Here is a 55,888-nt window from a genome sequence, read left to right on the forward strand (position 1 = left end):
ACGGCGCCTCCGCCGACCTGCTGCCCGCCTCGACCACCTCCGCCACCCGGTCCGGGCTCGTCGAGACCGGTGACGCCTGGGTCAACGCTCGACGCGACTTCGGCCAGGTCACCTGGGCGTCCGCGCCGTCGGGCACCGCGAGCTACGCCGTCTACCTCCTGGCGCTCGGCCTGTGCCAGGCTCCCGGCGACTACGTGCCCGGGCCGTGGCCCTACCCCGGGTCGCCGTAGGCGGTCAGACGACGGCACCCCCGCCGCCACGAGGGCGACGGGGGTACCGTCGGTGCAGTTCAGAGCCGCACGGCGCCAGCCGTGGGCTCCGACGCTCACACGTCGTAGTAGAGCTCGAACTCGTGCGGGGTCGGGCGCAGGCGCACGGGGTCGATCTCGTTGGCGCGCTTGTAGTCGATCCAGGTCGAGATCAGGTCCTCGGAGAACACGTCGCCCTGCGTGAGGAACTCGTGGTCGGCCTCGAGGTTGTTCAGCGTCTCGTCGAGCGAGCCGGGCACCTGGGCGATCTGCGCGTGCTCCTCCGGGGGCAGCTCGTACAGGTCCTTGTCCACCGGCGCCGGGGGCTCGATGCGGTTCTTCACGCCGTCGATGCCGGCGAGCAGCATCGCGGAGAAGGCCAGGTACGGGTTGCTCGACGGGTCCGGCACGCGGAACTCGACGCGCTTGGCCTTCGGCGAGGAACCGGTGACCGGGATGCGGATGCAGGCCGAGCGGTTGCGGGCCGAGTAGACCAGGTTCACCGGGGCCTCGTAGCCGGGCACGAGGCGGCGGAACGAGTTCACCGACGGGTTGGTGAAGGCCAGCAGCGACGGGGCGTGCTTGAGCAGACCACCGATGTACCAGCGGGCGATGTCCGAGAGGCCGCCGTAGCCCTTCTCGTCGTAGAACAGCGGGTCGCCGTTCAGCCACAGCGACTGGTGCGAGTGCATGCCCGAGCCGTTGTCGCCGAAGATCGGCTTCGGCATGAAGGTGACCGACTTGCCCGCGTTGAAGCCGACGTTGCGGATGACGTACTTGAACTTCATCAGGTCGTCGGCCGCGTGCAGCAGCGTGTTGAAGCGGTAGTTGATCTCCTGCTGGCCGGCGGTGCCCACCTCGTGGTGCGCGCGCTCGACGTCCAGGCCCACCTGGCCGAGGGTGGCGACCATGTCGTCACGCAGGTCGGCGAAGCGGTCGGACGGCGAGGTGGGGAAGTAGCCACCCTTGTAGCGCGTCTTGTAGCCGAGGTTGCCACCCTCCTCGTCGCGGCCCGTGTTCCAGGCGGCCTCGACCGAGTCGATGGAGTAGTAGCTCTCGTGCTGGTTGGTGATGAACTTGACGTCGTCGAAGACGTAGAACTCGGCCTCGGGGGCGAAGTAGGCGGTGTCCGCGATGCCGGTCGACGCGAGGTAGGCCTCGGCCTTGGCGGCGATGTTGCGCGGGTCGCGCGAGTAGGGCTCGTCCGTGAACGGGTCCACGATCGAGAAGTTCATGACCAGCGTCTTGCGCTTGCGGAACGGGTCGATGAAGGCGGTCTTCACGTCCGGCACGAGCTTCATGTCGGACTCGTGGATGGCCTGGAAGCCACGGATCGACGACCCGTCGAACATCAGGCCGTCGGTGAACGAGTCCTCGCTGAACTGTGACACCGGGATGTTGAAGTGCTGCATCACGCCCGGCAGGTCGATGAACCGGACATCGATGAACTCCACCCCTTCGTTGCGGGTGAAGGCGATGGCCTCCTCGGCGTTGTTGAACATCCATGCTCCCTTGTGGTTCGGTGCGGGGCGCCCAGTGCCGACGAGGTGCCGGCGTTCAGCGGCAGCCCGAACCTAGGCCGCCGCCGTTACTCGCGCGTGCCGCTGGTGTTTCGTCCGTGTAACCCAGGTGCTCCCAGTGTGAGGGGCGGTGTCGTGGGGCCGCAGGGCGGAGGGTCTTCACCCCTTGGAGATGGACGTGCGGTCTCGCGGTGTGAGACCCGCCGGGGCGGGTGGCCGCGCCGCTTAGCCTGGTGCGGTGGCATCACGCGAAGATCTCGGTTCATGGCTCGACGGCGGGGCCTCGGCCTCCGGCGACGGCGGCAGCCGGCTCGGGCTGCCCGCCGAGGGCAGCGGCTCGATGGCGCCCCTCGGGCGGCGCGTGATCGCCCTGTGCGTCGACTGGGCCGCCGCCCTGGGCGTGGCCGCGCTGTTCGTGCGCGGCAACGAGTTCTTGCCGCTGGCCGTGCTCGCGGTGATGAACGTGGTGCTCGTCGGCTCCATCGGCTGCACGATCGGCCACCGCCTGCTGGGCCTGCGGGTGCGGGTGCTCGGTGCACCGGGCCGCGGCGCCGCCGAGGTGCCGTTCGTCGGTTTCGGGCGTGCTCTGGTGCGCACCGTGCTGCTGTGCCTGGTGATCCCCGCGGTGGTGTGGGACGGCGACGGCCGGGGCCTGCACGACCGTGCGGCCGGCACGGTGATCACGCGGCGCTGAGCGCCGTCGGAACGGGACCGGATCCCGCTCGCCCTGGCGCCAGTCCTTGGCCGCTGCGCAGCGGTACCGCGACGGCTGCCGAGGGCGGACGACGAAGGACGGGACGACGAAGGGCCGGACACCGCGGGGTCCGGCCCTTCGTCCAACAGCCCGTCAGCGGCCGCGCATGCCCTTGCGGTCGGGGCGCGCCTTGAACGGGTCGATGCCCTTGGGCACCGGCAGGCGGTTGGCGCCCAGCGCCTTGAGCCGCTTGCTCACCTCGGCCGCCTCGGGCCGCGTCAGGGTGCGCTTGAGCCGCGAGACCTGGCGGGCCACCTTGGTCAGCGGGACCTGGCCCTCCTCGCGCCCCACCTGGATGAGGGTGATCGGCACGTTCGGCAGCACGCGCGCCACGCGCTTGCGCTCGTCCTCCAGCAGGCGGCCGACACGATGCGCCGGCCCCTCCGAGACGAGCACGACCCCCGCGCGACCCACGCCGCGGAACACGAAGTCCTGCGTGCGGGCGTTGACCGCCACGGGCTCGTCGTCGAACACCCAGCCGCCGCGCACCGTGCCCAGCGCGGCGCGCGCAGCACCCGGCTGGCCCTCGATCTGCGTGTAGGCGGCACGCTCGGCGCGCCGCGTCAGGGTGAACATGCCACCGAGGAACGCGAACGGCAGCGCGACGATCATCACGTACCAGAACGCGTCGGTCAGCAGGCCCACGACGGTGCCCAGCAGCAGGATGCCGACGAAGACGCCGACGATCAGCCAGGTCACCGACGGGTCCTGGCGCCGCGTCATCTGGTACGCGGCCCAGACCTGGTGGTACCAGCGCTGCTTCTTCGGCTTCTTCTGCTTCGGCGTGGCGTCCGAGGACGCGTTCGAGGTGCGGGCCATGGGTCCAGATCCTAGTGGTGGGCGGTGCGGCCTCGGGCCGCGGGGTACGTGCTCAGCGGGCGAGGAGGCTCGTGGCCTCCTGGCGCGACGTCGTCGGTTCGGCGAGGTGGGCGAGCGCCTCCGGCACCTGCATGCCGCGCTTGGTCATGGCCTGGCCCCACAGCCGCCCGGCGCGGTACGAGGAACGCACGAGCGGGCCGGCCATCACACCGAGGAAGCCGGTCTCCTCTGCGAACGCCGAGAGCTCGACGAACTCCTCGGGGCGCACCCAGCGGTCCACGGGGTGGTGCCGCAGGGAAGGGCGCAGGTACTGCGTGATGGTCACGAGGTCGCAGCCCGCCTCGTGCAGGTCGACGAGCGCCTCCTTGGCCTCGTCGATCGTCTCTCCCATGCCGAGGATGAGGTTCGACTTGGTCACCAGACCGGCCTCGCGGGCCCGCGTGAGCACCGACAGGGAACGCTCGTAGCGGAAGCCGGGCCGGATCTGGCGGAAGATGCGCGGCACCGTCTCCAGGTTGTGCGCCAGCACCTCGGGACGCGACTCGTTGACGACGTCCAGCAGCTCCGGGATGGCGTTGAAGTCCGGGATGAGCAGCTCCACGCCGGTGGACGGGTTCAGCGCGTGGATCTGGCGCACCGTCTCGGCGTACAGCCAGGCGCCGCCGTCGGCCAGGTCGTCGCGGGCCACGCCCGTGACGGTCGAGTACTTCAGGCCCATCGACCGCACCGACTCGGCGACACGGCGCGGCTCGTCGGCGTCGAAGTCCGCCGGCTTGCCCGTGTCGATCTGGCAGAAGTCGCAGCGGCGGGTGCACTGGTCACCACCGATGAGGAACGTGGCCTCCCGGTCCTCCCAGCACTCGAAGATGTTGGGACACCCGGCCTCCTCGCACACCGTGTGCAGGCCCTCGCCCTTGACCAGGCCCTTGAGCTCCTTGTACTCCGGGCCCATCACGGCCCGGGTCTTGATCCACTCGGGCTTCTTCTCGATGGGCGTGGCGGAGTTGCGAGCCTCGATGCGCAGCATGCGGCGGCCCTCGGGTGCGATGGTCACGGTGGGTCCCCTCGTGATGTCTCCGCGAGGTCGGCTCCTTCGCGGACCTGGTCAGCCTACGACGGTGGCGGCGGGCGTCCGGCCCGTCCCGGGGTGCTGCTCGGGTGCTGGACGCGTGACGTGACTCACGAGGGGGCCGAGCCTGCTGACGAGGGCGTCGGCGAGCAGCGGCCGGACCTCCGCCACGGTGACGTCGCGGCCCAGCTCGGCGGACAAGGAGGTGACGTCGGCGTCGTCGATCCCGCACGGGACGATGAGGTCGAACGCAGCGAGGTCCGGGTCGCAGTTGAGAGCGAGGCCGTGCATCGTGACGCCGCGCGCCACGCGTGCCCCGATGGCGCAGATCTTGCGCTCGCGCCGCGGCGGCGCGCCCCCGGGGCCCGTGCTCTCGTCGGCAGGGAGCCACACGCCGCTGCGTCCCTCGACGCGCACGGTGCGCACGCCCAGGCGCGCGCACACGTCCATGACGGCGGCCTCCAGCGTGCGCACGTACTCCACGACGTCGACGGGGGAGACCAGTCGGGTGATCGGGTAGGCCACGAGCTGCCCCGGGCCGTGCCACGTGATCTTGCCGCCACGGTCGACGTCGACCACCCGCGTGCCGTCCGTGGGGTACTCGTCCCGGCGGGTGCGCCGCCCCGCCGTGTACACGCTCGCGTGCTCGAGCAGGTAGGCGACCGCACCACGCTCGCCCGCCGAGACGGCGGCGTGCGTGCGCCGCTGCAGGTCCCAGCCGTCGTGGTAGTCCACGTGGCCGGGCAGGTGCTCGATCTCGAGGTGTCCCAGCGTCGCCACGAGACCCAACCTACCCCCGGCTCAGGCGGAGCAGGAGCCGGGGGAAGGTCGCGGGCCGTCGCCCTGCCCGATGCCTGCCCGATGCCTGCCCGATGCTCTGCCCGGTGGCACGGCACGGCGGGCGCCCGGTCAGCGGTGCGGGAGAGGCTCGGCCGGGCAGCTGTTCAGCACGGCGGCGAGCGCCTCGTGCTCCGCGGGGGTCACGGACAGGCCGTACGCGCGCTTGACCGCGACCTGCCGTGCCGCGTACTGGCACCGGTAGCCGGTCGACGCGGGCAGCCAGCCGGAGGCGTCGCGGGCGTCCTTCACGGCGACCGCGGCGCTGCTGGCGGCCAGGAGGTTCAGCGGGTCCGCGGCGAGCCGCTCCCGGCGCGCCTGGTCCCACCGGGCGGCGCCCGAGCGCCACGCGTCCTCCAGGGACACCACGTGGTCCACCTGCACGGCGGCGTGCAGCGTGCCCGGGTCGAGCTCGACCTCGTGGTTCGTGTACGGGTCCTGCAGCAGGCCACCCACGACGGTGCAGGCACCGTCGGCGCGCACGACGTCGCGCAGGTCGCGCGCGAGCACCTCGTCGCGCGTGTCGCACCCGTCCCCGTCGACGTCGGCCCAGCCGGTGCCGAACGCTGCGGGGGAGTAGCCCCCCGGCGTGGTGCCGGCGCCGCGCACGGCCAGCCCCTCGAGCACGGTGAGCGCGCTGCCCTCGAGGGGCGGAGGCGCGAGCCGGTGCTGGTCGAGGCCCGCGGTGCCGAAGACGAGGCCCGCGGCGGCCAGGATCATGGCCCAGCGCAGCACGGCACGGCCGGGGATCCGTAGCGCGCGCAGGCGCGACGGGAGATGAGGAAGAGGGCGCGCGACGACGTCGTGCTCCAGGACCGCCAAGGGGGAGGCTCCGATCCGGGCTGTGCGCGCGAGGGGCGCACCGGGACGAGAAGAGTCGGTGCACATTCTGGCAGGACTGGACGAAACGTCAAGACCGCCCCAAACCGGACATCCGCGCGCGTTCGGTGCCCGTGCTCCGTCGCCGAGGGGGCACCATGGGCGCATGGCTGGAGCACTGCGTGTCGCGATCGTCGGTTACGGAGGGTCGGGGCGTGGCATCCATGCCCGGCTCGCCAAGGAGGCCGGGCTGGTGGTCACCGCGGTGGTCACCCGCGACGCGGGCCGGCGCCAGCAGGCGGCGTCCGACTGGCCCGGCACCAGGCTGCACGACGACGTGGACGCGCTGCTGCGCTCCGGCGGCGGCTACGACGTCGTCGTGGTGACCAGCCCCACCGGCCTGCACGCCGAGCACGCCGCACGCCTGGCCCGCGCCGGGGTCCCGTTCGTGCTCGACAAGCCCATCGGCGTCGACGCCCGCGAGGCGCGCGCCGTGGTCGCGGCGGCGGCCGCCGCCGACACCCCCTTCACCGTGTTCCACAACCGCCGCTGGGACCCGGAGCAGCGCACGCTCGCCGCGCTGCTGGCCACCGGCGAGCTCGGCGCCGTGCACACGTTCGAGCGCCGCTGGGAACGCTGGCGGCCCACCCCGCAGCAGCGCTGGAAGGAGAACGACCTCGCGGCGGGCGGCCTGCTGCTCGACCTCGGACCGCACCTGGTCGACTCCGCCACGCAGCTGTTCGGCCCCGTCACGAGCGTCTGGGCGCAGACCCGGAACCTCACCACGCCCACCGAGGACGACGTGCTCCTGGTGCTCGAGCACCAGGCCGGCGGAGGCGTCGCCGCGTCACCCGACCCGGTGGTCTCGCGGCTGTGGGCGGGATCCGTGGTCGGCGCACCCGGCCCGCGCACCCGTGTGCTCGGCCGTTCCGGCTCCTACCTGGTCACCAGCTACGAGCAGGACGCCTCGCCGTTCGAGGTGCTCGACGCCGACGCACCGGGCGGCACGCTCGGCTGGCTCGCCCGAGGGCGGGAGCGCACGCCCGTGCCGCAGGCTCCGGGCGGCCACGCCGACTTCTACCGGGCGCTCGTGGACTGGCTCCGGGGCGACGGACCGGTCCCCGTGGACCCGGCCGACGCGGTGCGCACCGCCGAGGTGCTCGACGCCGCACGTGTCGCCGCACGCGAGCGGCGCACGGTCGCCGTCTGAGGCGAGCCTGTGGACGACGTGCCCGGGGCCTGCCCCGGGCACGGTGAGATAGGGGCGTGCCTGACGCCCTCCACGACCCCGCCCCACCGACCGGGTCAGCCCCCGCTGCTGAGCCTGCCACCGGTCCGGGACCAGGCCCCGCGTCCCGTGCGGTGGTGGTGCCGGTGCCGGCCGACGCCGCCGAGCGCGGCCGGCTGACCGACAGGGTCTCGACGTTGCACGGTCTCCGGCACGCCCACCTCGTCCCGGTGGTCGAGGTCGGCTCGGTGCGGCCGGGCGCCCTCGACGTCGTGCACGGACCGGGAGAGGCCGCCGACCTGCCGGCGGTCCTGGCGGTCCGAGGACGCCTCGCACCGGCTGAGGCCGCTGCCGTGAGCGTCTGCGTCGCTCAGGCCCTGGCTGCCCTCCACTCCGCCGGCCTGGTGCACGGCCCGCTCGAGCCGGGCGACGTCGTGCTGCGGGCCGACGGCACGCCCGCGCTGCGCGCGTGCCCGGCGCTGCCCCCGGCCGAGTGGACCGCCGCAGAGGACGTGCGCTCGCTCGCGCGCCTCGTCGACGCGCTCGTGGGGTCCCGGGACCCGTCCGCCGCGCCGGCCGGGACGACCCCCGGTGCACCGGACCCGCTGGCCGACCCGGGCGGTGCCCTGCGTGCGGCCATCGCGCCCGCGCTCGTGGCGGACCCTCGACGGCGCCCCGAGGCCGGCACCCTCGCGGCGCTCGCGCACGCCGCGTGCGAGCCGGCGCCCGTGCGGCTCCCCGATCCCGGCGCGCTGGCCGCGGCGGCCCTCGTCGCCGGCCGTCGTGCCGTGCTGCCCGGCGCGGAGCGTCGCCGACGCCCAGCATCCCTCCCCGCCGCGCGCGCCGGCAGGCGGTCACGGCCAGGTGCCCGACGGCGGCAGGCTGACAGCGCCGCGCAGGCACCGGCTGCCGTGGGGCGGGCGGCCCGCCGCAGCACCTCTCGCACGGGGCGCGGCCGGACCCGGGTGCTGTTCGGCGGGGACCCAGCACGGGTCGTGCTGACCGTCGCCGGGGTCGCGCTGGTGGTGGGGGCGGTGACCGGAGCGGTGCTCGGGCTGCGCGGCCCCTCGCCCGTGACCACCGCAGCCGTGCACGCGACGGACGCCCAGACCGGCCCGGCCGACGGGACGGCGGTGGGCGACGTGCCCGGTCCGCGCGGCACGGACCCGGTGGCCGACAGGCGGGACCCGGAGGGTGCGGCGGCCGCGCTCACGCAGCGCCGGCTCGACCTCCTCGCGGGCACCGTGACGGACGTGGCGGCGGTGGCCTTGGCAGGCTCCGCGGCGCACGCCGCCGACACGGCGCTGCTCGCCTCCCTCGACGCGAGCAGCCCGCGGCCGCTGGGGCCGCGCGCCACCGTGGTCGAGGCCCTCCGTGTGCCGGGCGCCGAGGAGGCGGACGAGGCCGACGGTGATGGCGATGGCGATGGCGATGGCGATGGTGAGGGTGAGTCAGGCGAGGGCGGTGGGGGAGCCGTGGGCGTCCGCGTCGTCTACGTCATCGAGGAGCACGTCCAGGTGGGGCCGGACGACCGGCGGACGACCGTGCCGCGCTCGGCCCCGCACACGACCACGCTCGTGCTGCGCTGGACCGACGCCGGTTGGCGGGTCTCCGACGTGCGGTGAGGGCAGCTCCCGCGCACCGAGGGCCGGAACGTGCCTCGTGCCCGCCGTGCCCGCCGTGCCCGCCGTGCCCGCCGTGCCCACCGTGCCCACCGTCCGGGTGCGCCGGGCACGGTGGGCACGGCGGAACTGGCGGAGGCGCCGACGACGGAGCCCCGTCCGCACCAGGTGCGGACGGGGCTCCGTCGTGCTGTGCCAGGTGGCGTCAGAGGCCGACCTCGGCCTCGAACGCGCCCTCCTCGATGCGGGCCTTGACCGCGGTGAGGAAGCGCGCGGCGTCCGCACCGTCGACCAGGCGGTGGTCGTAGGAGAGGAACAGGTACGCGAACTGGCGGATGGCGATGGTCTCCTCGCCGTCCGGGCCCGTGACCACGGCCGGCTTCTTGGTGATGGTGCCGGTGCCGAGGATCGCGACCTGGCCGACCGGCACGATCGGCGTGTCGATCAGCGCGCCACCGGAGCCGGTGTTGGTGATGGTGAAGGTGGCACCCGACAGCTCGTCCGGGCCGACCTTGTTGGCGCGGGTACGAGCACCCAGGTCGCCGATCTGGCGGGCCAGACCGGCCAGGTTGAGGTCGCCGGCGTTCTTGATGACCGGCACCACCAGGCCGCGCTCGGTGTCGACGGCGATGCCGACGTTCTCCGAGTCGTGGTAGGTGATCTCACCCTTCTCGGGGTCGATCGAGGCGTTGATCTTCGGGAACGCCTTGAGCGCCTCGACGGCGGCCAGGGTGTAGAAGGGCAGGAAGGTGAGGTTCGCACCCTCGCGGGCCTTGAACGACTCCTTGGCCTTCGCCCGCAGCTTGGCCACGCGGGTGACGTCCACCTCCACGACCGTGGTGAGCTGCGCCTGCGTGTGCAGGGCCTCGACCATGCGCTCCGCGACGATCTTGCGCAGGCGCGACATCTTCTCCGTCGTGCCGCGCAGCGGCGACGGCTGCGGGATGGTCGGCGTCTTCGGCGCCTGACCGGACGGTGCGGCAGCCGGGGCCTGCGCGGCGGCCGGAGCCGGAGCAGCAGACTTCTCGGCCGCGGCGAGCACGTCCTCCTTGCGGATGCGTCCGCCGACGCCGGTGCCGGTGACCGTGGACAGGTCCACGCCCTTCTCGGCGGCGAGCTTGCGCACGAGCGGCGTCAGGTACGACTTGCCACCCTCCGCAGCCGGGGCCGGGGCCGCCGGTGCGGGCTGGGCCGGGGCGGGCTCGGGCGCCTTCTGCGGCTCCGGAGCCTTCTCGGCCGCGGGCGCCGGAGCGGGCTCAGGTGCCTTCTCCGGCTCGGGGGCCGGGGTGCCTACGGGCTCGGGGGTGGGGGCCTCGGCAGCAGCCGGGGCGGCGGCGCCGGAGCCGACGATCGCCAGCACCGCACCGACCTCGACCGTGTCGTCCTCGTTGACGAGGATCTGCTGCACGGTGCCGGCGACGGGCGAGGGGATCTCGGTGTCGACCTTGTCGGTGGAGACCTCGAGGAGCGCCTCGTCGACCTCGACGGTGTCGCCGACCTGCTTGAGCCAGCGGGTGACGGTGCCCTCGGTGACGGACTCGCCCAGCGCGGGCAGGGTCACCTCGGTGCCGTCGCCGCCGGAGGCGTCAGGCTGCGCGGGCTGGGGGCTCTCCTGCGAGGCCTCCGGGCCGGGGGCTGCCTCGGCGGCCGGCTCCTCAGCGGGCTTGGGCGTGGCCTCCTGCTCGGCGGCGGGCTCGGGGGCGTCGTCCGCGGCGGGGGCGTCGGAGGACGCCCCGGCACCGGAGCCGTCGCCGATGACGGCCAGGGTGGCGCCGACCTCGACGGTCTCGTCCTCCTCGGCCAGGATCTGCTCGAGGACGCCCGCGACGGGCGAGGGGATCTCGGTGTCGACCTTGTCGGTGGAGACCTCGAGCAGCGGCTCGTCGACCTCGACGGTGTCGCCGACCTGCTTGAGCCAGCGGGTGACGGTGCCCTCGGTGACGGACTCGCCCAGGGCGGGCAGCTGCACGTTCTCAGACATGACCTGTGGGGTCTCCTTCGATCGATCGGTCAGGCGCGTCGCAGGCCTGGTGCACGAAGGCACTGCGAGTCATCTTGTCACTACCATCGTCGCCGCCCCAATCCGCCCGGCCGCACACCTCTGTGACGCTGGGTACACGGATCACCCCGGGGACGGTCAGACCATGCGCTGCCAGGCTACCGGGCCGGGCCTGGACGCGCCGGGGTACGGTCGCGGCATGGTGGCCGAGGAGGACCCGTGGTCCGAGGTGTCGGAGGCGTGGGCGGCGTCCTGGGGCGGCATGGCGCGCCCCGTGTGGGACCCGCTGCTGCGGGCCGCGGGCGTGGGGCCGGGCGTGCGTGTGCTCGACGTCGGCTGCGGCAGCGGTGAGCTGCTGGCCCACCTCGCCGACGTCGGCGCGGTGGCGGCCGGCGCGGACCCGGCGGCGGGGATGGTGCGGCTCGCCCGCCGCGCCGCACCGGGTGCCGACGTGCGCCGCGCCGCCTTCGAGGACCTGCCCTTCCCCGACGACGCGGTGGACGTCGTCGTGGCGGTCAACGCGCTGACCCTGACGTCCGACCCTCGTGAGGCCCTCGCGGAGGCCGTGCGGGTCGTGGTGCCGGGCGGCGCTGTCGCCGTCGCCGGCTGGGCCGAGCGCGCCCGCAACGACCTCGACGTCGTCGAGCGTGCGGTGGCGCGGGCGTGGGACGAGGAGCTGCCCGAGGACGGCCCGCTGCGCGTGGCCGGCGGGCTCGAGGCGCTGCTCGCCGACGCGGGGCTCGACGTCGTCGGCTCCGGGGTCGTGCCCGTGCCGTGGCAGGTGCACGACGACGCCGCGCTGGTCGCCGCCGTCCTCCTCGGGGAGGACGAGGCGACCCAGGAGCGCCTGGCCCCGGTCGTGACCGGGGCGGCCGAGCCGTTCCGCACCGCCGCCGGCGGCTACCGGCTCGTCAACGCGTTCCGCTGGGCGGTCGCGCGCACCCGCGCGTGACCGCCCAGCGGGAGCGGGGCGCGGGTCAGCGCGCCTGCGTCTCCAGGTAGGTCAGCAGGGTGCGCACACCGACGCCGGTGCCTCCGGTGGGCGTGTAGCCGAACGCACCCTTCTCGTTGTACGCCGGACCCGCGATGTCGAGGTGCGCCCACGGCGTCGAGCCCACGAACTCCTTCAGGAACACCGCGGCGAACAGCATGCCGCCCGCCCGGTCGGAGGCGGAGTTCACCATGTCGGCGACCTTGGACTTCAGGCCCGCCTTGAGCTCCTCCGGCATCGGCATCGCCCAGAACGACTCGCCCGCCGCGTCCGCCGCGTCCTTCACGGCGTCGCGCACCTCGTCCGTGCCGAGCACGCCCGAAACACGGTTGCCGAGCGCGATGACCTGCGCGCCGGTCAGGGTGGCGATGTCCAGGACCACGTCGTGGCCGTCCTCCACGGCCGAGACCAGGCCGTCGGCCATGACCAGGCGGCCCTCGGCGTCCGTGTTCGTCACCTCGACCGTCTTGCCGCCACGGATCGTGATGACGTCGCCCGGACGCTGCGCGTTGCCGCCCGGCATGTTCTCCGCCAGGCACAGGTAGCCGGTCACGGCCACGGGCAGGCCCAGGCGGGCGGCGGCCAGCACGGTGTGCAGCACCGCCGCGGCACCCGCCATGTCCGACGTCATCGCCGGCATGCCGGTCGGCGGCTTGAGCGAGATGCCGCCCGTGTCGAACGTGATGCCCTTGCCCACCAGCGCGACCTTCCGCGCAGGCTTCGACGGGGTGTAGGAGAGCTTGACCAGCCGCGGCGGGCGCGCCGAGCCCTGCCCGACCGCCGCGATGCCGCCGTAACCCCCCGCGGCCAGCTGCTTCTCGTCGAGCACGGTCACCTTGACGCCCTTGGCGCCCAGCTCCTTGACCGCGGCCTTCGCCGCGTCGGCGAACGCGGCCGGGAACAGGTCGTTCGGCGGGGTGTTCACCAGGTCGCGGGCACCGTTGACCGCTGCGGCCAGCACCTGTGCGCGGTCGACGGCGGCCTTGGCGGTCGCGGACCGTGCGAACGGCGTCACCAGCTCGACCGACCCCACCGGCGCCTGCTTGGCCGGCACCTCGCCCGTGCGGTAGCGGGTGTAGGAGTACGCGCCCAGCAGGGCGCCCTCGGCCACCGCCGCCACGGCCTCCTCGTCCGCCGTCGGCAGCGCCAGCGCGACCGACGTGGTGCCAGCCAGCTCGCGCACCGCGGCGCCCGCCGCGCGACGCAGGGTCTCCGCGCCGAAGGTGCCGTCTGCGTCCCGCTCGCCCAGGCCCGTCAGCACCAGGACGTCGGCCTTGACGCCGTCGCCCGCGGGGAACCTGCGCACCTCGTCCTTGCTGCCGGAGACGCCCAGGCGCGGGGCGAGCGTCTCGATCTGCCGCACCAGCTCGGCCGGCAGCTGGTCAGCGACGACGGCGACGCCGTCCGACGTGGAGCAGGTGCCGACGACGAGGGCGTCGACCTTCAGGGAGGAGGGGTTCTTGCTGGAGAGAGTGAGGTCAGCCACCCGGCGATGCTATCGCCCGACGCCCGGGCCCACCGATGGACCCGCCCGGCCGCGCGGCCGGTAGTCTCGCCCCCGTGGTCCTGCCCCTCCTGATCCTCGAGGTCGCGCTGTGCCTGGCGCTCGCGGCCTGGGCCCTCGTCTTCGTGGTCCGCGACCGTGCGGTGATCCTCAAGCAGCTGTTCGCCGCCGCGGTGGTGGAGGCGGTGCTGGTGCTGCAGGGCGTGGTGGCGGCCGTCCAGCTCGCCACGACCGGCCACACCGTCGACGGGGCGCTCTTCTGGGGCTACCTCGCGACGGCGCTCGTGCTGCTCCCGATCGCGGCCGCGTGGGCGTTCGCCGAGCGGACGAAGTGGTCCTCGGTGGTGCTCATGGTGGCGGCCCTGACGGTCGGGTTCCTCGACTACCGGCTGTGGCAGATCTGGGGCGCAGCATGACCGGCAAGGGGTTCGGGCGCCTGCTCGTCACCGTGTACGGGATCCTCGCGTTCGCCGCGGTGGGCCGCTCGTCCTACGAGCTGGCCACCAAGTTCTCCGAGGCCCCCGTCGCCTACTCGCTGTCCACCTTCTCCGCCGTGGTGTACGTGGTCGCCACGCTCGCGCTGGCGCGCGGCCACGCCCGCTGGCGGGCCGTGGCGTGGGTCGCGGTGCTCATCGAGGCGGTCGGCGTGGTCACGGTGGGCGCCCTGTCCGTGACCGTCACCGACGCGTTCGGCGAGAGCACCGTGTGGTCCGGGTTCGGCCAGGGTTACGGGTACGTGCCGCTCGTGCTGCCGTTCGTGGGCCTGTGGTGGCTGTGGCGCACCCGCCCGGGCGCACCCTCCGGCGGCGGGACGCCCGTCGCGACCCCGACCGAGAGCGAGGCCTGACCCGTGCGCACGCCGTACCACCTGTTCTTCGACACCGTCTTCCGGCGCATGGACCCCGAGCGCGCGCACGGGCTGGCGTTCCGCTGGATCTCCCTGGCCGGTCGCGTCCCGGTGCTGCGTGACGTCGTCCAGGGGGCGCTGGCGCCCTATCTGGGGCGGGGCGCAGGGGGGCCGGGCAGCGTGGAGACGCTGGGCCGCACGTTCCCTGCCCCGTTCGGGCTGGCCGGCGGCTTCGACAAGGACGCGCGCGCGGTGCGCGGGCTGACCATGCTCGGCTTCGGGTTCGTCGAGATCGGTACCGTGACCCCGCGCCCGCAGCCCGGCAACGAGGCGCCCCGGATGTTCCGGGAGCTGGGTCTGCGCGGCCTGCGCAACCGCATGGGCTTCAACAACGAGGGAGCGCAGGGGGCCTCGGAGCGGCTGCGGGAGCTGCGCTCGACGCCCGCCGGCCGCGCGGTGCGTGTCGGGGTCAACATCGGCAAGAACAAGACGACGCCCGCCGAGCGCGCCGCTGACGACTACGCGGACTGCGCGCGGACGCTCGCCCCGTGGGCCGACTACCTGGTGGTCAACGTCTCCTCGCCCAACACGCCGGGCCTGCGCGACCTGCAGACCACCGAGGAGCTGCGGCCCATCCTGGCCGCCGCGCGTGCCGCGGCCGACGAGGCGACCGCTGCGGCCGGCGCCGCGCGGGTGCCCCTGCTGGTCAAGATCGCCCCTGACCTCGCGGACGAGGACGTCGACGCTGTCGCCGCGCTCGCGCTGGAGCTGGGCCTGGACGGCGTGGCGGCGGTGAACACCACCGTGGGCCACGACCTGGGGCCGGGCGGCCTGTCCGGGCCGCCGCTGCTCGGTCGCGGGCTGGAGGTGGTCACCCGCCTGCGCGCCCGGCTCGGTCCCGCTCCCGTGATCATCGGTGCGGGCGGCGTCACGACGCCTGACGACGCGCGCGCCTACCTGCGCGCGGGCGCGAACCTGGTGCAGGGGTACACGGGGTTCGTGTACGAGGGTCCCTTCTGGGCGGCGCGGATCAACCGGGCGCTCGTGGCCGACGCCCGCCGGACCGGGGCGGGGGCCCGCGGATGAGCACGCCGGCCGGGCGTCCGAGCGGCGTGGTCCGCCCTCAGTGGGAGTGGGTGCTCCTCGACGCCGAGGGCCACGAGCTCGACCGCACCCTGAGCCCGGTGTTCACCACGCAGTACGACGCCGAGGAGTGGCTGGGGGAGCGCTGGCGCGCGCTCGCCGAGGCCGGTGCCGCGGAAGCCCGGCTGATGCACGACGGGCGCCAGGCCACGCCCTCGCTGCCGCTCCGGACGGGCTGACCGGGGCCGGCGCTCCCTGAGGAGGAGCGCCTTCGCCCGCGGCCGTGCTCACCCCGTGACGCGCTCCCACGCGCGCACCAGCCGGGGCAGGGCCGCCTCGACCTCGACGACCTCCCGCGCGAAGCTGAGCCGCACGCGGTCGGTGCTGCCGCCGTCCGTGGTGAAGGTGGGGCCCGCACCCACGAGCACGCCCTCGGCGGCGGCCGCCGCCGCGAAGGCCTGGGCGAGGGGCCCGCCGAGCGCGGGCCACAGCACCAGCCCTCCGGCGGGCGCGGGCACGTCCCACGGCAGCGCGGTGCGCAGGCCTGCGACGAGCCGGTCGCGCTGCTCGCGCAGGACGACGCGGCGGCCCTCGAGGACCTCGGCGCGCCGGGCGAGCAGCTCGGTCACCGCGAGCTGCTCCAGCAGCGGCGAGGCGATGTCGACGGAGCCGCGCCGGCGTGCGAGCTGGGCCACCACGTCCGGGTGGGCCCGCACCCAGCCGATGCGCAGGCCGCCCCAGAACGTCTTGGACGCGGAGCCGACGCTGACCACGAACGGGGAGCGGCCGTCACCGGCGAAGGGCGGTGGCACGTCGGCGTCACGGGCCGGCCCGCCATCGGGCCCGTCGAGCACGAGCTCGGTGAGGGTCTCGTCCGCCACCACGGTGACGCCGGCCCGGTGGGCGGCGGTGCGGACGGCGGCCCGCTCGTCGGCGCTGAGGCTGCGGCCCGTGGGGTTGTGGAAGTCGGGCACCAGGTAGACGAGCCGGGGGCGCACCTGCCGCAGCGTGGAGGCGAGCACGTCGGGGTCCAGGGCCGGGCCGTCGTCAGGCCGGGCCGGGGCCGAGACCGGCACCAGCCGTGCTCCGGCGCGTCTCAGCACCTCCAGGGCGTGCACGTATGTGGGGCTCTGCACGACGGCGACGTCCCGCGGTCGCAGGAAGGTGCCGGCCAGCAGGTGGAGCGCGTGCTGAGCACCCGTCGTCACCAGGATCTGGTCGGGGGAGGTGGGCGTGCCGCGCTCGGTGTACCGGTCGGCGACCGCCTGGCGCAGCGCCGGGACACCGAAGGGCTCGTAGCCGCCCCGGGCCAGGTAGGCGGGGAGCGCCTCGAGGGCCCGGGCGTACGCGGCGTGCAGGTGGGGCGGGGCGCCGGGCGTCGCCTGGGCGAGGTCGACGACGTCGTGCCCCGGCACCTGCCAGGTGACTGCCGGGGCGTCGCCCCCTTGAGGGGTGGGCGCGGTGCTCGGCGAGGGCCGGGGGAGCACCGCCACGGTGCCGGACCCGGTGCGGGTGGCTGCGAACCCGGACTCCCGCAGGCGCCGGTAGGCGGCCGTGGTGGTGCTGCGGGAGACCCCGAGGGCGCCGGCGAGGTCGCGCTCGCTCGGCAGTCGGGTGTGGGGCGGCACGGTCCCGGCCAGCACGGCGAGGCGGAGCGCGTCGGCCAGCGCGCGGTAGGCGGGGCCGCCCGAGTGCCAGGCGCCCAGCAGGCGCGCGGTGGTGGTGGCGGAGAGGTGGCGGTGCACCGGCGGAGGCGTCACCGGGCCACTGTCGCGCGATTGGCTATGGATATCCAGTCCACTCGGGCGCATCCTGAGGCGGTGACCGTGATCCTCGGCGCCGCGCGCCGCACCGCCCAGCTCCTCCTCGGGCTCCTCGCGTTCGCCCTGTCGATGGCGATGCTGCTGCACGCCGGGCAGGGCGGCATGCCGTGGGACGTGCTCCATCAGGGCGTGGTGAGGCGGACGGGGCTGCCGTTCGGTGCCGTCGTGGTCGTCACCAGCGTGCTGGTCCTCCTCGCCTGGGTGCCGCTGCGGCAGAGGCCCGGGATCGGCACGGTCGCGAACGTCCTCGTCATCGGTGCGACCGTCGACCCGTTCCTCGCCCTCCTGGCCAGGGCGCTGCCGGAGCCGGGCCTGGCGGCCCAGGTCGCCCTCGCCCTGGGCGGCATCGTGCTCAACGGCGCGGCCACCGCCGCGTACATCGGCTCGCGGATGGGGCCTGGCCCGCGTGACGGCCTGATGACCGGGCTGGTGGCACGCACGGGCTGGCCGGTCCGGTGGGTCAAGACGGCGATCGAGGTCGTCGTCGTCCTGCTGGGCTGGGCGCTGGGTGGCACGTTCGGCTGGGCCACCGTGGTCTACGCCCTCGGGGTAGGGCCGGTGGTGCAGGTCGCGGCCCGCTGGCTCGCACCCTCGCTGAGAGGGCGAGCCGCCGGCGGGCCGCGACCCGCGACCGTCGCCTGAGCGTCAGCTCGGCCGCGTCTTCGGCGCGTTCTCCGCCGTCTTGGCCGGGTCGCGCTCGACGACGTCGCCCAGCACCTCGTCGATCCTCGCCATCAGCTCGGCGGGGATCGTCACGCCCGAGGCCTTGACGTTCTCGGCCACCTGCTCCGGCCGGGACGCGCCCACGAGGGCTGCCGCGACGTTGTCGTTCTGCAGCACCCAGGCGACGGCGAGCTGCGCCATGGTGAGGCCCAGCTCGTCGGCCACCGGCTTCAGGCCCTGCACGCGGGTCAGGACGTCGTCGTTCATGAACCGCTTGATCATGTTCGCGCCGCCCTTCTCGTCGGTGGCGCGCGAACCAGCCGGGTAGGGCTGGCCGGGCACGTACTTGCCCGTCAGCACACCCTGCGCGATCGGCGACCACACGATCTGGGAGACGCCGAGCTCGCGCGAGGCGGGCACCACCTCGTCCTCGATGACCCGCCACAGCATCGAGTACTGCGGCTGGGACGAGATGAGCTGGAACCCGAGGTCCTTGGCCAGCGCGTGGCCCGCCCGGAGCTGGTCGGCGGTCCACTCGGAGACACCGATGTACAGGGCCTTGCCCTGGCGGACGATGTCGGCGAACGCCTGCATCGTCTCCTCGAGCGGCGTCTCGGTGTCGAAGCGGTGCGCCTGGTAGAGGTCCACGTAGTCGGTGCCGAGCCGGCGGAGGGAGCCGTCGATGGACTCCATGACGTGCTTGCGCGACAGGCCCGAGTCGTTGGCGCCGCCCGGCCCGGTGGGCCAGTAGACCTTGGTGAAGATCTCCAGGCTCTCGCGGCGCTGGCCCTTGAGGGCGTCTCCGAGCACCCGCTCGGCCTGGGTGTTGGCGTAGGCGTCCGCCGTGTCGAACGAGGTGATGCCCGCGTCGAGGGCGGCGTGCACGCACTGCGTGGCGACGTCGTTCTCGACCTGCGAGCCGTGCGTCAGCCAGTTGCCGTACGTGATCTCCGTGATCTTCAGACCGCTGTTGCCGAGGTACCGGTAGTTGACCATGGCGTCACACTAGCGCCGCTGTCGCAACGATTCGAGCGATCGGGCCGCCAGCCACACGCAGCCGTCACAGCGGCTTGCGCATGATCCAGTCGTGGCGGCCCGTCTCTCCTGCCGGCACCGGGTCGCCCACGACTGCGAAGCCGCGCCGCAGGTAGGCGGACACAGCTCGTGGCACGTCGGTGAAGACCACCAGGTGCAGCGCGTCCCCGCGCTGCCGTGCCCAGTCCTCGATCGCCGCCAGCAGGGCATCGGTCACGGGCCCGCCACGGTGGGCGGGGTCCACCCAGACCCACGTCAGCTCCGGGCCGTGCGCCCGCAGGCGGCAGCCCATCACCCCGGCCCAGGCGCCGTCCGGCGTCTGCGCGACCCGCAGGGCGCGGTCCTCGCTCGCCCACTCCTCGGCCAGGGCGCGCCAGTGCTCCTCGGGCAGCACCGCCTCGACCTCGGGCCCGTGCCCGAACGCGTCCGAGGGGTCGGCGAGCATCGCCAGGCGCACCGCCCGCACGGCGCGCCACTCGTGGGCACCAGGTGCACGCACGACGAAGCCCGGCCCCGCGGGGCCGGGCCTCGTCGTCCTCGGACCGGTGAGGGTCACTCGGGCCAGACGCCGTGCTTCTTGTGCGTGGGGCGCGGCAGGCGCGAGCGGCGCATCTGGAACGCACGCATCACCGCGTACATGGCGGTGCCGCGCTCGACCGTGCCGAACTTCTCGCGCAGGCGGCGCTTGAGGCGCTGCCACATGAAGATCGCGTCACCGATGGCGATCAGCACCACCGCGTAGAGCGCGAGCAGCACGTACATGGCGAACACCACGTACTGCGCCACGAGCAGGTTCAGCAGGATGAACAGGAACGCGATCGGCAGGAAGAACTCGCCCACGTTCCAGCGCGCGTCGACGTACTCGCGCACGTACCGGCGCTGCGGACCCTTGTCACGGACCGGCAGGTAGCGCTCGTCGCCCTCCTGCATGGCCTTGTACTGGCGGGCGCGGGCCTCTCGCTGCTTCTCGCGCGCGGCACGGGCCGCAGCCCTGCGGTCCGAGGGCACCAGGGGGCGGCGGTTGGCGGCCTGCGCCTGGGAGCGCTTGGGCGTCGGCCGGCCCTTGCCGGACGCGCCGGTCACGCCCGTGACGCCGGACTGCTCGATCTTGGCGGCCTCGGCGACGGGGTCGGCAGCGTCCGCGCTCGTGGTCTTGTTGCGGGAGAACACCCGAGAAGTCTAGTGGCCCCGGAGGGCAGCCCTGACGGGCCGTGCGCCGGTAGCGTGAGCGTGTGACCGACAGCCAGCACCCCACGGACGTCGCCGCGCTGCGCGCGCACGTCGACGACCTGTTCCCCGCCCTCCAGGCCGACCTCGTCTCGCTCGTGCGCATCCCGAGCGTGTCGGCCGCCGCCTTCGACCAGTCGCACGTGGCGGCGTCGGCCGATGCCGTGGCCGCGCTGCTGCGCGACGCCGGCCTGCCGGACGTGCGCGTGCTGCGCTCGCAGCGACCCGACGGGACCCCCGGCGCCCCCGCCGTCGTCGCCCGCCGGCCGGTGCCCGAAGGGGCCCCGACCGTCCTGCTGTACGCCCACCACGACGTGCAGCCGCCCGGCGAGGGGTGGGACACCGACCCCTTCGAGCCCGTCCAGGTCGGCGAGCGGCTGTTCGGCCGCGGCGCGGCGGACGACAAGGCCGGCATCGCCGCCCACCTGGGCGCCCTGCGCACCCTCGCCGCGGCGGGCGGGCTGCCGGACGTGGGCGTGACCGTGTTCGTCGAGGGGGAGGAGGAGGCCGGGTCCCCGTCCTTCCACCAGTTCCTCACCGACCACCGGGACCTGCTCGCTGCCGACGTGATCGTCGTCGCCGACTCCACCAACTGGAAGGTGGGCGTGCCGGCGCTGACGACGTCGCTGCGCGGTCTGCTCGACGGCGTGGTGGAGGTGGAGGTGCTCGAGCACGCCGTGCACTCCGGCATGTTCGGGGGCCCCGTGCTCGACGCCAACCTCCAGCTGGCCCGCCTGCTCGCGACCCTGCACGACGACGCCGGCAACCTCGCCGTCGACGGGCTGGTCCACGCCCCGGAGCCCACGGTGGACTACGACGAGGCAGCCTTCCGTGCCGACGCCTCGGTGCTCGACGGCCTGGCGCTCGCGGGCGAGGGCAGCATCGCGGGGCGTCTGTGGACCAAGCCGGCCCTGGCCGTGATCGGGATCGACGCGACGAGCGTCGCCCACGCCTCCAACACGATCGCCCCCCGCGCCGCCGCGAAGCTGTCGCTGCGGCTGGCTCCCGGCCAGGACCCGGACGCCGCCGACGCCGCCCTGGGCGCGCACCTGGCCGCCCACGCCCCGGCCGGTGCGAAGGTGACCTGGACGCGGTGGGAGAAGGGGAAGGCGTTCCAGGCCGCGGACGACACCGCCGCGATGCGCGCCGCCCGGTCCGCGTTCGCCGCCGCCTGGGGCACCGAGCCGGTGGACGTCGGGGTGGGCGGCTCGATCCCGTTCATCGCGGACCTGCTCGAGGTCTTCCCCGACGCCGCGATCCTGGTGACCGGCGTGGAGGACCCGGACTCCCGCGCGCACGGCGCCAACGAGTCGGTCCACCTGGGAGAGCTGCGCAAGGTCGTCCTTGCCGAGGCGCTGCTGCTCGCGCAGGTCGCGCGAGGGCTGTGACCCCGGACCTGTGACCCGGGAGCCGTGACCCCGGGGCTGTGACCTGGGCTGCGAGCCCGTGCGTGCCGACCCGTCCGGTCGGCACGCACGGGCCGCGTGCGGAGATGCCGGGCCGGGCCCGGCCGAGGCGGTGTCAGCCCTGGGCAGTCTCGCCGTCGGCCGCCGGGGCCTCGCGGTGCGCGACGTCGACGGCGCGGGCCCAGGCCAGCACCTCGGCGGGCAGCTCCGGGCTCGCGAGCGGGGCGTCGTCGCCCAGGAGGGCGACGACGTCGGACATCGGGATGCGCTCACCGCTCTTGCTGAGGAACCTTGCCGCGACCCAGCCGGTGGCGCAGAGCTGGTCGCCGCGCGTGAAGACCTGCTCCATGTAGACGACGCGCGGGTCCCACCCGAGCACGCGGGTGGTGATGCGGAAGCGCTCGCGCAGCTGCAGCGAGCGCTTGTACTTCATGGTCGAGGCCGCCACCACGGGGTACCAGCGGCGCTCGTTGAGCCGGGAGAAGCCGTCGAGGTCCGCCAGGTAGTTCCACCGGGCCACGTCCATCATCTGCAGGTACGTGCCGTTGTTGACGTGGAACAGCACGTCCAGGTCGCCCGGCTGCACCCGCATGTCGGTGACCGACGGGTCGAGCACCCCCATGCCGGGCACGGGCTTGCGGGGGCGGAACGTCTTCCAGGCCAGCTGCAGCACTCGAGTCACCTGGGCAGGCTACTGCCCGAGACCCCCGGTACCAGGTATCGAGCGGCTCCAGGGGCGTCAGGGGGCGCCCTCCTCCCGGGACGGTGCCTCGTGCTGGATCGCGTGCCGCACGGCGCGAGCCACCGCCGCCGACTCCAGCCGGGCGACCAGGTGCAGCGCCATGTCGATCCCCGCCGTCACGCCCGCAGACGTGACGACGTCGCCGTCGTCCACGTACCGGGCCTCGGTGTCGACGACGACCGAGGGGTCCGCCTGCGCCAGGTCGTCGTACCGGTCGTGGTGCGTGGTCGCCGGCCGGCCGGCGAGCAGGCCCGCGGCGGCCAGCACGAGGGCGCCGGTGCACACGCTCGCCACCAGCGGGGTGCCGACCCGCACGTGCCGCAGCCACGCCAGGTGCGCCGGGTCGTCCAGCAGCGGCCGGGTGCCGGGGCCGCCGGGGTGCACGAGCACGTGCAAGGGTCCGACGTCGTCGGCGGACGCGGCGGGCAGCATCCGCAGGCCGTGGGCGAGCCGGACGCCGGCGCCGTCCCGGGAGAACGTGGCCACCGTCGGCTCCAGGGCAGAGCGCTCGGCCCACGCCGAGAGCACCTCGAACGGCCCTGCCACGTCGAGCTCGTCCGCGCCGTCGAAGACGAGGATGCCGACACGGGGACCGGCGCTGGTCGTCATGGCCACCATGCTCGTGCCACGATCGCCGTCGTGCACGTGCTCCTGCTCGCGGCCGACGCCGCCACCGCCGAGACCCTGGCGGACGCCTGGCGTGCCGCTGCGGCCGGCACGGTGGAGCCCGCGGTGCTGCCGGCGGCGGAGCCTGACGGCGACGAGCGCGACGGCGGCCGGCGCGAGACGGGTGGGGTCCTGGTCCCCGTGGCAGCCCTGGGCCTGACCAGGGCCCACCTCCCGGCGCACCCGCAGGAGGAGCGTCTGCGCCGCCTCGTCGCGGCCGCCGACCTCGTCGTCGTGCACGTGGAGCGGCTCGACGCGGCGGCCCTGCGGGCGGCGCCCCTCGGGCTGGCCGGCCGCGTCGCGGGGGAGCGGGCGCTGCCTGTCGTCGTCCTGGCGGGGCGCAGCGAGGTGGCTCGCAGGGAGTGGTCCGCCGCAGGGGTCAGCGGCGTGCACGTCGTCGGTGCGGACGGGCCCGAGGGCGGGCTCGCGCCCACGCCGGAGAACGCGGACGGCGTCGGGGACGGCGGTGCGGCGGCAGCGGTGGCGGACGGCGGGCGGGCTGCCCGGGTGGCGCGCGCGGCCCGCACCTGGGCACCCCGGTGGGCCTGACGCCCCCACGCGGCCCCGCCGGTGCGTAGTATCGGGAAGAGCGAGACCCGTCCCGTCGTTGGAGGAAGCATGACCGACACTCTCGAGACCGCCACGCACGGCGTGGTCCTGACCGACGTCGCCGCGAACAAGGTCCGCAGCCTCCTGGAGCAGGAGGGCCGCGACGATCTTCGCCTGCGCGTGGCCGTGCAGCCCGGCGGCTGCTCGGGCCTGATCTACCAGCTCTACTTCGACGAGCGTCTCCTCGACGGGGACGCGGTGCGCGACTTCGACGGTGTCGAGGTCGTCGTCGACAAGATGAGCGTCCCGTACCTCGAGGGCGCCACGGTCGACTTCGCGGACACCATCGAGAAGCAGGGCTTCACGATCGACAACCCCAACGCCGGCAGCTCCTGCGCCTGCGGCGGCTCGTTCGCCTGACGCCGCGGGGCGCGCGGCGCCTCGACGGCCCGAGGGCCCGGACATCGCGAGAGCGGTGGCCGGGCCCTCGTCGTGTCGGGGGGCCCGTGCGATAGGTCACAGGGGTGGGCACACGGCGGGCTGGTCCGTCACCTCGGGTGCGCGACAGGCGGGAGCAGGTCGGTTCGATCTGACACTTCGTCTCACGGTGTCGTGACCAGCCCGGATGGTGGCGCACGGGGCGCAAGACGTCACGTCGGGCTCACCTCGAAACGGCCGTGTCTGGGCGGAGGTCGCGCTAGGCTGCGATGTATCGAGGACGAAGGTCCCGCCGGTGGTCTGCCTGTAGGTGCCCGTGTCACGACGGGGGCCTGGGCCACGGCGCGGGTCGTGACGTGAAAGGCCTCCCTTGCAGTCGAAGCCCCCCACCCGCAGCACGCGGGCCATCCTGCGCGCGACGGCGATCGCCGGCGCCGTCGCGGTGCTGGCCTCCGGCTGCGCCAGTGAGACGATCAAGCGCGGGTACCTCCCCGGATATTCCGACGGGGAGGTGACCAACCATACGGAGCGCATCACCCAGCTGTGGGTCGGCTCGTGGATCGCCGCGCTCGCCGTCGGCATCATCACCTGGGGCCTGATCCTGTGGTGCGTGGCTGCCTACCGGAAGCGCAAGGACGACCACCAGCTGCCGATCCAGACGCGTTACCACCTGCCGCTCGAGCTGATGTACACGGTCGTGCCGCTGGCGATGGTGCTGGTGCTCTTCTACTACACCGACCGCGACATGGCCGCCATCAACAACGTCGAGGGCGAGGCCGACGTCCACATCCAGGTCATCGGCAAGCAGTGGAGCTGGGACTTCAACTACCTCGACGACGAGGTCTACGACACCGGTCAGCACCTGATCGACGTCGGCGGCCAGACCGCCGAGGACCAGGTCGACGGCGCGCGCGGCACGTCCACCGCGCTGCCCACGCTGTACCTGCCCGTCAACCAGACGGTCGAGTTCACCGTCGACTCGCGCGACGTCATCCACTCGTTCTGGATCCCGGCGTTCCTGTACAAGATCGACATGATCCCCGGGCGGACCAACACCTTCCAGGTGGAGCCCACCCGTGAGGGCACGTACGCCGGCAAGTGCGCCGAGCTCTGCGGCGAGTTCCACTCCGGCATGCTCTTCAACGTCCGCGTCGTCTCGCAGGAGGAGTACCAGGCGCACATGGACGACCTGCGAGAGCAGGGCAACGTCGGTGAGCTGGGCCTGGACCTCAACCGCCACCAGAGCGACCCGTACAACGCCCGGACCACCACCGAGGAGGCCGGTCACTGATGGCCATCACCGCTTCCCACAGCGCCCCCGACCAGATCCCCGGTCTCTCGCCCCGGCGGCAGACCCTCGGGCGTACGGTCGTCAAGTGGGCCACCTCCACCGACCACAAGACGATCGGGTACATGTACCTGATCACGTCGTTCGTCTGGTTCTGCATCGGTGGCGTCATGGCCCTGGTGATCCGGGCCGAGCTCTTCGAGCCCGGCATCCAGATCGTGCAGAGCAAGGAGCAGTACAACCAGCTCTTCACGATGCACGGCACGATCATGCTGCTGCTGTTCGCGACGCCGCTGTTCGCCGGCTTCTCGAACATCGTCATGCCGCTGCAGATCGGTGCCCCGGACGTCGCGTTCCCGCGCCTGAACATGCTGGCCTACTGGCTGTACCTGTTCGGCGGCATCATCGCCGCGGCCGGCTTCTTCACCCCGCAGGGTGCTGCCTCGTTCGGCTGGTTCGCCTATGCCCCGCTGTCGAACACGACATTCAGTCCAGGGCTCGGTGGTGACCTCTGGGTCTTCGGGCTCGCCCTGACCGGCTTCGGCACGATCATGGGTGCGGTCAACTTCATCACCACGATCATCACCATGCGTGCTCCGGGCATGACCATGTTCCGGATGCCGATCTTCACCTGGAACACGCTCATCACGAGCCTCCTGGTGCTCATGGCGTTCCCCCCGCTGGCCGCCGCGCTCTTCGCGCTCGGCGCCGACCGCCGCTTCGGCGCGCAGGTCTTCAACCCGGACAACGGCGGGGCCATCCTGTGGCAGCACCTGTTCTGGTTCTTCGGCCACCCCGAGGTCTACATCATCGCGCTGCCGTTCTTCGGCATCGTGTCGGAGATCCTCCCGGTCTTCAGCCGCAAGCCGATCTTCGGCTACAAGGGCCTCATCTACGCGACGATCGCGATCGCGGCCCTGTCGGTCACCGTGTGGGCCCACCACATGTACGTGACCGGCGCGGTCCTGCTGCCGTTCTTCGCGTTCATGACGATGCTGATCGCGGTGCCCACCGGCGTGAAGTTCTTCAACTGGATCGGCACCATGTGGAGAGGGAAGCTCACCTTCGAGAACCCCATGCTCTGGTCGATCGGGTTCCTGGTCACCTTCCTCTTCGGTGGTCTGACCGGCATCATCCTGTCGAGCCCGGCCCTGGACTTCCAGCTCTCCGACTCCTACTTCGTGGTGGCCCACTTCCACTACGTGGTGTTCGGCACCGTGGTGTTCGCGATGTTCGCCGGCTTCTACTTCTGGTGGCCCAAGTTCACCGGTCGCATGCTGGACGAGCGCCTCGGCAAGATCCACTTCTGGCTGCTGTTCATCGGCTTCCACACCACGTTCCTGGTGCAGCACTGGCTCGGCGCCGACGGCATGCCGCGCCGCTACGCGGACTACATGCCGGAGGAGGGCTTCACCTGGATGAACCAGGTGTCGACCGTCGGCTCGTTCGTGCTCGCCGCCTCGATGCTCCCGTTCTTCTGGAACGTGTATTCCACCTGGCGCAAGGCGCCGCTGGTCGAGGTCGACGACCCGTGGGGCTACGGCCGTTCGCTCGAGTGGGCCACGTCCTGCCCGCCGCCGCGGCACAACTTCACGTCGCTGCCGCGCATCCGCAGCGAGTCCCCGGCGTTCGACCTGCACCACCCCGAGGTCGTGGCGATGGAGTTCCCGGAGCTGTACCCGGGCGTCCTCGACCAGGTCTACGGTGACGCGGACCGCCGCGGCCAGCAGTCCCAGGCGCAGGAGCGTGCCGGCCAGGACTACCCCGAGAAGCACCGGAGCAGCACCACCGTCATCGACGAGCCGCGCCCCGGTAACGAGAACGACGAGGAGACCGGAAAGTGAAGATCGAGGTCAGGCTCTTCATCTGGCTCACGCCGTTCTTCCTCGTGGCCGGGGTCGTCTACGGCGTCCTGACCGGGTGGGACGAGCCGGTCGGCTACCTGGGCATCCCGCTCGTCGGGGCCCTGATGGCGATGATCGGCGCCTACCTCGCGCTCACGGCCCGTCGCATCGACCCGCGTCCGGAGGACGACGAGAACGGCGACATCGAGCAGGGCGCCGGCGACCAGGGAGTGTTCGCCCCCTGGAGCTGGTGGCCGCTGGTCATCGGTGCCGCGTCGTCCATCGTGTTCCTCGGCCTGGCCGTCGGCTGGTGGGTGCTCTACATCGGCTTCATCTTCAGCGTCATCGGCCTGATCGGCTGGGTGTTCGAGTTCAGCCGCGGGCGCCACGCCCACTGATCGCGAGCCGGCAGCGAGCAGGAAGACGCCGCACGCAGACGGTCTGCGAATCCCTCGAGAGGGGCTCGTCCTTCGGGACGGGCCCCTCTCGTCATGTCCGACGCGTGATCGGCCCTCTGTAGCGTGGGCCCGTGATCGACGACGAGAGGGCGCGGTGGATGCGTGAACGTCCTGCGGCGCAGGTCTGGCTCCTCGACGGTGTCCCACCCGCGCGGGACTTTGACGAGGTGGCCGTGGCAGCCGGTCTGGAGCCGTTGGGGAGGGCGTGGGTCGAGGTCGACCCCGAACGCGCCGAAGGCCTCCTGACGGGGCTGCTGCGCACCGGCCTGGCCTACGGGGACGAGCTGATGCCCGAAGGCCGAGCGCGTTGGCTCGCCTCCGAGTTCATCAGGTCGTGCGGCACGTATGGGGCGAGGTACGGGACGAACACCGTCGGCACACCGGGAGAGAACGGTGCGTCGTGGACGCCCGCGACGAGCCACGACGTCGACGCGGGGGTCGTGCTGCTCGGGCGTGCCGGTTCCGCGTGCTACTGGGTCGCGGAAGACGTGTGAGCGGTGAGGCCCGGTCCGACCCGGGAACCGGCGTAGAAGACGGCTACGGGCCCGCTCCCGGCGGTGACGGACACTTCCGGGGCCGCCGCGACCTGGCCGCGACGTCAGGCCAGCAACGAGAGCGAGGTCGCTGTCAGGGCGCCATGAACGACTGCGGCCCCTCCCCGTCCGGGGGAGGGGCCGCAGTCCTCTGCGAGCCGTACGTCAGACGGTCGGGACGATCAGGCCCGCGGTCTGGGACTTGGCCCGCGCGAGACGCTGCTCGGCGTCGGCCCAGTTGACCACGTTCCACCAGGCGCCCACGTAGTCGGCGCGGACGTTCTGGTAGTCGAGGTAGTAGGCGTGCTCCCAGCAGTCGAGCAGCACGATCGGCACGAGGCCGAGGGCGATGTTGCCCTGCTGGTCGTAGAGCTGCACGATGACGAGCTTCTGGCCGATGGAGTCCCAGGCGAGGATCGCCCAGCCGGAGCCCTGCACGCCGGCAGCCACGGCGGCGAAGTGGGCCTTGAACTTCTCGAACGAGCCGAAGTGCTCGTCGATCGCCGCACCGATCTCACCGGTGGGCTCGCCGCCACCCTCGGGGGAGAGGTTCGTCCAGAACGCCGAGTGGTTGACGTGGCCACCCAGGTTGAACGCGAGGTTCTTCTCGTGGAGGTTGACCGCGGCGAGGTCACCGGACTCGCGGGCCTCCTCGAGCTTCTCGAGCGCGGTGTTGGCACCGGTGACGTAGGCCTGGTGGTGCTTGGAGTGGTGCAGCTCCATGATCCGGCCCGAGATGTGGGGCTCGAGCGCCGCGTAGTCGTACGTCAGGTCAGGGAGCGTGTAGACAGCCATCAACTTCCTCCTGGGTAGGTCCGGCCGCCAGGGTGGAGGCCGGCTGGGACGCCGGGGCGGTGGTTCGGCGTGAGCCGGCCGCCACCACGGCGTACGTTCGTGGGCCTGACTCCGCGCGCGAAGTCAGGTTCCGTCCACCACAACGACGATGACCCGCGCCGCAGTCCCTCGCATGCGGGGGAAAAGTGGCACGGGTCACCGGTCGGGCGATCGCTCGGCTCAGCGCTCCTGCTCGGTGCTGCTGGCACCGGCCGGGAGCGCGTCGTGCTGCTCATGGACCGAGCCGAGGGAGTCGTGCTCACCGTGCGAGTGGGCCGCAGCGAGCTCAGACGGCGTGACGGGCTCGACGCGGTCCTCGAAGAAGAACTTCGAGAGGCGCTGCCAGCGCTTGTCAGCCTTGTAGCCCTTGCGCTTGACCCCGCGAGCGTCCGTTGCCGGCGCGATCTCCAGCGGCTTGTACGCGTCGTAGTTGACGCGCAGCCAGCGCTCCTGGTCGTCGAGCGGCGTGTGGACCTCGATGTACTCGCCGTTGGCGAAGCGCACGATCCGACCGGACTCGTGACCGTGGAGCACGAGCTCGCGGTCCTTGCGCTGCAGTCCGAGGCAGATGCGCTTCGTGATCCAGAAGGCGATGACCGGGCCGACGAAGAACAGGATGCGCAGCGCCCAGGTGATCGCGTTGAGCGACATCTGGAAGTGCGTGGCGACGAGGTCGTTCGAGCCGGCGACCGCGAGGATGATGAACGCGGTCAGGAAGGCCACGCCCAGGCCGGTGCGGACCGGGACGTTGCGGGGACGGTCGAGCACGTGGTGCTCGCGGGTGTCACCGGTGACCTTGGCCTCGACGAACGGGTACACGAACAGGAACGTGAAGAGCAGGCCGGGGATGATGACCGCGGGGATCAGCACGTTCAGCGACAGCGTGTAGCCGGCGATCACGTACTCGGTCTGCCCTGGCATCAGTCGCAGCGAGCCTTCGAGGAACAGCATGTACCAGTCGGGCTGTGCGCCGGCGCCGACGGGGGACGGGTCGTAGGGCCCGTAGTTCCACACGTTGTTGATCGACATGGTGGCGCCCATGAGGGCGAGCACGCCGAACGTGAGGAAGAAGTTGCCGCCCATCTTGGCCGCGTAGACCGGGAAGAGCGGGTAGCCGACCACGTTCTTGTCGGTGCGGCCGCCACCCGGGAACTGGGTGTGCTTGTGCAGCACCATCAGGAACAGGTGCAGACCGATGAGCGCCAGGATGAGCGCCGGCACCAGCAGGATGTGCACCGTGAAGAGGCGGGCGATGATGTGCTCACCCGGGAACTCGCCGCCGAAGATGAAGTACGACATGTACGAGCCGATGATCGGGATCGACTTCACGACGCCGTCGGTGATGCGCAGGCCGTTGCCGGAGAGCACGTCGTCCGGCAGGGAGTAGCCGGAGAAGCCCGCCAGGAGCCCCAGGATCATCAGCAGCATGCCGACGAGCCAGTTCAGCTCACGCGGCTTGCGGAAGGCGCCGGTGAAGAAGACGCGCATCATGTGCGTCACGATCGACGCCATGAACACCAGGGCCGCCCAGTGGTGGATCTGGCGCATGAGGAGGCCGCCGCGGACCTCGAAGGACAGATCGAGCGTGGACGCGAAGGCGATCGACATGAGCTCGCCGTGCATCGAGGCCGGGTTCTCGCCCTCGTAGTACACCAGCGCCATCGACGGCTGGAAGAACAGCGCGAGGAAGACGCCCGAGATGAGCAGCACGACGAACGAGTACAGGGCGAACTCGCCCAGCATGAAGGACCAGTGGTCCGGGAAGATCTTGCGGGCGAACTCCTTGACCGCGACGCCCACGGACGTGCGCTGGTCGAGGTAGTCGGCCGCCTTGCCTGCTGCCGTCTTCGGGGCAGCCGCCGCCGGACGCTTGGTGTCCGTGGTCGTGGTGCTCACTTCAGGCGCTCCCAGTAGCTCGGGCCGATCGGCTGGTCGAAGTCGTCCTCCGCCACCAGGTAGCCCTCGTCGTCGACGGTGATGGGCAGCTGGGGGAGCGGGCGCTTCGCCGGGCCGAAGACCACCTTGGCGCCGTCCGCGATGTCGAACGTCGACTGGTGGCAGGGGCACAGGAGGTGGTGCGTCTGCTGCTCGTACAGGGCGACGGGGCAGCCGACGTGGGTGCAGATCTTCGAGTAGGCGACGATGCCGTCGTAGGAACCGCCGGGGCGCTGCTCGGACCTGATGTCGTCCGGGTTCATGCGGACCAGCAGGACGACGGCCTTGGCCTTCTCGGTGATCCAGTGGTGCGTCAGGCGCTCTTCGGCGGGGACGTCCGGAATGACGTGCGCGACGGAGCCGATCGTGAGGTCGGCGGCGCGGATGAGGCGACCGTTCGGGTCGTAGGCGAGGCGGGTGCCGCGCTGCCAGAGCGTGTGACGGAACTTGTCGACGTTCCAGTCGCCGCCCACGGAGCTGATCAGCGGGACCGCGATGGTCAGCGGGAACAGCGCCATGGCGCCCACGAGCGCGCCCTTGAGGAGGCCACGGCGCGCGATGCCGGAGTCGGCCACGCCCTGGTTGAGAGCCGTGATCGCGACCTCGCGGACCTCGGGCGAGCTCTCGATGGGGTGGCGGTCGTCGACGTACTCGTGGGCAGACATCAGCGACTTGGCCCAGTGGACCGCGGCGATGCCGATGCCGAGGAGCGAGACCGCCATGCCGAGGCCGAACAGCAGCGTGGAGAGGCGGGTCTCGGCGGTGCCTCCCGGGGGGAAGGCGAAGTAGGCGACCAGCGAGCCGATGGCACCGAGGGCCGAGATGCCGAACAGCGCCGCGACGATCCGCTCGGCGCGCTTGGCGGCCTGGGGGTCCGTGTCGGTCAGGCGGGGCTTGTGCTCGGGCACGCCCGGGTCGGTGAACCGGTCGGCCTGAGCGACGACGCCCGCCTCGTGCGCGGCGTCGACGTCGGTCGACGGGGTGGTGGGGTTGTTGTTCTCGCTCACGAGGACTTCGCTCCGATCCAGACAGCGCCGGCGATCAGCAGGCCGAGGCCGACCACCCAGGCCCACAGGCCCTCGGACACCGGGCCGAGGGAGCCGAGGGAGATGCCACCGGCAGACCCGTCACGCTGCTCGTCGAGGAACGCGATGATGTCGCGCTTGTCCTCGGGCGTGATGTTGGCGTCGTTGAACACCGGCATGGACTGCGGGCCGGTGAGCATGGCCTGGTAGATGTTCCGCGGGGACACGTCGGTCAGCGGGGGCGCCCACTTGCCCTCCGAGAGGGCACCGCCGGCACCGACGGCGTTGTGGCACATCGAGCAGTTGGTGCGGAAGAGCGCCATGCCGTGCGCCGGGTCACCCAGCGCGGGGTCGACCTGCTCGTCCGTGGGGATGGCAGGACCGGCACCGAGCGACGCGACGTAGGCGGCGAGCGCGGCCGTCTGCTCCTCGTCCATCTGCGGGGGCTTGGCCATGGCCTGCGGGCCGTTCATCTGCATGGGCATGCGGCCGGTCGAGACCTGGAAGTCGACGGCGGCGGCACCCACGCCCACGAGCGACGGCGCCTCCGCCGTGCCCTCGGCGTTGGGGCCGTGGCACGTGGCGCAGTTCGCCTGGAACAGCTTCTTGCCGGTCTCGATGTCCGCGGTGCTGGCGGTCTCGGCCTGGGCCGGACTCGGGGCGAGGACGGCGTAGACGCCGCCCGTGACCAGCAGCGCCAGCAGCAGCAGCACGACCGGGGCTGCCCGGTGGTGCCTGCGGGCGGCGAGTGCCTTCACGAAAATGACCTCGTCTCGTGGCTTTGGGGTGGTCGGGTGGTGCATCGGAGACCGCGTCGCCTCCGCAAGGTTTCAGCGTCCGTGGGTCACTGCAGGAAGTAGATGACCGCGAACAGAGCGATCCAGACGACGTCGACGAAGTGCCAGTAGTACGACGTGACGATCGCGGTGGTGGCCTCGTGGTGGCCGAAGCGACGGGCGGCGAAGGACCGTCCCAGCAGGAAGAGGAAGGCGATCAGGCCGCCGATCACGTGGAGGCCGTGGAAGCCGGTGGTCAGGTAGAACACCGAGCCGTAGGCGCTCGACGAGATCGTGACGCCCTCGTGGACGAGCTCGGCGTACTCGAAGACCTGACCGCCGATGAAGATCGCGCCCATGACGTAGGTGAGCGTCATCCACTCGTGCATGCCCCAGCGGCCGACCTGGAAGATCTTGCCGGTGCGCACGGGCTGGAACCGCTCGGCGGCGAGCACTCCCATCTGGCACGTGACGGACGAGAGCACGAGGACCGTCGTGTTGATCGCGGCGAACGTCAGGTTGAGCTTCGCGGTCTCGGCCGCCCACTCCTCGGCGGGCATGACCGAGCGCACCGTGAAGTACATGGCGAACAGGCCGGCGAAGAACATGAGCTCGCTGGCGAGCCAGACGATCGTCCCGACCGACACCGGGTTCGGACGGTTGACGCTCACGTGCTGGGGGGCGGTGGGGGCTGCAGCCGTTTCCGTCGTGGACACGGAGCCATTATTGCTGACTCCTCTGCCGTTCGAGGCCCTCAGAAACGCCGATCTGGGGCTCGCCCTGGTCGATTTCCGCACGATCTCGCGGATGTGCTCGCGCTTGCTGACGAAAGGTGGGAGAGTGCCACGAAAAGACCACGCGAACAGGCTTCGCGTCGTGACACCCATGTGCCACGATGCCAGAAACACGCGGGTCCGGAACGCGTCGCCAGGTGCACCGGAGCACCCGGCGACCACGTGAGAGAGGCACAGCATGGCGCACAGCACGGCGGTCGCGGGCAGCAGCACGTCGAGGGGCGAGGGTGGTGACGCCGGACGCGGTCCGCGAGTGCTGCTCTACAGCGACGACCGCACGGTGCGCGAGCAGGTCCGCCTCGCCGTCGGGCCCCGCCTGCGTGCGCACGCCCCCGACATCGTCTGGGCGGAGGCGGCCACGGCGGCCGCCGTCGTCGAGGCCGTCGACCAGGGAGGCTGGGACCTCCTCGTGCTCGACGGCGAGGCCGACAAGGCGGGCGGCATGGGGCTGGCGCGGCAGCTCAAGAACGAGGTGTACGAGTGCCCGCCCGTGCTGGTGCTCACCGGCCGCGCCGAGGACGCCTGGCTGGCCTCCTGGTCGTTGGCCGACGCCGTCGTGCCCCGACCGCTCGACACCCTGGCGCTCCAGGAGGCCGTGGCCTCGCTGCTCGCCTGATCCCGGGCGCCGCAGCCCGGCGCCCGAGCGCGGGCCGGGGCCACCGGCGGGCGGGATCCGCCGGGCGAGACCAGGCGAGGTGCCTGGCTTGCGGCCCGGTAGCGTCAGCACTGTCCGGGCACCGGTCCGGACGGCCCGCCCAGGGTCGGCAGCAGAGAGGGGCCCGTGTTGACCCAGCCCGCCGTGGACACCGCCGCCGAGACGAACGCGCCCTCGTGGCCGGACGTGATGAACCGGCTCGTCGCCGGTGGTGACCTCACTGCCGACGAGGCCGCGTGGGCCATGGACGAGGTGATGTCGGGCGAGGTCTCGCCCGCGCGGCTCGCCGGGTTCCTCATGGGCCTGCGGGCCAAGGGGGAGACGGTGGACGAGCTCGGCGGGCTCGCCCGCTCGATGGTCGCGCACGCCACGCCGATCGAGGTCCCGGGCCGCACGGTCGACATCGTGGGCACGGGTGGCGACCGGGCCCACACGGTCAACGTCTCGACGATGGCGGCGGTCGTCGTCGCCGGCACCGGCCTGCGGGTGGTCAAGCACGGCAACCGCGCCGCGACGAGCGCCTCCGGCTCCGCCGACGTGCTCGAGGCGCTCGGGATCCGGCTGGACCACACCCCCGGGCGGGTGGCCGAGATCGCCGTCGAGGCGGGCATCACGTTCTGCTTCGCCACCGTGTTCCACCCGTCGATGCGGCACGCGGGCGTGGCTCGCAAGGAGCTCGGTGTGCCCACGGCGTTCAACTTCCTGGGTCCGCTGACGAACCCGGCACGGCCAGGGGCGACGGCCGTCGGGTGCGCCGACGCGCGCATGGCCCCCCTGATGGCCGGCGTCTTCGCCGAGAGGGGCACCAGCGCGCTCGTCTTCCGCGGCGATGACGGGCTCGACGAGCTGGCCGCGACCGGCGGCGCGACCGTCTGGCAGGTGAGCGACGGCGACGTGACCGAGCAGCGTCTGGACGCCGTGGCCGAGCTCGGGCTGCGGCCGATCCGTGTGGAGGACCTGCGGGGGGCCGACGCCGCGCACAACGCGCGCGTCGCCCTCGCCGTCCTGGACGGCGAGGACCGCGGTGCCGTGCGGGAGACGGTCCTGCTCAACGCGGCCTCGGCGCTGGTGGCCGACGCCAGCCTCCCTGGCACCGGCGAGGGAACGCTCACCGAGCGGCTGGCGGCAGGGATCGAGCACGCGGCGCGCAGCGTGGACGACGGCGCGGCGGCAGCGGTGCTCGACCGGTGGCGGGCGGCGTCGGCCGCCTGAGACCGGTGCCGCCGCACCACGGCCGTGGGCCCGGGCGGGCTCCCGCTGCGGTGCGCCGGGCGGGCGGGACGCCCCTAGTCGTCGAGGCCGAGGGCGAAGGCCTGCTCGAGGTCCACGCTGGAGTAGGTGCGGAAGGCGATGAGCGTCTCCGTGCGCGCCACGCCGGGCACCTTGCTGATGCCGTCGGCGATGGCGTCGGCGAGCTCCTCGTGACGGCGCACGCGCACCATGGCGACGAGATCGGCCTTGCCGGTCACCGAGTAGACCTCGCTGACCCCCTTGAGGTTGGTCACCTGGGCCGCGACCTCGGGGATCTTGTCCGGGTCGGTGTCGATGAGGACGATGGCGGTCAGCATGGGGCCATGCTAGTGATCTGGGCCCTGACCTCGCCCGAGACGCCGGCGAGGTCGGCGTGCGCGAGGGCCGAGCGCACGGGCACGGACCAGGGCTGGGACGCGTGCACCAGCCGCACGCCGGGCTGCTCGAGCCAGTCGATCACGAGCGCCGCCTCCTCCGGGTGGCAGGCGGGGGCGGGTGCGACGGGCGGCTCGACCACCTCGGCGGTGGCCCGCAGGGCGTCGACGACGGGCAGCGGGTCCTCGCCCGGGCGGGTCACGGCGGTGCCGGCGAGGCGTGCGTGCCGCACCACGACGAGCTCCCACCCGCCCGCCGCCGTGGGGCGTGCGGCGACCAGCTCGCTGCAGGCGGCCAGCGGTGCGAGGCGCTGGGCGCGGCCCGCCCCCTGGACGTAGGAGCGCAGGCGCCGGGTCACCAGGCCCGCCTCCTCGAACCGCTCCTCGGCCGCCAGGCGGGCGACCCGCGCGGCGAGGGCGGACACCACGGGCGACGGGTCGTCGGTGAGCGCGAGTGCTGCGGAGCGTGCGACGTCGGCGTAGGCGGTGTCCGGGCCTCCTACAGCGGTACAGGGGGCGGAGCAGCGGCCCATGCCGGCCAGCGCGCAGGGGCTGCCCGGGCTGCGGGAGACCGCGGCGAGCCGCAGCGTGCACTGGCGCAGCGGGAGCGCGTCGTGCAGGGCCTCGACGGCTTCCTGCGCGGACCGGCGCGAGGAGAACGGGCCGATGTGCGGGGTGCCTGCCCGCACGTCCCGCACCACCGACAGGCGCGGGTAGGCCTCGTCCGTCAGCCGCACCCACGTCTGGCGCTCGGGGTGCTTGGAGCGCCGGTTGTAGCGGGGCTCGTGCTGGGCGATGAGCCGCAGCTCCCGGACGGCGGCCTCCAGCGGCGTCGCGCACACCACCGGGGTCACCGCGTGGGCGATGCGGACCATCTCCGTGATGCGCCTGCGCTTCTCCGCGGCGGTGAAGTAGGAGCGCACCCGCTTGCGGATGTTCGTGGACGTGCCGACGTAGAGGACCTCGTCGCCCGGGCCTCGGAAGAGGTAGACGCCGGGAGCCTCGGGCAGGCCGTCGGCGAGGTGGCGCTTCTTGCGCACGTCGGGCGGCACGGGGTCTGCCGCGCCGGCGAGGTCCTCGAGGTGTGTCACGCCCGTGGCACCGAGCCGGTCGAGCAGCCCGTGCAGCACGTCCACGGTGGCGCGGGCGTCGGCCAGCGCGCGGTGCTCGGGCGTGACCCGCGCCCGGAAGAAGGTGGCGAGGGTGGAGAGCTTGTGGTTGGGCACCTCGTCGCGCGTGACGACGCGGCGGGCGAGCGGCACCGTGTCGACCACGGCGAAGCCGGGCCACTCGTAGCCCAGGTCGGCCGCGGCGGCCTTGAGGAAGCCGACGTCGAACGGGGCGTTGTGCGCCACCAGGACGGCACCGCGAGCCCACTCCAGGAAGCTCGGCAGCACGAGGCTCACGGGCGGGGCCGTGGCCACCATGGCGGTGGTGATGCCCGTGAGCCGGGCGACGAACGCGGGGACCTCGCGGCCCGGGTTCACCAGCGACTGGAACTCGCCGAGCACCTCGCCGCCGCGCACCTTCACCGCGCCGATCTCGGTGATCCCGCTCTCGGCAGCCCTGGTACCGGTGGTCTCGAGGTCCACGACCACGAACGTGACCTCCCGCAGCGGTGTGCCGAGGTCCTCGAAGGACGGCTGGAAGCCGTCGAGCACACCGGCCGCGGAGGGCGCGTCGGCCCTGGGTGTCCGGGGCGCGTGGGCCTGGCTCGTCATGGCCGGGACGCTACGAGGCGCCACCGACACGCTGGTCGGTGGCGCCTCGTGCGCGGCCCAGACGGCGCGGCCCAGACGGCGCGGGCCAGGAGGGCTCAGGACGTGTGCAGGGACTCCCGGTCGGCGCCGGGCGCGTAGATGCGCTCGACGTCGTCGGCGAAGTCCTTGAGCACCAGGGCGCGCTTCACCTTGAGCGAGGGGGTGAGGTAGCCGTTCTCGATCGTGAAGTCACCCGGGAGCACCGTGAACTTGCGGATCGACTCGGCCTTGGAGACGGCCTTGTTGGCGCGCGCGACGGCCTGGTCGAGGGCAGCCAGCACGTCCGGGTCCGTCGTGGCCTGCTCGACCGTCATCTCCGGCTTGCCGTGCATCGACAGCCAGCCCGGCAGCCCCTCGGGGTCGAGGGTGACGAGCGCGCCGATGAAGGGCTTGTTGTCGCCGACGACGACGCACTGGCTGACCAGGGCGTGGGCCCGGATCCGGTCCTCGAGCACCGCGGGAGCGACGTTCTTGCCGCCCGCGGTGACGATCAGCTCCTTCTTGCGCCCGGTGATGCGCAGGAACCCGTCGTCGTCGAGGCTGCCGAGGTCGCCGGTGCGGAACCACTCGCCGTCGAACGCCTCGGCGGTGGCCTCGGGGTTGCCGTGGTAGCCGCGGAAGATGTGGTGGCCCTTGAGGAGGATCTCGCCGTCGGGCGCGATGCGGACGGAGCAGCCGGGCAGCTGGTGGCCCACGCTGCCGATGCGGGTCTGCTCCGGGCGGTTGACGCAGGTGGGCGCCGTCGACTCCGTGAGGCCGTAGCCCTCGAGGATGTGCAGCCCGATGCCGCGGTAGAAGTGGCCGAGGCGCTCGCCGAGCGGGCCGCCTCCGGAGACGGCGTACTGGGCCTGTCCGCCCAGCCGGGCGCGCAGCTTGCTGAAGACGAGGGTGTCGGCGACCTTGTGCTGCAGACGCAGCCACAGGGAGGGGCCCTGCGGGGTGTCCTGCGCACGGGACCAGGCGATGCCGGTGGCCGCGGCCCAGTGGAAGATCTTGAGCTTGCCGCCGGCCGCGGCGGCCTGCTCGGCCGAGTTGTAGACCTTCTCGAAGACGCGCGGCACGGCCAGGATGTAGGTCGGCCGGAAGGTCCCGAGGTCGTCGACCAGGTGCTTGATGTCGGGGGAGTGTCCCAGCACCGTGCCGCCGGCGATCGCCAGCACCTGGATGAAGCGGGCGAAGACGTGGGCGAGCGGGAGGAACAGCAGGGTGCGGCCGCGCTCGGCGAACACCGTGGGCACGAACGCCACGGCGTTGCGCGCGAGGGCCGCGAAGTTGCGGTGCGTGAGCTCGACGCCCTTGGGGCGGCCGGTGGTGCCGGACGTGTAGATGATCGTCGCGAGGTCGTCGAGGCCGGCCAGGCCGCGCCGCCGGGCGATCTCCTCGTCGGTCACCTCGGCGCCCGCGGCGACGGTGGCGTCGATGCCGCCGTCGTCGATGACGAGCACCTCGCGGCACGAGGGGGCGTCGTCGCGCACCTCTGCCACGGTGGCGGCGTTGTCGGCGTCCTCGACGAACAGCACGGTGACGCCGGCGTCGGAGAGGATCCACTGGACCTGCTCGGCGCTGGAGGTCTCGTAGATGGGCACGGGGACGCCGCCGGCGGCCCACACGGCGAAGTCGAGCAGCGTCCACTCGTAGCGGGTGCGGGACATGATGCCGACCGGGTCGCCCGGCTGGACGCCCTTGGCGACCAGGCCCTTGGCGAGCGCCACGACCTGTGCGTCGAACTCGGCGACCGTCACGGGCTCCCACGAGCCGGGGGAGCGCTGCACCTCGGCGAGGACGGCGCCGGGCTCGTCCTTCAGACGCTGGGTGATGAGGTCGTTGAGGTTCGACGTCTGCGGCAGCTCGACCCGCAGCGGTGTGGTCATCTCGTCCATGCTGGCTCCAGTGGCAGGTGGCGGTCGTGCGCTGCGCAACGATACTCGGTCTCAGCGTGTGCGTGTGACAGTCGTCACGGCGTCCGACTCCTGCCCAGGCAACGTCGCGGTGCCGCGCAGGGTTCCCGGGGTGGATAGGCTGGGCGCGCGCTCCGCGCCGCCCGCGCGGCGAGCGCCCCAGGAGGCACCGTCGCCAGGGTGTGACGGCACGACGACGAACGTGAGGTCCAGCGCATGCACGCGATCGGGGTCGACATCGGCGGCACGAAGATCGCCGTCGGTGTCGTGGACGAGGCGGGGCGCATCCTCGCCCAGGTCCGGCGCGAGACCGAGGCGGACGACGTCGCGAGCATCGACCGTGCCATCGCGGACGCCTGCACGGAGCTGACGAAGGAGTACCAGGTCGGCGCCATCGGCGTGGCCGCCGCCGGGTTCGTGAGCCCCGACCGCACGTCGGTGCTGTTCGCGCCGAACATCGCCTGGCGCGACTACCCGCTCTCGCGGCGGCTCGGCGAGCTGCTCGACCTCGACGTGCCCGTGGTGGTGGAGAACGACGCGAACGCGGCCGGCTGGGCGGAGTTCCGCTTCGGTGCCGCGCGCGACGCCAGCGACATGCTGATGCTGACCATCGGCACCGGGCTGGGCGGTGCGATCGTCGTGGACCGCGAGCTGGTCCGCGGCAAGTGGGGCGTGGCCGCCGAGGTGGGGCACATGCGCGTGGTCCCCGGGGGCCACTACTGCGGCTGCGGGCACGAGGGCTGCTGGGAGCAGTACGCCTCGGGCAGCGCTCTGGTCCGCGACGCCCGGGCCGCCGTGGTGGCCCTGCCGCACCGTGCCGGCCGCCTGCTCGAGCTCGCCGGCGGTGACGGCCAGCAGCTCCGCGGCCCGCAGATCACCCAGGCGGCACAGGAGGGCGACGAGCTCGCCATCGACCTGGTGGGCAACCTCGGCCGGTGGATCGGCGAGGGCGCCGCCTCGGTGGCGGCCCTGCTCGACCCGGAGCTGATCGTGGTGGGCGGTGGCGTCGCCGAGGCCGGTGACCTGCTGCTCACGCCGATCCGCAAGGGCTTCGAGGCCCAGCTCTCCGCGCTGGGGCACCGTCCCGTGGCGCAGATCGAGCTCGCCGAGCACGGGAACGAGGCGGGCATCATCGGCGCCGCGGACCTCGCCCGCCGCTGAGCTCCTGACCGTCCCCTGAGCGACGTCCCCTGAGCGACGCCGTCCGCCGCTGACGGCGGACGGCGCTGTCGTGGGCTGCGGTCCGCCGTGGAGCAGGGCTCAGGCGGGGCTCGCCGGGGTCAGACGACGGCGCCGTCGTCGTGGTCGGACGGGTCGCGGTGCTGGGGCATGCGCCACAGCAGCACCGCCACGCCGGCGAGGAACACCAGCCCGGCGGCGGGAGCGACCCAGCCGGGGATGTGCAGCGCGGGCACGAGAGAACGCACGACCAGCGCGACGACGGCGAGCAGCGGGACGCCCGCCGCGCCCGCCCAGCCGAGCGTCAGGAGAGGGTCCCGCGAGGTGAGCACCGGCCCCGGGTCGGGGGGCGTGAAGTGGGACTCGGCCTCCTCCAGCGCCTCGACCTCCGGCGTGACCGGCCAGTCGCGCGGGCCCTGGACGGGCGCGACGACGTGCGCGGCGGGGTCCGCCTGGCTGGTGGGGGACGCGTCCGGCGCCGCAGGCCGGGGCTCGTCCTGCTCGGGGCCGTCGGCGTCGACCGCCGGTGCCACGTCGCCCAGGCGCGCGACGATGTCGGCCCAGCGCTCCTCGACCTCGGCGTCCTGGATCTCGTCGTCACGGCCGGCGCCGTCGCGACCCGCGTCGTCGCCCGTGTTCGTCCCCGCCATGGTTGACACTCTAGAGTTCCCTCGGCGCCCCGCGCTGCCCCGGCGCCGTCACGTGCCCTGCCGGGTCTGCGGCGGGCGCGACAGGTACGGTTGCCGGCGCACGCGCTCGCCAGAGGTTCGAGGAGGACCGCTTGTTCTACTGGCTCATGCGGCATGTCCTGGCGGGGCCGCTGCTCAAGCTGTACTTCCGCCCCTGGACCAAGGGTGTCGAGAACATCCCCGCCGACGGCCCCGCGATCCTGGCGAGCAACCACCTGGCGGTCATCGACTCGTTCGTGCTGCCGCTCGTCCTCGACCGGCAGGTCCAGTTTCTCGGCAAGTCCGACTACTTCACCGGCACGGGCCTCAAGGGCCGCCTGGTGGCGGGCTTCATGCGCGGCGTCGGCACCATCCCGGTCGACCGGTCGGGCGGCAAGGCCAGCGAGGCGGCGCTCGCCACGGGCTTGCGCGTGCTGTCGGACGGCGGCCTGTTCGGCATCTACCCGGAGGGCACCCGCAGCCCGGACGGGCGCATGTACCGCGGCAAGACGGGCGTGGCCCGGCTCGCCCTGGAGTCAGGCGCCCCGGTGGTCCCGGTCGCGATGGTCGGCACCGACGTCGCCCAGCCGCTGGGTCGCGCCATGCCCAAGCCCATGCCCATCGGCGTGGTGATCGGCGAGCCGCTGGACTTCTCCCGCTACCAGGGCATGGAGAACGACCGGTTCGTGCTGCGCTCGGTCACCGACGAGATCGTGTACGCCATCCTCCGCCTGTCGGAGCAGGAGTACGTCGACGTCTACGCCGCGACGGCGAAGGCCCGCATCGCGGCGGAGAAGCGCGCCGCCGAGGCGGCGGCCAAGGACGCCTCCGGGAAGGACGAAGGTCCCGAGGGGCGGGCCGCGGACGCCGCAGGTCCTGCGGGCGAATAGGATCGGGGCGCAGTCCGTCCCCCATCCGGAAGGTGCCTGAAATGGCTGTTCGTCGCGTGGCCCTGCTCACGGCCGGCGGCTTCGCCCCCTGCCTCTCGTCCGCCGTCGGCGGGCTCATCGAGCGGTACAACGAGCTCGACCCCTCGATCGAGATCATCGCCTACCAGTACGGCTACCACGGCCTGCTGACGGGCAACAAGGTCGTGATCGACGAGGAGGGCCGCAAGCAGGCGCCGATCCTCCACCGGTTCGGCGGCTCGCCGATCGGCAACTCGCGCGTCAAGCTCACCAACGTGGCCGACGCCGTCAAGCGGGGCCTGGTCAAGGAGGGCGAGGACCCGCTGCGGGTGGCTGCGGAGCAGCTCAAGGCCGACGGTGTCGACGTGCTCCACACGATCGGTGGTGACGACACGAACACCACGGCCGCCGACCTCGCCGCCTACCTGCACGAGAACGGCTACGAGCTGACCGTCGTCGGGCTGCCCAAGACGATCGACAACGACGTGGTCCCGATCCGTCAGTCGCTCGGTGCCTGGACCGCGGCCGAGGAGGCCGCCGGCTTCGCCGCGAACATCATCGGCGAGCACCGCTCGGGCCCGCGCATGCTGATCGTGCACGAGGTCATGGGCCGTCACTGCGGGTGGCTCACGGCCGCTGCCGCCAAGGAGTACCGCAAGTGGCTCGACGCCCAGGAGTGGGCGCCGGCGCTCGGCCTGACCAAGGAGCGGTGGGACGTCCACGCGGTGTTCCTGCCCGAGCTCGAGATCGACATCGACGCGGAGGCGGCGCGCCTCAAGGGCGTCATGGACGAGATCGGCAACGTGAACATCTTCCTCTCGGAGGGTGCGGGCATGCACGAGATCGTCGAGCAGCTCGAGGCTGCCGGCGAGGAGGTGCCGCGCGACCCGTTCGGTCACGTCAAGCTGGACACGATCAACCCGGGCCAGTGGTTCGCGAAGCAGTTCGCCGAGAAGCTGGGTGCCGAGAAGGTCATGGTGCAGAAGTCGGGCTACTACTCGCGTGCCGCCGCGGCCAACGCCGAGGACCTGCGCCTCATCAAGTCGATGACGGACCTGGCCGTCGAGTGCGCCCTGCGCGGCGAGGCCGGCGTCATCGGCCACGACGAGGAGGACGGCGACAAGCTCAAGGCGATCGCGTTCCCGCGCATCGCGGGCGGCAAGGCGTTCGACGTCAGCCAGCCGTGGTTCGGCGAGCTGCTGGAGTCGATCGGCCAGCCGCTGAAGCCTGCCGCCGCGCACTGACCACGCCCGGTGGCCGGCCGGTCAGGGCCCCAGGGCCCTGACCGGCCGGCGCCGCGAAGCAAGCAGGGGACCATGAACACCGCCGCCCTACCCCACGAACCACCTCGCTCCGCCGTGGCGGCTCGCGGGGGCCCCGGGATCGACGTGCCGTCCGCGGCGCTCGCCGAGGGCCTGGACCACTTCCGGGCGCTGCCCGCGCTGCAGCAGCCGGTGTGGCCCGACGCCGCAGCGCTCGCCGAGGTCACGGGCCGGCTGGCGCAGGCCGCGCCGCTCGTGGTGCCCGGGGACTGTGACTCCCTGCGCGGGCGCCTGGCGGCTGCGGGGCGGGGTGAGGCGTTCGTGCTCCAGGGCGGCGACTGCGCCGAGATCTTCGCCGAGGCCAGCGCCACCCGGATCCGCAACAAGATCCGCACCCTGCTGCAGATGGCGGTGGTCCTCACCCACGGTGCGTCGACCCCCGTGGTGAAGATCGGCCGGCTGGCGGGGCAGTACGCCAAGCCGCGCTCGTCCGACGTCGAGACGCGCGACGGCGTGACGCTCCCCGCGTACCGGGGCGACATGATCAACGGCTTCGCGTTCACGCCCGAGGCCCGCACGCCCGACCCGGGCCGGCTCGAGCAGGCCTACCGGATCTCCGCCGCCACGGCCAACGTGGTGCGCGCCTTCACGACCGGTGGCTATGCGGACCTGCGCCAGGTCCACGAGTGGAACCGCGGGTTCATGCGCAATCCCGCCTACGCCCGCTACGAGCGCACGGCGAACGAGATCGACCGTGCGATCCGCTTCATGGAGGCGTGCGGCGCCGACTTCGACGCGCTGCGCACGGTGGAGCTGTTCCTCTCGCACGAGGCCCTGGTGCTGGACTACGAGCGCGCGCTGACCCGGGTGGACGCCCGGACCGGCCAGGCGTACGACACGAGCGCCCACTTCCTGTGGATCGGTGAGCGCACCCGCCAGCTGGACGGCGCGCACGTCGACTTCCTCTCCCGGGTCGCCAACCCGGTGGGCGTCAAGCTCGGGCCGACGACGTCTCCGGAGGACGCTCTGGCGCTCGCCGCCCGCCTGAACCCGGGCAACGTGCCGGGACGGCTGACGTTCGTCACCCGGATGGGTGCGGGAAGGGTCCGGGACGTGCTGCCCGCGCTGGTCGAGAAGGTCACGGCCGCGGGCGTGGCCGTCACCTGGGTGACCGACCCGATGCACGGGAACACCATCACCTCGGCCACCGGGTACAAGACGCGGCGCTTCGCCGACGTGCTGGACGAGGTCCAGGGGTTCTTCGAGGTCCACCGCGCCCTGGGCACCGTGCCCGGCGGCCTGCACATGGAGCTCACGGGCGACGACGTGACCGAGGTGCTCGGCGGCAGCGAGGAGATCGACGAGGCCGGGCTGGCGCTGCGCTACGAGACGCTCGTGGACCCGCGCCTGAACCACCAGCAGTCCCTCGAGACGGCGTTCCTCGTCGCAGAGATGCTCCAGGCCCGCTGAGGGACGCGCGGCTCACCAGATGGTGAGCGTGACGGTGGACCCCTTCTGCGCCTCGCCCTGCGTGTCCTGGAACCGCACGGTGTCGAGCAGGCCGCCCAGGTACTTGTTCTCCTTGACCTGGAACCCGGCCTCCTGCAGGGCGGTGCGGGCGTCGGCGCTGCGCTGGCCGACGACGTCGGGCACGGCGACGACCGGGGGACCGTCGGAGACGGTGAGCATGACGGTGTCGAGCCGGTGGGCTCGCGTGCCGTTCTCGGGGCTCTGCCGGATCACCTGCCCGGCGGGCACGGTCTCGGACGCCTCGTCCGGGGTGAAGCGCACCTGCAGGCCCAGCTCCTCGAGCGCGGCCTGGGCCTCCTCGCGGTCACGTCCCACCTGCTGCGGGACGGTCACGGGGGCGGGCCCTCCGGAGACCACGAGGGCGATCGGGGTGTCGTGGGGCACCTCGGCGCCGGGCTCCTGCGACGCGGCGAGCACCTGGCCTGCCGGGACCGTGTCGGAGTACTCCTGGGTAGAGCGCCCGGCCTCGAGGCCCGCGTCCTGCAACGCCTGGGTGGCGTCCTGCTCGCTGGCGCCGACGAGCCCGTCGGGCACCGTGACCATGAGCACGCCCAGCGACACCACGAGGCGGACGGTGCCGTCCTTGCGGACGCGTTCGCCCTCGCCGGGCTCGGTGGCCACGACGGCGCCCGCGGGCACGTCGTCGTGGTGCGCCTGCTCGGTGCTGGCGTCGAGCTGGGCGGTCGCGAGCCGTTCCTGCGCGTCGGCGAGCGGAAGCCCCTGCAGGCCGGCGGGCACGGCGGTCCATGCGCCTGGCCCTTCCGCGAACCACCACCAGGTGCCTGAGCCGCCTCCGCCCAGCACGAGCAGCACGGTCAGCACGGAGCCCAGCACGCGGCGGCCGCGGGGCCGGCGCGCGGCGGGGGCCCCGGCGGCCACGGCCACCGTGGGTCGCTCGACCAGCTGCTCGGTGGCGTTGTCGCCGAACCAGGTGGACAGCGGCCCGGCGTCCTGCCCTGCCGTGGTCGTGGTGGTGGCCGGGGCGGCGACGGTGAAGGCCCCGGCGGGGATGGCGTCGAGCTCGTCGCCCGCATCGTCGTCATCCTCGGGGGGCGCGTCGTCGGCCTGGTCGGCGTCGTCCGCGGCGGGCTCGGAGGGCGGGACGAACCCGGCTGGTGGGTCGGCGCGGCGCTCGAGCAGGTCGGGCGAGATCGCCTCGAGAGTCAGCCGGACGCGACGCAGCGCCTCGAGCGCGGCGCCGGCGTCCAGCGGGCGCCCACCAGGGTCGCGTGCCGTGAAGCCGGCGACGAGCTCGTCGACCTGGGCGGGCAGCCAGTCGGCGTGGGTGCTGGGAGCGGGCACATCGGCGTGGACGTGCTGGAACGCGACCTGGATGGGCGTGGAGCCGTCGTGGGGGAGCGTCCCGGTGAGCATCTCGTAGGCGAGCACGCCCACGGCGTAGACGTCGGTGCGGGCGTCGCACGCACCGGTGGCGATGACCTCGGGCGCGAGGTAGCCGATGGTGCCCAGGATCGTGCCCGTCGCGGTGGTGGTGACCTCGGTCACCGCGCGGGCGAGGCCGAAGTCGGCGACCTTCACGCGGCCGTCGTCCGCCGTGATGAGCACGTTCTCGGGCTTGACGTCCCGGTGGACCAGCCCCTTGCGGTGGGCCGCGGCCAGCGCGCCGAGCACCTGCGCGAGGACGTCGAGGGTGCGGCCGAGCGTGAGCGTCCCGGTGGTGCGCAGCTCGCGGCGCAGGTTGCTGCCGGGCACGTACTCCATCGTGAGGTAGCTGGTGTCGCCGTCGAGCCCCTGGTCGTAGACGGCGACGACGCCGGGGTGCGTCAGGCGTGCGGCCGCGCGGGCCTCGCGCCGGAACCGGGAGACGAACGCCGCCCCCTCGACCCCTTCGGCCAGGTGGGGGTGCATGACCTTCAGCGCGACCTCCCGCTCGAGGCGGCGGTCCAGCGCGAGGTACACGGTCGCCATGCCGCCGCGCGCGATGCGCGCGCGGATCTCGTACCGCCCGTCGACCAGGCGGCCGATCAGGGGGTCGGTCGTCACCATGGCCACGGCACGAGTCTAGGCAACGCTCGGTGCCGGATCGCGGCAGCGGCGTGCCGCAGGGTGCCTGCCGGGCGCCTACGCTTCCCCCGTGAGCAACCCAGACCTCGATTCCCTCGTCCCGCAGTGGCTGACGCTGCCCGATCTCGCCGACCGCCTCGGCGTGGAGTTCTCGCGTGTGCGTGCGCTGGTGCGCGACCGTGCCGTCATCGGCGTCAAGCGGGGGGAGCGGACCGTCTTCCAGGTGCCGGAGGCGTTCGTGGTGCCGGCCGAGGGCGGTGGCGAGCAGGTGCTGCCGTCGTTGCGCGGCACCGTGCTGGTGCTGGGAGACCAGGGCCTGCCCGACGCCGAGATCATCGAGTGGTTGTTCACGCCGGAGCCGACGCTCGACGGCACGCCGGTCGAGGCGCTGCGCGGCGGACGGCGGGCCGCGGTGCGCCGGGCGGCCCAGGCGCTGGCCTGACGCTCCCGGCCTGACGCTCCTGGCTGACGTTCTTGGTCAGGCGGCCCGGTCGACGGCGGCGTGGGTGAGCTCCAGCAGCACCTCGCGCCCGGTCTCCTCGAGATCGGCGCGCTGGAGCGCGCCGGTCGCTGCCGTGGCGAGCTCCTGGATGAGGTGCTCGACGCCGTCGAGGGCGCCGGTGGCCAGGATGACGTCGCGCAGCGCCTGGACGTCGTCGTCGGTGAGGGCGGGGTCGCCCAGCCGGCTCGTGACGAGGGCGCGCTGGTCAGCGTCCCCGGCAGCCATCGCCCGGGCCACCAGCACCGTCCGCTTGCCCTCGCGCAGGTCGTCCCCGGCGGGCTTGCCGGTGACGTCCGGGTCGCCGAACACGCCCAGGACGTCGTCACGGAGCTGGAACGCCTCGCCGAGGGGGAGCCCGACCGCGTCGACGGCCTCCAGCCGGGCGGCGTCCGCGCCGGCGAGCACCGCACCGAGCACCAGCGGCTGGCGCACCGAGTAGCTGGCGGACTTGGCACGGAGCACGGCGCGTGCGCGCTCCTCGTCCGCGGCGGGGTCCAGGCCCCAGGGCTCTGCCTGGACGAGCACGTCCAGGTACTGGCCCACGATGACCTCGCTCTGCATGGCGTCGAACACCTCGCGCGCGGCCTGGGCGGTGCGCGGCGGCAGCGGGGCCAGGGCGGCGGCGATCTCCCGCTGGGCCGCGACCAGGCACAGGTCGCCCAGCAGGATCGCCGCCGACTCCCCGAACCGGGCGGGCTCGCCCGCCCAGCCGGCCTCGGCGTGCCGGGCCTCGAAGACGCGGTGCGCCGTCGGGCGGCCGCGGCGGGTGTCGGAGGCGTCCATGACGTCGTCGTGCAGGAGCGCGGCGGCCTGGAAGAGCTCGAGGGCGGCCCCCGCGCGCACGGCGGCCTCGCGGCCCTCGCCCGTGGCCTCGCCGCCGTGCGCGCGGAAGGACCAGTAGGCGAAGGCGGCGCGCAGCCGCTTCCCGCCGGCGAGGAGGGCACCGGCCTGGTCGGTCAGCGCCGTGGCGGTGGGCCCGATCTGGCCGACCTCGTCGGCGAGCCGGTGCAGGTGACGGGCGACGGCGGCATCGACGTCGGCACGGAGGTTCTCGAGGTCGACGACCGCAGGCATGCTCCGAAGCCTATGTCAGACCGGCGGTCAGCCCGCCGGTGCCGCCACCGTGCCGCTGATGCTCACCAGCCGCCGGTCGTCCTCGTCGAGCACGCCCACCAGCAGGGTCTCCACCAGCGGGCCCTCCTCGCGCTCGGTGCGTCGTGTCCACGCCGTCTGCGCGGACAGGCCGGTGATCACCGAGGGGGCGGTCTCGGTGAAGCCGGCGACCGCGAGCGGTGCGCCGACCTGGGCGAGGACGTCCTCGACCGTCGCCGGGGTCGAGAGGTTGAGCGAGACCTGCGTGGTCCCGTTCTCCTGGGGGCGTGCCGAGCTGGCGACCACCGTGGCCCCTTCGGGCGCGGCCAGCAGGTCGGTCGGGAACCCCTCGGCGTAGTCACCGACCGCCGTCGCGGGGTCGTAGTCGGGCATCGGTGCGGCCGACGTCTCCGGCTCGGGCGCCGTCGTCGGCAGGTCGGCGCCGGAGCGCGTGTCGAGACGGCCCGAGGGCGCCGGCGTGCAGCCCACGGCGAGCACCCCGACGAGCAGCACGACGAGAGCCGCGGCCCCGGGCGTGCCGGGGTGCGCGCGGCGCGTGGCGGTGCCGGCCTGGCGAGCGATCACGCGCACACGGTAGCGGCAGCCTGGCCGCGCCGAGGCCCTGCCCGGGCGGCGGAGGCCGTCCTTCCTGCGGTCCCGCTCGTCCTGCCCGCACCGCCGTCGCGCCGAGGCGTCAGCCTCCACCGAGGCTGCCCCCGGACGTCACGACGCCGGCCTCTGCGCACAGGCGGCCGGCCGCACCCCGCACGCGGGCGGCCCGGTGGCTGAGATCGACGCATGACCCCCACCGCCCAGACCGTGCGGGTGCGCGACACCCGCGACCTGCTGTCCGTCGTCCCCTACGCGCTGGGCTACCGGCCCGCCGAGTGCGTCGTCGTGCTGTGCGTGCGCCCCGACGGCAGCCTCGGGCTCGTCGCCCGCACCGCGCTCGCCGACCTGCGCCGGCCCGCCGACCGCGCCCACCTCGCCGGCCTGGTGGCCCGCCGAGCGCGTCAGGACGCGACGGCCGCGGCCTACGTGGTCCTCTACAGCGCCCACGACGCCGGCGGGTACGAAGCGGGCGGGTACGAGGCGGGCGGGTACGAGGCGGGCAGGTGGGACGCCCTGCCCGGGACGGCCCACGGCAGCGGGGGCAGCGGCGGGGGCACCGGCGGGGCGGCGGCGCTCGCGGCCGTGCACGCGTTCCGCGACGCGATGGCCGCCGTCGTGCCCGATTGCGAGACCTGGCACGTGGGCACCGAGCGATACCGCTCGCTCGACTGCGTCGACCCCGGCTGCTGCCCGCCCGGCGGCCACCCCGTCGAGGGCCTGGAGTCCACCACGCCTGGCGCGCAGCTCGTGCTCGACGGGCTCGCCCCGGCCGTCTCGCGCGAGGAGCTCTACCGGGTGCCCCGCGCTGCCGCGGGGGCCCGCGACCTGGCGGGCAGGGCGGCCCAGCGCTGGGAGCGCGCGGCCGTCCGGGCCCGGGGCGGGGCGGGCGCCGGTGCGAGGACGCCCGACGGCGCGATGCCCGCAGACCCGGTCCCCGCGGCCGCGGTGCCGGGCGACGCGGTGCCTGGCAGCGCGTCCGCGCTGCACGACTGGCGGCGCCGTTCCTACGGCGCCTGGCTCGATGCGGTGCGGGCTGCCTCCCGGGACGCGCAGGTCCCCGTCGCGGTGCTCGGCCGCCTCGCGGCGGCGCTCGACGACACCCCGGTCCGGGACGCCGTGCTGCTCTGGTGCGTCCCGGGCTGCGACGACCTCGCCTCCGCGACGGCCGTCGGCGAGGACGGCACCGGTGCTCGGACGTCCGATGCGCTGGCGGCCGTCGTCGACCCGGCCCGCGCCCGCCGGCCCGACGAGCAGCGCCTGCAGGCCGCGGTCACGGTGCTCGAGGCGGTGGTGGCCCACGCGGCCGTGCGCCGCACGGCCCCGCCGCTGACCCTGCTCGCCTTCCTGGCGTGGTGGTCGGGCGAGGGTGGGCGTGCTGCGCACCGCGTGGGGGAGGCTCTCGAGGTCGACCCCGAGCACCGGCTCGCCGGCCTGGTGGACGCGGCGCTCACCGCGGCGGTGCCTCCCGGCTGGGTCCGTGCGCGCGCCGTGGCGGCGTCGTGACGCACCGGCGCTCGCCGCTCGGGTAGCGTGCGCCTCATGACGGTCGTGGTCAGCCACCTGAGCAACCCCGAGGGCCGCCAGGCCCTCGCGACGGCGATCGGGGAGGCCCGGTCGCGCGGGACGCGGCTCGTCGTGGTCGCGCACGCCGCGGCCCCGGCGGACGGGACCGCCCCGGCCGAGAGCGAGGGCGGCGACGCCCTCGAGGAGCTGCGCACCCGGCTGGCGGAGGGACAGGTGGAGCACGAGGTCGTCACCAGCTCCGGGGACCTCGCCGAGGTGCTGGTGCAGACCGCGGCCCGCACCCAGGCCGAGCTCATCGTGATCGGGCTGCGACGGCGCAGCCCTGTGGGGAAGCTCATCCTGGGGTCCGGAGCGCAGCGCATCCTGCTCGAGGCGCCCTGCCCGGTGCTCGCTGTCAAGCCCTGACCGCCGTCTGTCCGCGCTGAGGGCACCCGAGGGCGCTCTGGGAGCACTCTGAGGCGCCGTGAGCGGCGGCTGGCCGCCGTGCCAGGGCCGGGACGCTCCCGGGGTGCGGGGGCCGGCGCCGGCGCGGGAATCATGCGGGCGTGCCGCGAGTTGTACCGAGGACACCAGCGACCGAGCGGCCCGGTACGGGCGAAACTGACCTGCACAGAGCGGGGCAGCCGGGTCGCGACGGTACAATATCCATTGTCCGCCGGAGCCTCGACGGTCCGATTCGAGCAAGGTCCGCCCGGACCGCTTCCAGTCTCACCGGCGGGACACCGCCCCCTCGATTGCCGAAAGGTCGGTTTGTGGCGTCCACGTCCCAGAGCACCGCACAGCAGAACATCACGCTGCCCCGCGAGTTCGAGCACCCTGCGCTGAAGGAGCTCCTCGCCGAGGGCACGGCCCAGGGGCGCGTCGACGCCGAGGCGTTCCGTACCGCCTGCGAGGCCGCCGGGGTGGGTGACGCCAAGCGGCTCAAGGCGGTGCTCAAGGCCCTGTCCGTCGCCGGGGTGGAGGTCGGCCTGCCGACCGTCACCAAGGTGGCCGCGGCCGCGACCTCGCGCAGCACCACGGCCACGGCGAAGGCGCCGTCGTCGCGCAAGTCCACGCCCAAGGCGTCGGCCGTCACGACCACGCGCACCGCCCCCACCAAGGCGGCCGAGGCCGAGGCGGAGGCCGACGGCGAGGAGACGACCAAGCCCGCCCGCAAGACGGCCGCCAAGTCGGCCGGCACGCGCAAGACGACGGCGAAGAAGACCACCGCCGCCAAGGCGTCCAAGGCCAAGACCTCCGGCGAGGACGAGGACGAGGTCCTCGAGGACGACGTCGAGATCGACGAGGCCGAGCTGGAGACCGTCGAGGACGTGGCGACGGACGACACCGACGACTCCACCGACGACGCGGACGAGGCCGAGCAGACGGACGACGCGAAGGCGCCGGCCGCCAAGGACGGCAAGGCTGCCGCGGGCGAGGAGGAGGAGACGGGCTTCGTCGTCTCCGACACCGACGACGAGGACCAGCCCGCTCAGCAGGTGGTCACCGCCGGTGCCACGGCCGACCCGGTCAAGGACTACCTCAAGCAGATCGGCAAGGTCGCGCTGCTGAACGCCGAGCAGGAGGTCGAGCTCGCCAAGCGCATCGAGGCCGGCCTGTTCGCGGAGGAGAAGCTGGCGAAGGAGTTCGCCGACTTCGACCGCACCAAGGCCGACGCCGACACCCGCCGCGTCTACCGCGACCTGCAGTGGATCGCGCACGACGGCAAGCGGGCGAAGAACCACCTGCTCGAGGCCAACCTGCGTCTGGTCGTCTCGCTCGCCAAGCGGTACACGGGCCGCGGGATGCTGTTCCTGGACCTGATCCAGGAGGGCAACCTCGGTCTGATCCGTGCGGTCGAGAAGTTCGACTACACCAAGGGCTACAAGTTCTCGACGTACGCCACCTGGTGGATCCGGCAGGCGATCACCCGCGCCATGGCCGACCAGGCCCGGACCATCCGCATCCCCGTGCACATGGTCGAGGTCATCAACAAGCTGGCCCGCGTCCAGCGGCAGATGCTCCAGGACCTGGGCCGTGAGCCCACGCCGGAGGAGCTGGCCAAGGAGCTGGACATGACGCCCGAGAAGGTCGTCGAGGTCCAGAAGTACGGCCGTGAGCCCATCTCGCTCCACACCCCCCTGGGTGAGGACGGCGACAGCGAGTTCGGTGACCTCATCGAGGACTCCGAGGCCGTGGTCCCGGCTGACGCCGTGTCGTTCACGCTGCTCCAGGAGCAGCTGCACCAGGTGCTCGACACGCTGTCGGAGCGCGAGGCCGGCGTCGTGTCCATGCGGTTCGGCCTGCAGGACGGCCAGCCCAAGACGCTCGACGAGATCGGCAAGGTCTACGGCGTGACGCGCGAGCGCATCCGTCAGATCGAGTCCAAGACGATGTCGAAGCTGCGCCACCCGTCGCGCTCCCAGGTGCTGCGCGACTACCTCGACTGATCCTGCCCCGCCGGAGCCCCGAGCCGGCGTGCACGAAGGCCCGCACCCCTTGAGGGTGCGGGCCTTCGTGCGTCCTCGGCCGCGTGACGCGTGGTGCGGCCCCCGGCAGTCTGTCCGAGCCGTCCGGGCAGGACGCACGAGAGCCCGCACCCCGGTGGCGGGTGCGGGCTCTCGTGAAGTCTCGTGCGGGGAGCGGCGGGCCTCAGCGGGCTCCGTGCTCGGCGAGCAGACGGTCGGTCTCGTCCTGGATGTGCGTGGCGACGTCGGTGTAGGCGGGGGCGTGCTCGCGCGCGTGGTGGCCGCAGAAGAGGAGCTCTCCCACGGGCAGGACCACGCGAACGTACGCCTGGGCGCCGCAGCGGTCGCAGCGGTCGGCGGCGGTCAGCGGTTCGGTCGTCATGGTGGTCACGAGACAATCCAACCATCCGCTGCCACCAAAATTCCGTCGGCCGGCGCGCGGTTCGCTCCGGGCATAGTCGACCGGTAGAGGGCGGAGGGTCTGCACCGGCGTGTCGGCGGTGTCGTCTACCCTGCTGGCGTGACCACCACCGCCCCCCGCTCCGTGCCTGCTGACTCCAGCTACACCGCCCGGCACCTGTCGGTGCTGGAGGGGCTCGAGGCGGTCCGCAAGCGTCCCGGCATGTACATCGGCTCGACCGACTCCCGCGGCCTGATGCACTGCCTGTGGGAGATCATCGACAACTCCGTCGACGAGGCGCTGGGCGGCCACGCCACCAAGATCGGGATCGTGCTCCACGCGGACACCTCGGTGACCGTCTCCGACGACGGTCGCGGCATCCCCGTCGACGTCGAGCCGAAGACGGGCCTGACGGGTGTCGAGGTGGTCTTCACCAAGCTGCACGCCGGCGGCAAGTTCGGGGGCGGCTCCTACACCGCCTCGGGCGGGCTGCACGGCGTCGGCGCGTCGGTCGTCAACGCCCTGTCGTCCCGTCTCGACGTCGAGGTCGACCGCGGCGGCAAGACGTACCGCATGACCTTCCACCGCGGCGAGCCGGGCACCTTCGCCGACCCGAAGTCGGGCCCGTCGCCCGACGCGCCGTTCACCCCGTTCACGGACCGCAGCGAGCTGGCCGTGGTCGGCAAGGCCAAGCGCGGGGTGACGGGCACGCGGGTGCGGTACTGGGCCGACCGCCAGGTGTTCCCCAAGAGCGCGGTGTTCAGCTACGACGAGTTGGTCACCCGTGTGCGCCAGACGACCTTCCTCGTGCCCGGCCTGGAGATCACGGTGCGCGACGAGCGCGGCCTCGCCGGCACCCCCGGGGAGACGGGCCCGCACGAGGAGGTGTTCAAGCACACCGGCGGCGCCGTGGACTTCGTCGACTTCCTGGCCCCCGACGCCCCGGTGACCGCGACGTGGACGCTGCGCGGCAAGGGCCAGTTCACCGAGACGGTGCCGGTGCTCGACGACCGCGGCCACATGACGCCGCAGGAGGTGCAGCGCGACTGCGAGGTGGACGTCGCCCTGCGCTGGGGCAACGGGTACGACACCGAGGTGCGCTCGTTCGTCAACATCATCGCCACGCCCAAGGGCGGCTCGCACCTGACCGGGTTCGAGCAGGGGCTGCTCAAGGTGGTGCGCAAGCAGGTCGAGGCCAACGCCCGGCGGCTGAAGATCAGCGCCAAGGACGGCTCGGAGCGCATCGAGAAGGACGACGTCACGGCGGGACTGACCGCCGTGGTCACCGTGCGCCTGGCGGAGCCCCAGTTCGAGGGGCAGACCAAGGAGGTGCTCGGCACCGCCCCGGTGCGCGGCATCGTGGCGCGCGTCGTGGAGAAGGAGCTCGCGGCGATCTTCGGCTCCACCAAGCGCGACGACAAGGCGCAGGCGGCGCTCCTGCTCGACAAGGTCGTGGCGGAGATGCGCGCCCGCGTCACCGCGCGCAAGCAGAAGGAGATCTCGCGCCGCAAGAACGCGCTGGAGACGTCCTCGCTGCCCGCAAAGCTCGCCGACTGCCGCTCGGACGACGTGCAGCGCTCGGAGCTCTTCATCGTCGAGGGTGACTCCGCGCTCGGCACGGCCAAGCTCGCGCGGTCGAGCGACTTCCAGGCCCTGCTGCCCATCCGCGGCAAGATCCTCAACGTCCAGAAGGCCTCGATCGGGGACATGCTGCGCAACGCCGAGTGCGCGGCGATCATCCAGGTCATCGGGGCTGGCTCGGGCCGGTCCTTCGACCTCGAGGCTGCGCGCTACGGCAAGATCGTGCTGATGACCGACGCCGACGTCGACGGTGCCCACATCCGCACGCTGCTGCTGACGCTCTTCTACCGGTACATGCGACCGCTGGTGGAGGCGGGACGGGTCTACGCGGCGGTCCCGCCGCTGCACCGGGTCGAGGTCATCGGCGCTCGGGGCAAGGGCAACGAGTACGTCTACACGTACTCGGAGGCGGAGCTGGCCGCGACCCTCAAGCGCCTCGACAAGGCCGGCAAGCGCTACAAGGACGACATCCAGCGCTACAAGGGCCTGGGGGAGATGGACGCCGACCAGCTCGCCGAGACCACCATGGACCCGCGGCACCGTACGCTCCGTCGCGTGACGGCGGAGCACGGCGAGGCGGCCGAGCGGGTGTTCGAGCTGCTGATGGGCTCCGAGGTGGCACCGCGCAAGGACTTCATCGTCGCCGGTGCGCACGCGCTCGACCGCTCCAAGATCGACGCCTGAGGCGCGCTGGCTGGTCCCGTCGCACGCCAGGGCCCTCGCAGCGGTGACGGTTGCGGCTGTGACGGGACCGTCTCTGTGCCGGAGGCGTCGCGTCTGGGACAATCGAGGGGTGAACGACCAGCCGCGCATGAACGTCGAGTCCTTCAACCTCGATCACCGC

At 73.1% G+C, this 55,888-nt stretch carries 55 protein-coding genes (2 of these 55 running past the window's edge); 29 read left to right on the forward strand and 26 right to left on the reverse strand.

The features are described 5' to 3' along the window. Positions 1-230, forward strand: the end of a protein-coding gene (locus DNL40_RS06450; protein WP_111250426.1) for a hypothetical protein. 274 nt of this gene lie to the left of the window's left edge; 230 of the gene's 504 nt are visible here — the last part of the coding sequence; its start codon lies beyond the left edge, outside the window; the stop codon is at positions 228-230. Between the two features lie 95 nt (positions 231-325). On the opposite strand, the gene glnA is transcribed toward DNL40_RS06450, so the two are convergent. Further along, the gene (glnA, locus tag DNL40_RS06455) at positions 326-1,750 is read right to left on the reverse strand and encodes a type I glutamate--ammonia ligase (protein ID WP_111250427.1); all 1,425 of its coding nucleotides are present in this window, start codon (positions 1,748-1,750) and stop codon (positions 326-328) included. Positions 1,751-2,006: 256 nt separating this feature from the next. Here glnA and DNL40_RS06460 point away from each other — a divergent pair, with 256 nt between their 5' ends. Continuing rightward, positions 2,007-2,462, forward strand: coding sequence for an RDD family protein (locus tag DNL40_RS06460; RefSeq protein ID WP_111250428.1), 456 nt, complete (start codon positions 2,007-2,009; stop codon positions 2,460-2,462). A 153-nt stretch (positions 2,463-2,615) separates the two neighbouring features. Here DNL40_RS06460 and DNL40_RS06465 read toward each other — a convergent pair whose 3' ends face one another. The 4 genes from DNL40_RS06465 to DNL40_RS06480 form a co-directional block, all read right to left on the reverse strand. Then, positions 2,616-3,341: a DUF4191 domain-containing protein gene (locus DNL40_RS06465; protein WP_111250429.1), complete on the reverse strand. Its 726-nt coding sequence runs from the start codon at positions 3,339-3,341 to the stop codon at positions 2,616-2,618. A 52-nt stretch (positions 3,342-3,393) separates the two neighbouring features. After that, positions 3,394-4,395 carry a lipoyl synthase gene (lipA, locus tag DNL40_RS06470; RefSeq protein WP_111250430.1) on the reverse strand — a complete coding sequence of 334 codons (1,002 nt, stop codon included), beginning with the start codon at positions 4,393-4,395 and terminating at the stop codon, positions 3,394-3,396. 51 nt (positions 4,396-4,446) lie between these two features. Further along, positions 4,447-5,181, reverse strand: coding sequence for a lipoyl(octanoyl) transferase LipB (lipB, locus tag DNL40_RS06475; RefSeq protein ID WP_179950989.1), 735 nt, complete (start codon positions 5,179-5,181; stop codon positions 4,447-4,449). Positions 5,182-5,319: 138 nt separating this feature from the next. Further along, positions 5,320-6,069: an HNH endonuclease family protein gene (locus DNL40_RS06480; protein ID WP_111250432.1), complete on the reverse strand. Its 750-nt coding sequence runs from the start codon at positions 6,067-6,069 to the stop codon at positions 5,320-5,322. Positions 6,070-6,232: 163 nt separating this feature from the next. Between DNL40_RS06480 and DNL40_RS06485 the strand changes: the two genes are divergently transcribed. Both DNL40_RS06485 and DNL40_RS06490 read left to right on the forward strand, forming a co-directional pair. Then, positions 6,233-7,276 (forward strand): Gfo/Idh/MocA family protein, encoded by a 1,044-nt coding sequence (locus DNL40_RS06485; protein ID WP_111250433.1) that lies wholly within the window; start codon positions 6,233-6,235, stop codon positions 7,274-7,276. A 155-nt stretch (positions 7,277-7,431) separates the two neighbouring features. Then, the gene (locus DNL40_RS06490; RefSeq protein ID WP_146252035.1) at positions 7,432-8,919 is read left to right on the forward strand and encodes a protein kinase family protein; all 1,488 of its coding nucleotides are present in this window, start codon (positions 7,432-7,434) and stop codon (positions 8,917-8,919) included. A gap of 202 nt (positions 8,920-9,121) precedes the next feature. Here the strand turns inward: DNL40_RS06490 and sucB are convergent, their stop codons facing one another. Beyond that, complete coding sequence (gene sucB / locus DNL40_RS06495; RefSeq protein WP_111250435.1) at positions 9,122-10,897, reverse strand: 2-oxoglutarate dehydrogenase, E2 component, dihydrolipoamide succinyltransferase; 1,776 nt, start codon at positions 10,895-10,897, stop codon at positions 9,122-9,124. A 217-nt stretch (positions 10,898-11,114) separates the two neighbouring features. On the opposite strand from sucB, the gene DNL40_RS06500 reads away from it, so the two are divergent. Continuing rightward, positions 11,115-11,867 carry a class I SAM-dependent methyltransferase gene (locus DNL40_RS06500; RefSeq protein WP_111250436.1) on the forward strand — a complete coding sequence of 251 codons (753 nt, stop codon included), beginning with the start codon at positions 11,115-11,117 and terminating at the stop codon, positions 11,865-11,867. Between the two features lie 25 nt (positions 11,868-11,892). On the opposite strand, the gene DNL40_RS06505 is transcribed toward DNL40_RS06500, so the two are convergent. Beyond that, complete coding sequence (locus DNL40_RS06505) at positions 11,893-13,392, reverse strand: leucyl aminopeptidase (protein ID WP_111250437.1); 1,500 nt, start codon at positions 13,390-13,392, stop codon at positions 11,893-11,895. Positions 13,393-13,466: 74 nt separating this feature from the next. Between DNL40_RS06505 and DNL40_RS06510 the strand changes: the two genes are divergently transcribed. Genes DNL40_RS06510 through DNL40_RS06525 form a run of 4 tightly spaced genes read left to right on the forward strand, consistent with a single transcriptional unit; the run spans position 13,467 to position 15,579 of the window. After that, a complete protein-coding gene (locus DNL40_RS06510; protein ID WP_111250438.1) occupies positions 13,467-13,826 on the forward strand; it encodes a hypothetical protein in 360 nt (119 codons plus the stop codon). Beyond that, positions 13,823-14,257, forward strand: a complete 435-nt coding sequence (locus DNL40_RS06515; RefSeq protein WP_111250439.1) for a hypothetical protein — start codon at positions 13,823-13,825, stop codon at positions 14,255-14,257. Before DNL40_RS06510 ends, DNL40_RS06515 begins: the two co-directional genes overlap by 4 nt. A 3-nt stretch (positions 14,258-14,260) precedes the next feature. Continuing rightward, positions 14,261-15,343 carry a quinone-dependent dihydroorotate dehydrogenase gene (locus DNL40_RS06520; RefSeq protein WP_111250440.1) on the forward strand — a complete coding sequence of 361 codons (1,083 nt, stop codon included), beginning with the start codon at positions 14,261-14,263 and terminating at the stop codon, positions 15,341-15,343. Continuing rightward, positions 15,340-15,579, forward strand: a complete 240-nt coding sequence (locus DNL40_RS06525) for a hypothetical protein (RefSeq protein WP_111250441.1) — start codon at positions 15,340-15,342, stop codon at positions 15,577-15,579. The genes DNL40_RS06520 and DNL40_RS06525 overlap by 4 nt, the downstream gene beginning before the upstream one ends. Before the next feature lie 48 nt (positions 15,580-15,627). Here DNL40_RS06525 and yczR read toward each other — a convergent pair whose 3' ends face one another. Then, positions 15,628-17,100: a MocR-like transcription factor YczR gene (gene yczR, locus DNL40_RS06530; protein WP_245885720.1), complete on the reverse strand. Its 1,473-nt coding sequence runs from the start codon at positions 17,098-17,100 to the stop codon at positions 15,628-15,630. 60 nt (positions 17,101-17,160) lie between these two features. Here yczR and yczE point away from each other — a divergent pair, with 60 nt between their 5' ends. Next, entirely contained in the window at positions 17,161-17,805 is a 645-nt protein-coding gene (yczE, locus tag DNL40_RS06535; RefSeq protein WP_245885721.1) for a membrane protein YczE, read from the forward strand. Positions 17,806-17,808: 3 nt separating this feature from the next. Here yczE and DNL40_RS06540 read toward each other — a convergent pair whose 3' ends face one another. From DNL40_RS06540 to DNL40_RS06550, 3 genes are all read right to left on the reverse strand, one after another. Then, positions 17,809-18,822, reverse strand: coding sequence for an aldo/keto reductase family protein (locus DNL40_RS06540; RefSeq protein ID WP_111250443.1), 1,014 nt, complete (start codon positions 18,820-18,822; stop codon positions 17,809-17,811). A gap of 64 nt (positions 18,823-18,886) precedes the next feature. Next, positions 18,887-19,360, reverse strand: a complete 474-nt coding sequence (locus tag DNL40_RS06545) for a GNAT family N-acetyltransferase (protein ID WP_111250444.1) — start codon at positions 19,358-19,360, stop codon at positions 18,887-18,889. A gap of 53 nt (positions 19,361-19,413) precedes the next feature. Next, positions 19,414-20,031, reverse strand: a complete 618-nt coding sequence (locus tag DNL40_RS06550) for a DUF3043 domain-containing protein (RefSeq protein WP_111250445.1) — start codon at positions 20,029-20,031, stop codon at positions 19,414-19,416. A gap of 62 nt (positions 20,032-20,093) precedes the next feature. Between DNL40_RS06550 and DNL40_RS06555 the strand changes: the two genes are divergently transcribed. Next, entirely contained in the window at positions 20,094-21,476 is a 1,383-nt protein-coding gene (locus tag DNL40_RS06555; protein WP_111250446.1) for a M20/M25/M40 family metallo-hydrolase, read from the forward strand. 133 nt (positions 21,477-21,609) lie between these two features. Here DNL40_RS06555 and DNL40_RS06560 read toward each other — a convergent pair whose 3' ends face one another. Beyond that, positions 21,610-22,176, reverse strand: coding sequence for an acyl-CoA thioesterase (locus DNL40_RS06560; RefSeq protein WP_111250447.1), 567 nt, complete (start codon positions 22,174-22,176; stop codon positions 21,610-21,612). 57 nt (positions 22,177-22,233) lie between these two features. Further along, entirely contained in the window at positions 22,234-22,845 is a 612-nt protein-coding gene (locus tag DNL40_RS06565) for a DJ-1/PfpI family protein (protein WP_111250569.1), read from the reverse strand. A 30-nt stretch (positions 22,846-22,875) separates the two neighbouring features. On the opposite strand from DNL40_RS06565, the gene DNL40_RS06570 reads away from it, so the two are divergent. From DNL40_RS06570 to DNL40_RS06595, 6 genes are all read left to right on the forward strand, one after another. Continuing rightward, positions 22,876-23,451, forward strand: a complete 576-nt coding sequence (locus DNL40_RS06570) for a hypothetical protein (RefSeq protein WP_111250448.1) — start codon at positions 22,876-22,878, stop codon at positions 23,449-23,451. A 69-nt stretch (positions 23,452-23,520) separates the two neighbouring features. Beyond that, positions 23,521-23,871 carry an iron-sulfur cluster insertion protein ErpA gene (erpA, locus tag DNL40_RS06575; RefSeq protein ID WP_111250449.1) on the forward strand — a complete coding sequence of 117 codons (351 nt, stop codon included), beginning with the start codon at positions 23,521-23,523 and terminating at the stop codon, positions 23,869-23,871. A 388-nt stretch (positions 23,872-24,259) separates the two neighbouring features. Next, positions 24,260-25,180, forward strand: coding sequence for an aa3-type cytochrome oxidase subunit II (gene ctaC, locus DNL40_RS06580; protein WP_111250450.1), 921 nt, complete (start codon positions 24,260-24,262; stop codon positions 25,178-25,180). Continuing rightward, positions 25,180-27,021 (forward strand): aa3-type cytochrome oxidase subunit I, encoded by a 1,842-nt coding sequence (gene ctaD / locus DNL40_RS06585; RefSeq protein ID WP_111250451.1) that lies wholly within the window; start codon positions 25,180-25,182, stop codon positions 27,019-27,021. The genes ctaC and ctaD overlap by 1 nt, the downstream gene beginning before the upstream one ends. Beyond that, entirely contained in the window at positions 27,018-27,419 is a 402-nt protein-coding gene (locus DNL40_RS06590) for a cytochrome c oxidase subunit 4 (protein ID WP_111250452.1), read from the forward strand. Before ctaD ends, DNL40_RS06590 begins: the two co-directional genes overlap by 4 nt. 131 nt (positions 27,420-27,550) lie before the next feature. Continuing rightward, complete coding sequence (locus DNL40_RS06595) at positions 27,551-27,973, forward strand: hypothetical protein (RefSeq protein ID WP_111250453.1); 423 nt, start codon at positions 27,551-27,553, stop codon at positions 27,971-27,973. Between the two features lie 204 nt (positions 27,974-28,177). Here DNL40_RS06595 and DNL40_RS06600 read toward each other — a convergent pair whose 3' ends face one another. The 5 genes from DNL40_RS06600 to ctaE all read right to left on the reverse strand — a co-directional run bounded on the left by DNL40_RS06600 (position 28,178) and on the right by ctaE (position 33,298). Then, the gene (locus DNL40_RS06600) at positions 28,178-28,807 is read right to left on the reverse strand and encodes a superoxide dismutase (protein ID WP_111250454.1); all 630 of its coding nucleotides are present in this window, start codon (positions 28,805-28,807) and stop codon (positions 28,178-28,180) included. Between the two features lie 219 nt (positions 28,808-29,026). Further along, positions 29,027-30,742, reverse strand: coding sequence for a cytochrome bc1 complex cytochrome b subunit (qcrB, locus tag DNL40_RS06605; RefSeq protein ID WP_111250455.1), 1,716 nt, complete (start codon positions 30,740-30,742; stop codon positions 29,027-29,029). Beyond that, on the reverse strand, positions 30,739-31,788 hold the full coding sequence (gene qcrA / locus DNL40_RS06610) for a cytochrome bc1 complex Rieske iron-sulfur subunit (RefSeq protein ID WP_111250456.1): 1,050 nt from the start codon (positions 31,786-31,788) through the stop codon (positions 30,739-30,741). Before qcrA ends, qcrB begins: the two co-directional genes overlap by 4 nt. Continuing rightward, positions 31,785-32,564, reverse strand: coding sequence for a cytochrome bc1 complex diheme cytochrome c subunit (qcrC, locus tag DNL40_RS06615; protein ID WP_111250457.1), 780 nt, complete (start codon positions 32,562-32,564; stop codon positions 31,785-31,787). Before qcrC ends, qcrA begins: the two co-directional genes overlap by 4 nt. An 86-nt stretch (positions 32,565-32,650) precedes the next feature. Next, complete coding sequence (gene ctaE / locus DNL40_RS06620) at positions 32,651-33,298, reverse strand: aa3-type cytochrome oxidase subunit III (RefSeq protein ID WP_179950974.1); 648 nt, start codon at positions 33,296-33,298, stop codon at positions 32,651-32,653. A 256-nt stretch (positions 33,299-33,554) separates the two neighbouring features. Here ctaE and DNL40_RS06625 point away from each other — a divergent pair, with 256 nt between their 5' ends. Continuing rightward, complete coding sequence (locus DNL40_RS06625) at positions 33,555-33,992, forward strand: response regulator (protein ID WP_111250459.1); 438 nt, start codon at positions 33,555-33,557, stop codon at positions 33,990-33,992. 228 nt (positions 33,993-34,220) lie between these two features. Then, positions 34,221-35,243 carry an anthranilate phosphoribosyltransferase gene (gene trpD / locus DNL40_RS06630; RefSeq protein ID WP_111250570.1) on the forward strand — a complete coding sequence of 341 codons (1,023 nt, stop codon included), beginning with the start codon at positions 34,221-34,223 and terminating at the stop codon, positions 35,241-35,243. 74 nt (positions 35,244-35,317) lie between these two features. Here the strand turns inward: trpD and DNL40_RS06635 are convergent, their stop codons facing one another. The 3 genes from DNL40_RS06635 to DNL40_RS06645 all read right to left on the reverse strand — a co-directional run bounded on the left by DNL40_RS06635 (position 35,318) and on the right by DNL40_RS06645 (position 39,296). Further along, entirely contained in the window at positions 35,318-35,599 is a 282-nt protein-coding gene (locus DNL40_RS06635; protein ID WP_111250460.1) for an Lrp/AsnC family transcriptional regulator, read from the reverse strand. After that, positions 35,593-37,377, reverse strand: a complete 1,785-nt coding sequence (locus DNL40_RS06640; protein ID WP_111250461.1) for a DEDD exonuclease domain-containing protein — start codon at positions 37,375-37,377, stop codon at positions 35,593-35,595. The genes DNL40_RS06635 and DNL40_RS06640 overlap by 7 nt, the downstream gene beginning before the upstream one ends. Before the next feature lie 95 nt (positions 37,378-37,472). Continuing rightward, positions 37,473-39,296 carry an AMP-dependent synthetase/ligase gene (locus DNL40_RS06645; protein WP_111250462.1) on the reverse strand — a complete coding sequence of 608 codons (1,824 nt, stop codon included), beginning with the start codon at positions 39,294-39,296 and terminating at the stop codon, positions 37,473-37,475. A gap of 234 nt (positions 39,297-39,530) precedes the next feature. On the opposite strand from DNL40_RS06645, the gene DNL40_RS06650 reads away from it, so the two are divergent. Next, a complete protein-coding gene (locus DNL40_RS06650; protein ID WP_111250463.1) occupies positions 39,531-40,475 on the forward strand; it encodes an ROK family glucokinase in 945 nt (314 codons plus the stop codon). 119 nt (positions 40,476-40,594) lie between these two features. Here DNL40_RS06650 and DNL40_RS16170 read toward each other — a convergent pair whose 3' ends face one another. Then, a complete protein-coding gene (locus tag DNL40_RS16170; protein WP_146252036.1) occupies positions 40,595-41,143 on the reverse strand; it encodes a hypothetical protein in 549 nt (182 codons plus the stop codon). 131 nt (positions 41,144-41,274) lie between these two features. Between DNL40_RS16170 and DNL40_RS06660 the strand changes: the two genes are divergently transcribed. From DNL40_RS06660 to DNL40_RS06670, 3 genes are all read left to right on the forward strand, one after another. Continuing rightward, positions 41,275-42,051: a lysophospholipid acyltransferase family protein gene (locus DNL40_RS06660; RefSeq protein WP_245885723.1), complete on the forward strand. Its 777-nt coding sequence runs from the start codon at positions 41,275-41,277 to the stop codon at positions 42,049-42,051. Positions 42,052-42,092: 41 nt separating this feature from the next. After that, on the forward strand, positions 42,093-43,313 hold the full coding sequence (locus DNL40_RS06665; RefSeq protein WP_111250465.1) for a pyrophosphate--fructose-6-phosphate 1-phosphotransferase: 1,221 nt from the start codon (positions 42,093-42,095) through the stop codon (positions 43,311-43,313). 72 nt (positions 43,314-43,385) lie between these two features. Further along, positions 43,386-44,801 carry a class II 3-deoxy-7-phosphoheptulonate synthase gene (locus DNL40_RS06670; protein ID WP_111250466.1) on the forward strand — a complete coding sequence of 472 codons (1,416 nt, stop codon included), beginning with the start codon at positions 43,386-43,388 and terminating at the stop codon, positions 44,799-44,801. Between the two features lie 12 nt (positions 44,802-44,813). On the opposite strand, the gene pknB is transcribed toward DNL40_RS06670, so the two are convergent. Then, positions 44,814-46,868, reverse strand: coding sequence for a Stk1 family PASTA domain-containing Ser/Thr kinase (gene pknB, locus DNL40_RS06675; protein ID WP_245885737.1), 2,055 nt, complete (start codon positions 46,866-46,868; stop codon positions 44,814-44,816). Positions 46,869-46,956: 88 nt separating this feature from the next. On the opposite strand from pknB, the gene DNL40_RS06680 reads away from it, so the two are divergent. Then, entirely contained in the window at positions 46,957-47,328 is a 372-nt protein-coding gene (locus tag DNL40_RS06680; RefSeq protein WP_111250468.1) for an Rv2175c family DNA-binding protein, read from the forward strand. A gap of 36 nt (positions 47,329-47,364) precedes the next feature. Here DNL40_RS06680 and DNL40_RS06685 read toward each other — a convergent pair whose 3' ends face one another. After that, positions 47,365-48,462 (reverse strand): polyprenyl synthetase family protein, encoded by a 1,098-nt coding sequence (locus DNL40_RS06685; protein ID WP_111250469.1) that lies wholly within the window; start codon positions 48,460-48,462, stop codon positions 47,365-47,367. A 27-nt stretch (positions 48,463-48,489) separates the two neighbouring features. Then, positions 48,490-49,065: a hypothetical protein gene (locus DNL40_RS16385; protein ID WP_179950975.1), complete on the reverse strand. Its 576-nt coding sequence runs from the start codon at positions 49,063-49,065 to the stop codon at positions 48,490-48,492. 213 nt (positions 49,066-49,278) lie between these two features. Here DNL40_RS16385 and DNL40_RS06695 point away from each other — a divergent pair, with 213 nt between their 5' ends. The 3 genes from DNL40_RS06695 (at position 49,279) to DNL40_RS06705 (ending at position 53,045) form a co-directional block, all read left to right on the forward strand. After that, a complete protein-coding gene (locus DNL40_RS06695) occupies positions 49,279-50,595 on the forward strand; it encodes a DUF4192 family protein (RefSeq protein ID WP_111250470.1) in 1,317 nt (438 codons plus the stop codon). A 36-nt stretch (positions 50,596-50,631) separates the two neighbouring features. Further along, complete coding sequence (locus tag DNL40_RS06700; protein ID WP_111250471.1) at positions 50,632-51,021, forward strand: universal stress protein; 390 nt, start codon at positions 50,632-50,634, stop codon at positions 51,019-51,021. Positions 51,022-51,368: 347 nt separating this feature from the next. Further along, complete coding sequence (locus DNL40_RS06705; protein WP_245885724.1) at positions 51,369-53,045, forward strand: RNA polymerase sigma factor; 1,677 nt, start codon at positions 51,369-51,371, stop codon at positions 53,043-53,045. Positions 53,046-53,247: 202 nt separating this feature from the next. On the opposite strand, the gene DNL40_RS06710 is transcribed toward DNL40_RS06705, so the two are convergent. Next, complete coding sequence (locus tag DNL40_RS06710) at positions 53,248-53,445, reverse strand: DUF7455 domain-containing protein (RefSeq protein WP_111250473.1); 198 nt, start codon at positions 53,443-53,445, stop codon at positions 53,248-53,250. 138 nt (positions 53,446-53,583) lie between these two features. On the opposite strand from DNL40_RS06710, the gene DNL40_RS06715 reads away from it, so the two are divergent. Together DNL40_RS06715 and DNL40_RS06720 are read left to right on the forward strand one after the other, a co-directional pair. Further along, positions 53,584-55,728, forward strand: a complete 2,145-nt coding sequence (locus DNL40_RS06715; RefSeq protein ID WP_179950976.1) for a DNA gyrase/topoisomerase IV subunit B — start codon at positions 53,584-53,586, stop codon at positions 55,726-55,728. Positions 55,729-55,855: 127 nt separating this feature from the next. Further along, positions 55,856-55,888, forward strand: the start of a protein-coding gene (locus DNL40_RS06720; RefSeq protein WP_111250572.1) for an S-ribosylhomocysteine lyase. It continues 420 nt past the right edge of the window; 33 of the gene's 453 nt are visible here — the first part of the coding sequence; the start codon lies at positions 55,856-55,858; its stop codon lies off the right edge, out of view.

Origin of the sequence: Xylanimonas oleitrophica (genome assembly GCF_003244315.1) — a bacterium.
GTDB lineage: Bacteria > Actinomycetota > Actinomycetes > Actinomycetales > Cellulomonadaceae > Xylanimonas_A > Xylanimonas_A oleitrophica.

What these genes read in the sequence shown, in the direction of transcription:
- glnA (WP_111250427.1), bottom strand. Translation starts at nt 1,750, where the DNA reads ATGTTCAACAACGCCGAGGAGGCCATCGCCTTCACCCGCAACGAAGGG.
- DNL40_RS06465 (WP_111250429.1), bottom strand. Translation starts at nt 3,341, where the DNA reads ATGGCCCGCACCTCGAACGCGTCCTCGGACGCCACGCCGAAGCAGAAG.
- DNL40_RS06485 (WP_111250433.1), top strand. Translation starts at nt 6,233, where the DNA reads ATGGCTGGAGCACTGCGTGTCGCGATCGTCGGTTACGGAGGGTCGGGG.
- sucB (WP_111250435.1), bottom strand. Translation starts at nt 10,897, where the DNA reads ATGTCTGAGAACGTGCAGCTGCCCGCCCTGGGCGAGTCCGTCACCGAG.
- DNL40_RS06500 (WP_111250436.1), top strand. Translation starts at nt 11,115, where the DNA reads ATGGTGGCCGAGGAGGACCCGTGGTCCGAGGTGTCGGAGGCGTGGGCG.
- DNL40_RS06515 (WP_111250439.1), top strand. Translation starts at nt 13,823, where the DNA reads ATGACCGGCAAGGGGTTCGGGCGCCTGCTCGTCACCGTGTACGGGATC.
- DNL40_RS06525 (WP_111250441.1), top strand. Translation starts at nt 15,340, where the DNA reads ATGAGCACGCCGGCCGGGCGTCCGAGCGGCGTGGTCCGCCCTCAGTGG.
- DNL40_RS06540 (WP_111250443.1), bottom strand. Translation starts at nt 18,822, where the DNA reads ATGGTCAACTACCGGTACCTCGGCAACAGCGGTCTGAAGATCACGGAG.
- DNL40_RS06565 (WP_111250569.1), bottom strand. Translation starts at nt 22,845, where the DNA reads ATGACGACCAGCGCCGGTCCCCGTGTCGGCATCCTCGTCTTCGACGGC.
- erpA (WP_111250449.1), top strand. Translation starts at nt 23,521, where the DNA reads ATGACCGACACTCTCGAGACCGCCACGCACGGCGTGGTCCTGACCGAC.
- ctaD (WP_111250451.1), top strand. Translation starts at nt 25,180, where the DNA reads ATGGCCATCACCGCTTCCCACAGCGCCCCCGACCAGATCCCCGGTCTC.
- DNL40_RS06600 (WP_111250454.1), bottom strand. Translation starts at nt 28,807, where the DNA reads ATGGCTGTCTACACGCTCCCTGACCTGACGTACGACTACGCGGCGCTC.
- DNL40_RS06625 (WP_111250459.1), top strand. Translation starts at nt 33,555, where the DNA reads ATGGCGCACAGCACGGCGGTCGCGGGCAGCAGCACGTCGAGGGGCGAG.
- trpD (WP_111250570.1), top strand. Translation starts at nt 34,221, where the DNA reads ATGAACCGGCTCGTCGCCGGTGGTGACCTCACTGCCGACGAGGCCGCG.
- DNL40_RS06635 (WP_111250460.1), bottom strand. Translation starts at nt 35,599, where the DNA reads ATGCTGACCGCCATCGTCCTCATCGACACCGACCCGGACAAGATCCCC.
- DNL40_RS06640 (WP_111250461.1), bottom strand. Translation starts at nt 37,377, where the DNA reads ATGACGAGCCAGGCCCACGCGCCCCGGACACCCAGGGCCGACGCGCCC.
- DNL40_RS06645 (WP_111250462.1), bottom strand. Translation starts at nt 39,296, where the DNA reads ATGGACGAGATGACCACACCGCTGCGGGTCGAGCTGCCGCAGACGTCG.
- DNL40_RS06650 (WP_111250463.1), top strand. Translation starts at nt 39,531, where the DNA reads ATGCACGCGATCGGGGTCGACATCGGCGGCACGAAGATCGCCGTCGGT.
- DNL40_RS16170 (WP_146252036.1), bottom strand. Translation starts at nt 41,143, where the DNA reads ATGGCGGGGACGAACACGGGCGACGACGCGGGTCGCGACGGCGCCGGC.
- DNL40_RS06665 (WP_111250465.1), top strand. Translation starts at nt 42,093, where the DNA reads ATGGCTGTTCGTCGCGTGGCCCTGCTCACGGCCGGCGGCTTCGCCCCC.
- DNL40_RS06670 (WP_111250466.1), top strand. Translation starts at nt 43,386, where the DNA reads ATGAACACCGCCGCCCTACCCCACGAACCACCTCGCTCCGCCGTGGCG.
- pknB (WP_245885737.1), bottom strand. Translation starts at nt 46,868, where the DNA reads ATGGTGACGACCGACCCCCTGATCGGCCGCCTGGTCGACGGGCGGTAC.
- DNL40_RS06685 (WP_111250469.1), bottom strand. Translation starts at nt 48,462, where the DNA reads ATGCCTGCGGTCGTCGACCTCGAGAACCTCCGTGCCGACGTCGATGCC.
- DNL40_RS06695 (WP_111250470.1), top strand. Translation starts at nt 49,279, where the DNA reads ATGACCCCCACCGCCCAGACCGTGCGGGTGCGCGACACCCGCGACCTG.
- DNL40_RS06700 (WP_111250471.1), top strand. Translation starts at nt 50,632, where the DNA reads ATGACGGTCGTGGTCAGCCACCTGAGCAACCCCGAGGGCCGCCAGGCC.
- DNL40_RS06710 (WP_111250473.1), bottom strand. Translation starts at nt 53,445, where the DNA reads ATGACGACCGAACCGCTGACCGCCGCCGACCGCTGCGACCGCTGCGGC.